This is a genomic window from Enterococcus sp. AZ109, assembly GCF_051714625.1.
Lineage (GTDB): Bacteria > Bacillota > Bacilli > Lactobacillales > Enterococcaceae > Enterococcus_A.
The window spans coordinates 1-57,671 of sequence record NZ_JBIOSF010000001.1 but is presented as its reverse complement, the minus strand read 5'-3'; the positions used below and the strand labels follow the sequence as shown (position 1 = coordinate 57,671).

Below are 57,671 nucleotides of genomic sequence, written 5' to 3'. Positions count from 1 at the left end.
GCCTCCTAAAGGCGTCTGATCGATTACGATGGCGGGATTCAGATTCTCAATCCGAGAAACTTTCGGCTTGCGGTATTTTGGCATCCGGTTCCGCACGAACGCCGGATAGTTCGCATTCATTTGCCGCTGTGCTTCTGCCGCAATCGTATCAAAAACTAAGCTGGACTTACCAGAGCCAGACACACCAGTGAACACCACCAGTTGGTTTTTAGTAATTTCTAAGCTGATGTCTTTTAAATTATTGTGTGAGACTTCTTTTAGGATTAATGGTTTCATGAACATCTCCCCTTTCCTCATTAGTCTAAAGTCTGACGTAAGGGGAGAGTCAAGGAAGAGTATAAAAAATAAGAACCCTTTGCTGCAGGTCCTTACTGTGGTTCAACCTGCTCAAAAAGCTACGGCTTTTTTTAGCTGAAGAAGGAGCCGCTGTTGCGGGTTTATTTTCTTCACTTTACGGAAGAGTATTAAGCAAATGACTAACAACACAACAATATTCAGTCCGTAAATTAAATAAGGGTTGGTCAAGAAAGTGTTCATTCCTAAATAAAAAAGAATCAGCGTCAGTAGGTTCTCTAAGCAATGGGCTAGAATAAAATAAATTGCCGGTAAAGAAATAGAGTAAGCCATATAGTAATCCGGCAGTCAATGCATGAATGAACTGGGAAAAGCTGCTAAAACGAATGAGCCCACAACTGAGGGCAACCATTAAGTATACCGAACTTTTAGGAACCTCAATACTTAACAAAGATTCTGTTAGAAGTTTTCTAAAAAAAATTTCTTCGGTAATCGGTGTCAATAATCCCAGCAATATAATAGTAGAAACTGGAACAGGATTCCTAATCAAACTCGCTTGAATCGCCGAAAAATCGACTAGCAGCCATTGAATGTCTGTGCCTTTGCTGAAGAGGTTTACTAAAATAAAGGAAAGCTTTCCAACTAATAAAGCTGAAGAGACTAAAAGAAAATTCATGAAAGTAACCTCGTGGCTTTTACTCAAAACAGGATGATGAACGTTTCTAATTTCATAGGCGTACAGCAGATAAGCCGCTAATGCTATCGAAAACCCGACAACCCGATGAACAAAGATGTCACTTCCGTTGCTGTCACCATACAATAGTTGAGAAATTTTCAACGTAAGATACTCGAAAATAAAATAGAGGGCTACGATCAGAAAGGATCCTCCGATGATTTTTATACTCTTCTTCATGTTAACCTTCTCCAGTACCTTTATTTCTTTGAGGAACGAACGATTTTTTACCTCCACAGTTTGGCTAACGTTTCTACAAGCAGACTTCTTTCACTTTCATCATAAAAAAATAGAAAACCTAACACAAACCTAAGTATTACCGTTTACTAAACAAATTGAATCACTTTAGTTAAGTTAAACTTATTGAATATGCAGGTGGAGAAGGTCCGCACTACCTACAATCTCGTACGTTTACCATCCTAACTAAACAATAAAAGTTCCTCTAGCTTCTGCATTTCAAATGCATTGTAATCAAGATGGATCAATGACTTGAAGGTAAACAAAGGAACTTTCTAGCTGTTCTCCTCAATGAACGGCAACCCAAGGCAGCACAAGTGATTCAGGTACGGTAATCAATCCCAGTCGCCTCATTTGGTCTTCTTCGTCCACACCGATTAACTTAAAGACGGCGCCATCACAAGTTTTAGTGACTCTGCTTCCCAACAATTCATCTGTTTTTGTCGCACCAGAACAAACACACATAAAGGTATCGGTATAAATACGACGATCCGCCGATTTAATGACCTCTAAGTTGATTTCCACTCAAATTATTATGCACATTTTTTTGCAAGCCGAACATTGTTCTCATAAAACCCAAGGTCGTTTAAAGTTAAGCCGAGTACAAATTCAATAATGACCAGAGTATTGCCAATGGCTATCCTACTGCATCGTAAAGAAAATAAGCTATTGATTACCTCTTAGCTACTGTGCAGATAAAGGAACCGATCGTATTTCCACGAATCTGCAACTTATAGCTTCAATAGATCAGAAGCAGCTGATAGTCACTCATCACTAATTATCTATGTTTAGACGGCTATCCATCGTCTATTTCTTTTTATTCCTTTTCAAACGATTCAGCGCTTTTTTATTTTTCCGTTTGTCCATGGAAAAGCCGGCTAGTGGATTGTTGCTGACATTTCGCTTCGGGAACCATTTGGCTTTATTCTCAGGTGCAGGTTCCTCTAGGCCACCTTCAACGGGTTCCTCCGGTGGTGTGTTGGTAGTTGTAGTTGTGTTTTCCAAGCTAGATTGTGGGGACGAGTGAGCAGTAGGTTGCGTGTCCGTCTCCTCAATTCCTACCACAATATCTTCCAAGCTAAAACTCTCTAACACCGCCCCTTCCGGCAAGCTCGCCTGCAACATTGCCATCAGCTCTTCTTCAGATAAACTGGCAACATCCAAGTCTTCGGGAATCATGATTTCTAATTGTTGGCGTTCGCCTAGTTGTTCGGATGCTTCGGTGGATGGGACTTCCGTAGCGGAATTAGCACACGCTTGACTACCTGCTAGTTGGGCTTCGATTGCGGCTGTCGCTTGGCGACCCACTGCTGGATAAGCATCTGACTGAACAGCTTGCGGGAATTCCTGAATTTGGACAGACTCCGGCTGTGACACTTCAGCGACTTGAATAGCTTCCGGCTGATGCTCAACGGTTTCCTGACTGTCTTCCTCCCGCAAATCAAACAGCGGTGTCTCAATCGTTTCGACAAATTTGGCGCTGATTAATTTCTTAAATAGCCCCACCTCGTTTTTTTCAAATAAATTAAGGCGGACTAATTTTTCTAAGCTGGCACGGATTTCTTCGGCTGGTTTGTTTCGATCTGGATCTTTTATGCGCAGGCTATGACGACGCCCCGCACTATTTTCAAATGTGGCACTTAAACTTAACATGTCTTCACTCGTTCCTTTCCTTTTTAAGATATCTATGTCATTTTGGTTGCGGTTTCATTTTAAGGTCTTCAAGGTACTGAAAAAGCTTGGGGACGTACCTGTTCAACCAGATCCCTTAATTGGGCAATTTTCTCAGCAATAACTCGCTTCACCGTAAATAAGCGGGACGTTAACTGCTTCCACTCTTTCGTGGCAAAATAATCTTGGAATAAATAATAATAGCGGCGTAATGCGCGCGTTGATTTAGTTTGCAGGAAGATGTAGCGGACTAGCTCCCTTAGTACGAAGCTGAAGTCATCGGCGCTTAATTCATCACGAATTTGAAGGGCGGCCAAATATTTAATCGTGTTGGTCGCATCGTGGGTTTCATCGTAGTAGGTACTGATGCGGCTCTCCAACGTTACCCGCTGCAGCTTAAAAAGCTTCTGAAAATCTAATCTATGCTCATTCAATTGACGTGCCTCCTTTTTTTGAAATCGTTTTACTCGATTTGTCGCCTATAGGCTAAAGGATATTTCACTAAATGTCAATAGTATTTTAAGAAGTTTTTCACGTTATTTAAAAGAACCGCATTAAATCAAGGTTTTTTCGTTATTATTTTTTATCTTTATGGATAAATCAAGAGGATACCTCGATAAAAGTCTTAATAATCGAAATATGGAATTAATATTACCTACACAGATATTTATATTCACATTTTTATAACAACAAAAAAATAAATCAATGAACCTTGTAAATAATCATTAATGTCAACCTAAACGGGATTTATAAATCAATAAAAATGAGACGCTATACGAATAACTTGTTATATCAACATCCAATATTTGTTTTTATAAAGGGTTTTTCCCTATTAAAAAAAGACCATTATACCCATTCAGGTACAATGATCTAGTTTTTTAAATAAAATAGTTTCTAGTTGCTGCTTCATCCTCATCCAATTGGGCAATTAATTCTTCTGCGGAATTGAACTTCACCTGTCCACGAATAAAATGCAGCCAACGTACCCGTACTTCTTCCCCATAGATATCTTGATCGAAATCCAAAATGTTCAGTTCTACGGTTTTTCTACGGTGTGGACCAAAAGTATCGTTATGACCAATTGATCCCATCGCTGGATACCAGTGTCCGCCAACTAAAATTTCGTTGACATAGACCCCCACTTTCGGCAGAACCATTTGCTCATCCGATTGGATATTAGCAGTTGGATAACCTAATTCCCGTCCACGGGCATCTCCATGGATAACCGTGCCGCTAGTCTCATACACATAGCCTAGTAAACGATTCGCTTCTTCCAAGTTCCCATCAGTTAATAACTGGCGAATACGTGAAGAACTTATCTTCTCATCATGATCCACTTGTTTCGGAACGGTGATTACTTCAAAACGCCCTTGGGCATATTCAGGTAAATGAGCAACATCCGCTTCGGCTCCTTTGCCATACGTATAATCAAATCCAGAAACAGCGACTTTAGCATGCAGACCTACGATATATTGATCAACGAAATCCGCTGGCAGCTGAGCAGCAAAGGCTGAAGTAAATGCCACTTCATACAAAATATCTACCTTTAAGCCTACCATCAACTCTTCTTTTTGTGTCAAATTTGATAAATACTTGACTGGATTGCGATCTACTTTTTGGAAAACCACAGCTGGATGCTGGTTAAACGTCATAACAGCTAGCTTTAAATTTTTTTCATCCGCAATCTTACGTCCCGTTTCAATTACTTCTTGGTGCCCCCGATGAACACCGTCAAAAAAACCAAGAACCAACACCACATCATCTGTAGGTATTTCCGCTGCCTGATACGGGTGCCGTAATTTGATTATTTTCATAACTATCCCCCTCATATATAACTAGAACGATTTATATATAACAACTAGATTTTACACATTTCGTATAACTTTACTAGGTTTCAACCATCCCGAACGATTGGGATGCTCTCCATACAAGCTGACTAATTTTTCCTGATAAAATAAGGCAATCAGTTCTTTAGGAATCGTTTTTAGCCCCAACTCCTCAGCTGGCAAAAGCTGCCCATTTTTCACTTTTTGCCACAAAGAATCGGATAAATCGACATGCAGAAAGTCTTTCACCGCTGTTTCAATCGGCTGCAAAATATCGTCCATTCGTTCTGCTTCCATCAACTGCTGGACTTGCGCCAACGTAGCTGCTTGTCCCACTGTAAAGCCACCACTAGCTAAACGAGTCAAATCAGACATATGTGCCGGAAAACCTAAAGCAGCTCCTAAATCAACTGCTAGTGTCCGCACATAGGTCCCTTTGCCACAAGACACTTGAAAACGCCAGGTCTGCGTCCCAGTACTTTCATCAAAGACTGGTTCACTTACCCGCTGAAAGGAATCGATTTGTGCTTGGCGTTTGGGTCTCACTACCTCTTCACCTGCCCGTGCATATTCATAAAGTCGTTTGCCATTAACTTTAACTGCTGAATACATGGGTGGAATTTGGGTAATCGTTCCTACGAAAGTTGTCATCGCTTCATCGATCCGTGCTGCTGTCAAAGGTTCTGTCACCGCCTTTTGTTCTACGGTTTCTCCACTAGCATCCTCGGTAGTCGTAGAATAACCCAGGGTGATTGCTCCTTCATAGACCTTTCCGCTGTCTTGCAAATATTCGATCACCTTCGTGCCTTTTCCCACACAAATAGGTAGAACACCATCCACATCAGGATCGAGCGTACCGCCATGACCAATTTTTTTCATTTTTAAAATTTTACGTAATTTGAATACGCAATCGTGACTAGTCATGCCACGTTCTTTCCATAAAGGTAAGATACCGTCCATTTTATCGCTCCATTTTCTAAAAATTTCAACGTTGCCATTATACCATAGCCAAAAGCAGAAGAGGCAAAGAAAATCCCCCTCCAGCAAAACCGGACGGGGACAGCTTACGATTCTTGATTTTTCTCAGGTTTTTTCTTCCGCAAAATAAAACGAAACGGCGGATCAGAAGGCTGACGCATCGCATAAGATTCCAACATATTGACCCGGTGACGATAATCATTGGCTTCAAAGGTAGAAATCTCTTCTCTTCCCTCATGCTCATCAATGATTTTACGCTCCAGGTAATAGCCACGTAATAATTCTTTGGTGTATAACGGATCTTGCTGGATCAAAATAGTCCCAAACAAGCCCCGCTTATTCACCTGTTCCATTAAATTTTTTCGTTCTTCTACAAAGAAGTCAATCAGGTCTTCATCGTAAACATCCCGCAAATTTTCTAAACTATTTAGAATAGTCTCACTATTTTTCAAGAAAACATCCCTGACAGAAGACACATCTCCCCGATCAATCACACTTCGTTTCCCACGAGACTGCCGCCGTTGCCAAAACAACTTAGGATGCAGAATCACCCGAATAATTCGCTGAACGACAATGATCCAAAAACTAAGAAAGGATAAAATTTGATGAGGAATCGACCGTTGAAAACGCGAAATAAACATGGAATACAAACGGTATGAATCGGTATTTATCTTTCTTTTACGATAACTTTCATCCAACCCATCTCGTTCGATTGACAGCATCAAGGCCTGCACCTCTTGAAACTCCTGTTGACTACTATCAGACATCGTTTCCGTAAACAGCTCTTGTATATGGTCCTGATAATTAGTAATTACTGCTTGTAAAGCGAATACTTCCTTCTCAGACATCTCACGCGTTTCCAAATCCTCTTCCAAACAGGCAATTACCTCACGATAAATTTCCATCTGTCGTGGATTGGTGACTGGTGTTACTTCACCATCTGAGAGAATCGGCAGTAGAATCATCCCTAGAATCAAACTTAAGAAAGTCACACAAGCAGTAATAAACAATAGCAAGGAGCGTTCTGGAAAATCAACACCACCAATGGCTACTGGCAAAATAAAAATCGTTGCAATACTGACGGTTCCCTTTACGCCACCCACAGTTAGCAGCAACCGCTCATGTAAATGTCGATGGGTTTGTTTTATCCCCTTTGTAATTGAATAAAAAAGCGTAATGAATAAAAAGCGGATCAAAAAGAGCAGTGCTGTTAATAACACTACAATGAAAAACAAATGGAGGTTGGAGTAGGTTTGGCTATTCCAAATCGGCGAAAACACCTGTGAAAGCTCGATACCTAAGAACAAGAACACTAAAGCATTCAACGTAAAACTGATGGTTTGCCAGCTCGTTTCCGTCACATTTGACAACTCTGCGTCAAACAAACTGATTTTACGAAACCCCCGTGATTCCAAAACGCCACAGACAACCGCTGCAATAATTCCCGATGAATGGAATAGCTCCGCAACTAAATAAGCCAAAAAAGGCAACGTCAGTTCAATGAGTAAATACCCAGTAATATCGCGAGCAGATATTCGTTCGATCAGTTGAATGGATTGCCGTTTTACATAGACAACAACAATGCCGGCAAGCACACCGCCAAGTGTCGAAAGCAATAACGTCAATGAGGCATCCGCTGCCGAAAAGTGTCCTGTCATTAATGCGGCGACTGCAAACTGAAAGGCCGTTACGCCAGATGCATCATTCAAAAGACCTTCACCTTCTAAAATATGCATCACTGAATCGGGCATTTTCAAACGCTTAGCAAGAGAATTCACAGCGACAGCATCCGTTGGTCCCAATGCCGCCCCAAAAGCCAAGCAAGCCGCTAAAGGAATCGTTGGCAACAACCAATAAAGCGCAAATCCCATACTCACTAAGGTTAGAATCACACCACCAAAGGCTAAAAATAAAATCGTTCCACTATGCTTTAAAATAGCTGGAATGTCCGCTGTTTCTCCCTCGCGGAAAAGCAGCGGTGCAATAATCATCACTAAAAATACTTCTGGTTCAAAATTAATGGAGCGACCAATTTCTGTCAGCCCCAACAAAATCCCTAGTACAATCTGGATCATAAACATCGGAATGGAAGGGAACACTTTAGCTAATACATTGGATAAAGTAATGGTAATGGCAAGAAAGATAATAATCTCAATGAGGATCATCGATTACCTGTAAACTGCTTCTCTCTTACCTTGGCTAAGATTTTCAAAAACTCGGTTTTCTTGTCAATAATTTTCTTTTCCAATTCTGTTAGTTCTTTAGACTTGCCATCTAAAGAAAGCTGTGCCCGCTTTGCTTCCATTCGTAACAGCTCATGCTTCATACGTTCCGTCTTGCGATACAAAAGTAAATTATTCTTCTTCATATATTGTTTAATAAATTTTCTTTCTTCTGGAGAACAATCTAGGTACTCAGCATGCAGACTGCGCATACGTTCATCAAATTCTGTTGTCATCTCTCCAATTTCCCCCTTAAGCTATCGCTCAAAACTTCCTACACTTTAACAGGAAATAGCAAATTTTGCAAAAAAAACCTGAGTGAAACATGCTCACTCAGGTCCTTCTTTACTCTTTATTTAGATCGCGAATCATTTGATCAATTTTCGATCCGTATTCTACGGATTCATCCAATTCAAAAAACAATTCAGGCGTCTTGTAAATCGAAAGGGCCTGACCTAATTCACGGCGAATTAAGCCTTTTGCCTTGTCTAATCCCGCTTGCGCTTTTTGTTTGTCAGAAGCTTTATCAGACAACAAGCTATAATAAATGGTTGCTTGCTGCAAGTCTCCTGTAACATGAACGTCTGTGATATTCACGTCTTGGACACGTGGATCACGAACTCGCTTGCGTAAAACATCGTTGACTTCTTTCAAGATTTCTTGAGCGACGCGACGATCTCGATAGTTAGGCATAAAAACTGCCTCCTTTTTTAAGCTTTCTTGATTTCTTGCATGATGAAGGCTTCAATTACATCATCCACCTTAAGGTCATTGAAGTTTTCAACCATTGCACCACACTCGTAACCCATCTTCACTTCTTTAACATCGTCTTTGAAGCGTTTCAAGCTGGCAAGCTTGCCTTCAAAGATAACAATACTGTCACGAATGACACGCACACCGCTGTCGCGAGAGATGCTGCCTTCGTTCACATAGCAACCGGCAATTGTCCCGATCTTAGAAACTTTGTAGGTTTCGCGAACCGTCATTTGACCAGTAATTTTTTCTTCGTATTCAGGATCAAGCATCCCTTTCATCGCTGTTTCGATTTCATCGATTGCTTGATAGATAATCCGGTGTAAACGAATATCAACTTCTTCACCGTCAGCCTGTTGCTTCGCCTGTGGTGTAGGTCGAACGTTAAAGCCGATAATGATCGCATTACTTGCTGCTGCAAGAGTTACGTCACTTTCGTTAATCGCACCAACTGCTGAATGGACGATGTTTACTCGTACCCCTTCAACATCAATTTTCTTCAATGATGCAGCCAATGCTTCAGCTGAACCTTGAACGTCGGCTTTGATGATTACATTAACATCTTTTAATTCGCCCTCTTTAAGTGATTCAAACAGGTTATCCAAAGTTACCCGAGCATTTGATGTGCGGTGCTCTTGGACTGCTCGTTTCGACCGTTCTTCTCCAGCTGCCCGAGCTGTTTTTTCATCTGCAAAGACGGCAAAACGATCGCCAGCTTGAGGAACATCATTTAATCCAGTAATTTCAACTGGTGTTGCTGGTCCTGCTGTTTTATCTCGGCGACCAATGTCATTGGTCATCACACGGACACGGCCGTACGTATTACCAACTACGATTGGGTCACCAACATTAAGGGTACCTTGTTGCACTAGTAATGTAGCAACTGGACCTTTTCCTTTGTCTAAGCGTGCTTCAATCACAGTACCAATTGCGTGTTGTGTTGGATCAGCTTTCAAATCTTCTACTTCTGCTACTAACAAAATCATTTCCAATAATTCTTCAATGTTTTGATTGAATTTCGCGGAAATTTCAACGAAAATCGTATCGCCGCCCCATGCTTCAGAAACTAATTGATGTTCACTTAATTCTTGCATTACACGATCAGGGTTAGCACCTGGTTTATCAATTTTGTTTACCGCTACAATAATTGGCACTTTGGCAGCTTTTGCATGGTTGATGGCTTCAACGGTTTGTGGCATAACACCATCATCAGCTGCTACTACTAGAATAGTAATATCTGTGATACTTGCTCCACGAGCACGCATACTTGTAAAGGCCGCATGTCCTGGTGTATCCAAGAAAGTAATTGGTTTGCCATTGATGTCGATTTGGTAAGCTCCGATATGCTGAGTAATTCCGCCGGCTTCTCCACTCGTTACGCGAGAATGACGCAATGTATCCAACAAGGTTGTTTTCCCGTGATCGACGTGTCCCATAATCGTTACAACTGGCGGACGCGGTACCAATTTTTCTTCGTCTACTTCTTCAGCTTCAAAGAAACGGTCAATATCCGCAATATCGATTTGAACTTTTTCTTGTGCTTCGATGCCGTAATCCGTTGCCAACAATTCAATCGTGTCTTTGTCTAACGGTTGGTTTTGGTTAACCATTACACCCATCAAGAATAATTTTTTAATGATTTCCGCTGGTTCACGGTAAATTTTCTTCGCAATGTCTGCCACGTTCATGCCGATCGTATATTCCAATACTTCAGGCAATTCGCGGAATTTACGTGCTGGTACTGGCGGTTTTTGGCTAGGTTGATACTTGCCTTTTTTACCTTTTTTATTGAATTTGTTCTTATTGCGGTTAGCACCAAAATTATTGTTGCGATTTTGGTTACCGTAGTTATTGTTGCTACGGTTGCGGTTTTGATTTGTTCCACCTTGGCCGCCGCCTTGGGTGTTAGAACGTTGCTGACCTTGAGCGCCTTGTGCTGCTGGGCGCTGACCTTGTCCTTGCGTTGCAGGGCGTTGACCTTGCTGCGCTGGGCGTTGACCGCCTTGGGCTGGACGATTTTGGCCTTGGTTTGCTGGTCGCTGACCTTGATTTGTCGGACGTTGCTGACCACCTTGTCCTTGTGGACGTTGACCCTGTTGTGCTGGGCGTTGGCCGCCTTGTGCCGGACGGTTTTGCCCTTGGTTTGTTGGTCGCTGACCTTGATTTGTCGGACGTTGCTGACCACCTTGTCCTTGTGGACGTTGACCCTGTTGTGCTGGGCGTTGGCCGCCTTGTGCCGGACGGTTTTGCCCTTGGCTTGCTGGACGTTGACCCTGGTTAGTAGCTGGTCGCTGACCTTGAGTATTTCCTTGACCTTGCGGGCGTTGTTGCTGACCCTGACCTTGTGCTGGACGGTTTTGCCCTTGGTTTGCCGGACGCTGGCCTTGTTGACCTTGTCCTTGACGATTGCCCTGATTTGGGCGATTTTGTGATTTCTCGTTTGAATTTCTCACGCTGTCTTGATTTCCTTTTCTATTTTGGAAATTTGGGTTATTTTTTGAGCTCTTAAATTTAGGTTTTTCGTGCTGGTTAGCTGATGGTTTTGCTTGAGTATTTGCTGATTTTGGTTGTTGCGTATTTCCAGAAAAAGCTTGCTTCAATTTTGACTCATCCTCATTAGATAAAGAACCCATGTGATTAGACACATCAATTCCCATTGTGTTGGCCTTTTCTACAACATCCTTACTTGATCGATCGATTTCTTTGGCAAATTCATACACTCGTTTTTTTCCCATGCAATCACCTTCCTAACCTTGTATTAACGACACCATCTTCTTAGCAAAGCCTTGGTCCATTACCCCGATTACTTTTCGCGGTTTGCCAATGGCATGTGCTAACTCACTTTCAGTGAATTCAATCAGACAGGTCGTTTGATAAAAATTGCTTTTATCTGTTACTTTTTTTCTTGTATTTTCACTAGCGTCAGAAGCAACCAACACCAACGAAACCTTTTGTTTGCGGATTTCATTGACGGTCAGTTCTTCCCCAGTGATCAGTTTGCCTGCACGCATTGCCAGGCCTAATAAATTTAAGGCCTTTTGTCTATTCATTACTAAAGAGCTCTTTTCTTGCTTTTTGGTGGGTCACATAGTCTAGCAGCTCTTGGTAAAAATCATCTGTTAACTCCACGTCTAAGACACGATCCAACACTTTTTTCTTCCAAGCCTGTTCTACTTCTTTAGGTTCAATTGCCACATAGGCTCCACGACCAGGCTTTTTGCCGGTCGGGTCAATGGACACTTCGCCTTCTTTTGACTTTGCAATCCGAATTAATTCTTTTTTTGGCAGCATTTCGCCAGATACGACTGATTTACGTAAAGGGACTTTTCTTTTTTTCATAAAATGCCTCCTGCACGTTTATTCTTCTTCTTGATCGAAAGCAACATTTTCGATATCGTCTGCTGTCATATCAGGAGTAATTTCCAATTCTGCTGGGTCTGCGACTTCTTCTACTGACAATTCTTCAGCAGCCTCATTAGCATCTAGCATGAATTCTGCTGGGACTTCTCCAAATAGATTGTCTTGCAGTCCTTCTGGTGATTCATCATAGTCACCATCATCATAACTGGCATAAAACTCTTCCATGTCAGATTCTGACTTAATATCAATTTTGTGGCTAGTCAATTTAGCCGCTAACCGAGCATTTTGACCACGTTTTCCGATCGCTAAAGATAATTGGTAATCAGGTACAACTACGGTACAAACTTTAGGATTATCTGTATTGAAAATAACATCTTCCACTTGGGCTGGATTTAATGAATTGGCGATGAAGACTGCTGGGTCTTCGTTCCATTCCACAATATCCATATTTTCACCTTTTAGTTCATTCACAATTGCTTGAACTCGTTGGCCTTTAGGTCCCACGCAAGTTCCAACTGGATCAATGTTGGGATCATTGGAACGAACAGCAACTTTTGCACGATCTCCCGCTTCTCTGGCAATGCTGACAATTTCAACGATTCCATCATAAACTTCAGGAACTTCTTGTTCAAACAGTCGACGCAACAAATCTGGATGACTGCGGCTTACAAAAACCTGAGGGCCTTTTGACGTATTTTCTACCCGTGATACGTACACTTTGATCCGATCATGTGGTTGATAAAATTCATTGGGCATTTGGTCTTGTTTAGAAAGAACAGCTTCAATTTTACCTAAGTTTACATAAATGTAACGGTTATCTTGACGTTCCACTACACCTTGCATAATGTCTTTTTCATACGCGCTATATTCATTATAAATAATGTTGCGTTCCGCTTCACGGACGCGTTGCAAGATCACTTGCTTAGCAGTTTGAGCAGCAATTCGTCCAAAATCTTTAGGTGTGACTTCAAAACGAATCATATCGCCGATTTCGTAAGCGGGATTAATTGTCATCGCTTCTTTTAAAGAAACTTCTAATTGAGAATCCATTACTTCTTCTGTGACTTCTTTGACTGCATAAACATGGATGTCGCCTTTTTTCTCATCAAATTGGACTTCCACGTTTTGGGCTTGTCCGTAATGACGTTTGTACGCAGAAACCAAAGCCGCTTCTAAGGCATCAATGACGATTTCTTTTGAAATGCCCTTTTCTGCTTCCAAAGTATTCAATGCATTCAGCATTTCTTTACTCATTATTCTTCCTCCTAAAACTCGATTGCAAGACGTGCTTTTGCAATATTGCTTCTGTCAAAAGTGATGTCTTTGGTGCGCGTCTTGATTTTAACTGTTAATGTTAACTGTTCTTTGGTTAAATCTTTCAAGTGACCTTCATATTGTTTCTGCCCATCCACATTTTGGTAAAGAGCGACATGAATAAATTGTCCTAAAGCATTTTGATAGTCTGCCTCTTTTTTCAATGGACGTTCTGCTCCTGGTGAGGATACTTCAAGAAAGTATGCTTGAGGAATCGGGTCAGGATCAATTTCATCCAGCTTTTCACTCAATTTTTCACTGACAAAAGCACATTCTTCAATATCAATGCCACCTTCTTTATCAATGAACACTCTCAAAAACCAATTTTTTCCTTCTTTTACAAATTCCACCTCTACCAATTCAAAATGTTGCTCATCTAAGATTGGCGTTACTAAATCAGTGATGGTTTCGACTACGCTGCTCAAGCTGTCAGCCTCCTTCTTGCTTTCAATCCATTAAAAAGAGTGAGCGAAAATTCCGCTCACTCACCTTCAGTGTCTGATTACATTGTAATAATACCACAGATGGAATGAAAATTCAACCAACCTATTTTCATACGAACGGGTTAGATTCAGCTTTGCACCACACTTATAAAATTCTTTACATGTCGAACAATGAAAGCTGGTTTTCATCTGGTAAATCTTTCAATACACCCTGAGCATCCATGTACTCAATCAATGTCTTAGAAACCTTCCCACGACTTGCTAAGTCTTCTTTAGATAAGAAGATCCCATTTTTGCGAGCCTCACATATTTGTTTAGCTACGTTCATACCTAGACCTGGCACAGCTCTAAACGGTGCAATCAACGTGTCCCCGTCAATCACAAAATCGGTGGCATCTGATTTGTATAGATCAATCATCCCAAAATTATATCCGCGTTCCAGCATCTCATTACATAATTCAAGAACGGTTAGCTGGTTTTTTTCTTTCGTCGAAGCGTCCATTCCCTTATCAGTGATTACTTTCATAGCCGCCTTAACTGCATCTTTGCCTTTAGCCATCGCCACCAAGTCGAAATCGTCAGCTCTGACAGAGAAATACGCACAATAGTAAAGAACAGGATAATAAACTTTGAAATAAGCCACCCGTAAAGCCATTAACACGTATGCCGCCGCATGGGCTTTCGGGAACATGTACTTAATCTTAGAACAAGAATCAATATACCATTCAGGTACATTGTTTTCTCGCATTGCGGTTAAGTAAGTTTCTCGCAGATCATCTGGAATCTTATTCCATAGACCTTTACGTACAGTCTCCATAATCTTAAAGGCCATACCACTGTCTAAGCCAGCATGCATCAGGTAAACCATGATATCATCCCGACAGCCGATAACATTCGCCAACGTTGCATCTCCCCGACGAATAAGCTCTTCCGCATTCCCTAACCACACATCGGTTCCGTGGGAGAGACCAGAAATTTGCAGCAGCTCAGCAAAGGTGGATGGATGAGTCTCTTCTAACATTCCACGTACGAAGCGGGTACCAAATTCGGGAATTCCTAGAGTTCCTGTCTTCGAATTGATTTGCTCTGGTTCCACACCAAGCACTTGCGGACCGGCGAAGATTTTCATCACTTCTGGATCATCTGTCGGAATTGTTTTCGGGTCAATGCCAGATAATTCCTGCAGCATCCGAATAACTGTCGGATCATCGTGTCCCAGAATATCAAGTTTTAATACATTGTCATGGATTGAGTGAAAATCAAAATGGGTTGTTTTCCATTCAGAATTTTGATCATCCGCTGGAAATTGAATGGGCGTAAAGTCGTAAACATCCATATAATCAGGGATAACAATAATCCCCCCAGGATGCTGACCAGTTGTCCGCTTAACCCCAGTAGCGCCTTTAGCTAAGCGATCTATTTCAGCTCCACGAAATTGCAGATTATGATCGCGTTCATAGCCCTTCACATAGCCGTAAGCTGTTTTATCTGCAACCGTACCGATCGTTCCTGCCCGGAAAACATACTCATCGCCAAACAATACTTTCGTATAGTCATGGGCTTTGGCTTGATAATCCCCTGAGAAGTTCAAGTCAATATCGGGTACTTTGTCCCCATGGAATCCTAAGAAGGTTTCAAATGGAATGTCGTGACCGTCTTTATGCAAACGGGCGCCACATTTTGGACAAGCTTTCTCCGGCATATCAAAGCCAGAACCATAAGAACCGTCTTCAAAAAACTCAGAATATTGACATTCGGGACAGTAATAATGTGGCGGCAGAGGATTAACCTCCGTGATCCCAGTCATAGTGGCCACAAAGCTGGACCCAACTGATCCCCGTGAACCAACCAGATAGCCATCTTCATTACTTTTGTGTACCAATTTTTGCGAAATCAGGTAAATAACTGAGAAGCCGTTGCCGATAATCGAATCCAGTTCTTTTTTCAAACGCTTCTCGATCACTTCAGGTAACGGATCACCATACAATTCTTTGGCACGATTGTAACTAAGCTGTTTGATTTCTTCCTCTGAACCCGGAATTTTCGGTGTATACAGTGCATCCTTCACTGGTATAACTTCTTCACAAGTATCCGCAATCAAATTCGTATTGTCGACTACAATCTCTTTCGCGACATCTTCTCCTAAGAAAGCAAAAGCCTGCAGCATTTCATCGGTCGTTCTAAAGTGCACATCTGGTAAGCTGTGACGGTTTAAAGGGTTGGCACCTCCCATTGAACTAACCAAAATCTTGCGGTAAATCGCATCTTCTTTGTTCAAGTAATGGACATCACCAGTTGCAACGACTGGTTTATCCAACTGCTTACCGATTTCAACCAAGTTGCGAATAATGTCTTCTAAATCGGACTCATTTTTCACTAACTCTTGTTCAAGTAAAGGCGCATAGACAGCTTTAGGCATAACTTCAATATAATCATAAAAGGCCGCCCGATTTTTTGCTTCCTCGACCCCTTTTTGCATCATGGCTTCAAAGATTTCACCCTGGGCACAAGCTGAACCAACTAAAATATTCTGACGCAGCTTTTTCAGCTGAGAACGGGGGATTCGCGGCACGCGTTCATAGTATTCCACGTTGGACATAGAAATCAGTTTGAATAAGTCTTTTAATCCATCCTGATTTTTAGCTAACAGTGTCGCATGAAACGGTCGCGCCCGCTTGTAAGAATCACCTTCACCTACATGATCGTTCAATTGATCATGATAGAACATCTGGTGTTTTTCCATCGCTTCTTTTACAAAAATCCAAGCCAAATGACCCGTCGCTTCTGCATCATAAACTGCCCGGTGATGCTGTTCTAAGTTCACACCGAATTTTTTCGTCAACACGCCTAAACCGAACCGTTTAAAATCAGGATATAAATACCGTGCTAATTCCAAGGTATCAATTACTGGATTAGCCGTTTCGGCAATCCCATGACGGACATAGCTAGTGTTCAAAAAGCCAATATCAAAAGCTGCATTGTGGGCGACTAAAATAGTCCCTTCGCTGAATGCTTCAAATAGTTCCAGTACTTCTTTTTCAGATTTTGAGCCTCGAACCATTTCGTCCGTAATCCCAGTCAAGTTAATGGTCGTTTCTGACAACGGATGCCCTGGATCAATAAACTGTTCAAAGGTATCGATCACATTCCCCTTGTGCATCTTCACTGCAGCCAGCTCGATGATCGTATCGTAAACAGCTGACAATCCGGTGGTTTCCACGTCAAATACCACATAGGTAGCGTCAGTTAACTCAATGTGCTGATCGTTATAGGCAACCAAGACACCATCATCAACAACATTCGCTTCCACACCGTAGAGAATTTTAACGCCCGCTTTTTTGCCGGCAGCATGAGCATCTGGAAAGGCCTGGGCCCCAGCGTGGTCGGTAATCGCAATGGCTTTATGCCCCCACTTGCCAGCTTGAGCAACCAAATCACCAATATGGTTAGTGGCATCCATGGTACTCATGTTGGAGTGTAAATGCAGCTCCACCCGCTTTTCCTTGCCGTAATCCTTGCGATCCGGATGCTTCACTTCTTGAATATCTTGGGCATTCATGACTAAATCGCGCATGAAGGTGTCTTCTTGGATACTTCCACGTACCCGAATCCAGCTCTTTTCTGCGATGGCATCAAAAATCTGCTCATCTTTTTCACCATTTGAAAATTTCTTCACGACAAAAGAAGAGGTGTAATCGGTCATCTTTAAGATCAAAATCTTACGTTTAGAACGTAATTCGCGCACTTCCTTGGAAAAAATAAATCCTTCAATTGTGATCCGACGCTCTTCTTCAAGAATATTTCCCATAGGCATTATAGCTTCATCTGCTGGAATGTTACGCCCCATTTGTATTGGGCCATCAAAGGCTGCTTCAGATTTCTCTTTTTTCTTGGCTTCATGTTGGGCCATTGTTTCAGCCGCTTTTTCTTGGAAGGCGGCATTTTGTTCTTGTTTTCGCTCTTCAAACAGCTGCAATACCCGTTCCTGCTGCTCCTCGTCCACTTCTGGATCGATACGCAGTTTAGGAAAGCCATACGAGACCAAGTTATCTTCGATTAATGGCAAATATTGCTGTTTTAGATACGGAATGACCGTTTGATTATCAATCAATAGAACGATCCGTTTATCCTGCACAACTGGCAATGGTTTGCTTAAGACTTGTTTAACTAAAGGTGTATCACAATCTTGCTCACTAAGGGCTAGGCGCCAATAATGCTGTAGCAATTCTTCATCAAACTGTGTATCCTCTGCTTCGATATGTAATTTGATTTGCGCAATGGATTGGAAAGCTAAAAGTAATTTTTGGTGAAAGCCATAATAGAGCTTGGCTGGCAAAATTTGCGGCGTTTGGATAAAGAATTCCCAAATCCGTGATTTCTCATGGACCACGACTTGCTTAATTTCAGCCGCTTGAATCAGTGGATGCTGCTGGTCCTCATCACTCAGCTCAATTTGACGCAATAGATTTTCGAATAATTCCCGATTTTGAGACAAAAGAACATCTCCTTCACTTTTTTTCAAGTACTAACTAGTATAACTGTTTTTTTTGGCGATTGCATTAAAATAATCCCATTATTCAATGACCACTCAGTAAGCAATCCCTCGCCAAAATACCTCTTTTTCTTTTTCCAACAAGAATTTTCCTAAAGTAGAAAATTTTCGCAAATAAAAAACCCGCCGAAGCGAGTTTACTGTTTGTTAAAAGAAAAATCTCGATATATCGTTCCAAGTCACCAGGATCATCAACACCATAATGAAGACAAAACCCGCCATAGTAATTAGCCCTTCTTTTTCCGGGTCCATCGGTTTCCCTCTCAACGCTTCAATGATGTTTAATAAAATTTTCCCGCCATCAAAAGCCGGAATTGGCAAAAGGTTCACGATTCCCAAGTTGACTGATAAAAAGGCCATTAAGTAGATCACTGTACGAATCCCTTGACTAGCTGCTTGTGAAGACATCTGGTACATCATCACCGGTCCGCCCAGTTTATTCAAACTGAAGCCAGTAACCAAAGAACCCAAAGCTTTAAAGATTTCTTTTACCAAATTCCAGGTTTGACTAAAGCCGCCCGCTACCATATCTACAATGCCGGTTTTCATATGTGGGCCGACACCAATCCTGCCGATTTTTTGACCAGCATTTTCTGTAGTCTCCGGCGTTAAACTGATTGTTCTTTCGTTGCCGTCTTCAGCGACCACCATCGTTACTTCTTTACCAGGGTTTGCTTGAATTTCTGCTGTCAGATCATTCCAATCAGAAATCTCTTTATCATTAATTGCTAGAATGCGCGAGTTATCCTCAATACCTGCTTCTGCAGCAGGACTTCCCGGCTGCACAGTACCAATCTGGTTGGTATTTGGCACAGATATGCCGCCTTGCATGAAAGCTAAAGCAATAAATAAAATAATCGTCAAAATAAAGTTGTTCATAGGACCGGCAAAATTGGTCAACATCCGAGCGCCAATCGTAGCAGACTGAAATTGGACATCCCGAGGAGCGATTCGTACCTCTGTACCATTTTCTTCGATGACTGTCGCATCATGATTCACAGTATAGATAACTTCTTGACTCTCGTCGCCATTTTCATAGCCTCTGATCGTCAGGTCATCTACCAAATCAGCTGCAATCAGCTCCAAAGGAATACTGTTAGGCAACTGAACTTTTTTACTAACATTAATCCGCTGAACATTTCCCTGACCGTCTAATTCTAATGACATCGGCATTCCAGGGCTTAATTCGGTTTCTTCATCTTCCAAACCAGCCATCCTTACATAACCGCCAATTGGTAGTAGACGTAATGTATAAGTAGTGCCATCTTTCCCCATATGAGCATAAATTTTAGGACCCATTCCGATGGCGAATTCTCTAACTAAAATACCGGCACGTTTGGCAAAAAAGAAATGACCAAATTCATGCACGATAACTAATACTCCAAACACAATTAAAAATGTAACTATTGTACGCATAAGCTTACCTGCCTTTAGCTTTTTCTTAGAGATAGTTTAGCATAACCTAATGAAAAAAAGCTCTTAAACCGAGCTTTTTAAAAAACACCTAATAAATGCATCATGGGAAAAACAAAAAGCATACTATCAAAGCGATCCAAGATTCCACCATGTCCTGGTAAAATATTCCCAGAGTCCTTCACATCGAAATGGCGTTTAATCGCAGATTCAACCAAATCGCCAAATTGTCCCACCACTGAAAAAACAATGGTAAACAACAGCATCGTCACCAAGTTATGTTGTGTCAAATTAGGCTGGATAAGCAAGAAAACCAGTGCCACTACAACGGCACTCGCAATTCCCCCTAGAGCCCCTTCAATTGTCTTATTCGGTGAGATTTCTGGCCACAATTTGCGTTTTCCGACCTTTCGCCCCACCATGTAAGCACCAATATCCGTCGCCCAGACAACAAAGAAAGCAAAAATAATCATCGCAATTCCTTCAGAGCGAGCAACCACTAGATTCTGAAAGCCGACACCAACATATAAACTAGCAACCACTGGAAAACCAGCCTCGTCAATTGTATAGGTGTTTTTGGATACCACAGAAAAACCTAAAATGATCATTACCGTCAAATAGAATAATAAAAAATTGCCTGATGCTTCACTTAAGAAAGGAAACCATCGTTCGGCAGGTAAGACCAAGAATACAGCCCCTAAAATAGATAGGACTCCTTCAAAACTTAAAATAGCTAGACCTTTCATTCGGAACAGCTCATATACACCTACGCCAGCTAAAGCTGCTGCCGCTAATTCGATCGCTATACCACCTACGTATAAGATTGGCAAAAAAATGGCTAATGCCACAACGGCCGTAATCACTCGTTGTCTCATTTAGTGTCCTCCTTGTTTAATCCACCAAAGCGCCGGTTGCGACTTTGAAAAGAAGCAATGGCCGTTTCTAGATGGGCGCCATCAAAATCAGGCCACAGAGCTTTAGTAAAGAATAACTCACTATAGGCTAACTGCCATAGCAGAAAATTACTAATTCGCTCTTCCCCACTTGTACGAATCACCAATTCAGGATCTCGCAACTCTTCAGGTAAAAAACCAGTCATCAAATGACTAGAAATCGTTTCTTCATTGATCTCTTCTGGATCGAGCTGTTCACTCTTTACCTCACTGGCAATTGCTTGAACGGCACTCACAATTTCAGCACGACTGCCGTAGTTTAACGCAAAGTTTAATACTAAGCCATCATTAGAAGCAGTTTGTTCAATCGCTCGTTTTACTGCATCTTGTGTGTGATCTGGCAGATACTGTTCATACCCCATCACATTTACTTTTACATTTTCAGCAATTAATTCTGGCACAAAGGTGTCAAAAAAATCAACGGGCAATTGCATCAAAAACTTGACTTCCTCTTCTGGGCGTTTCCAATTTTCGGTCGAAAAAGCATAGAGAGTTAAGACTTGAATCCCCAGTTTATTGGCATATTTCGTGATTTTTTTTACCGTTTCCATACCTTCTTTATGTCCGGCAACCCGCGGCAAGCGTCTGTTTTGCGCCCAACGTCCATTACCATCCATAATAATTGCCACATGTTTAGGAATTGCACCTTCGGAATCAAAAGTCAATTGACTTTCTTCAGGTGTATATTTCTCTTTTTGTGGAAAAAAACGTAATACCATTATTTTTCCTCCTCAGTTAATCAGGATTGCTTTTTTATCCAACGATTTTTGCCTTGTTCATTCGCTCCAGCTATAGCTGGGCTGGCAACTCAACTGCCATTATAGCAATAATCCTACAAATTGCCTATGGATAACTGTAGGTATTTAGTTTTTTTCAAACATTTCAGTGGATACATTTTTCATTTTTTTAATAAATTAGTATACATCTTTTTAAGCGATCAACTCTTTTTAGGGAATTGCTTTTTCCTAGACCGTGAAAAATCAATTTTATTTTCGTGCGCATACCATTACACTAGACAGCTTGAACTATTTATTCGTGTATGACGATCCTATTCTCTTCTATCTAAATATACTGCGAAAAGTGGAACTGGCAGCTATCTCCTTTAGGGGAATTGCTTTTTCCTAGACCGTGAAAAATCAATTTTATTTTCGTGCGCATACCATTCCACTACACAGCTTGAACTATTTATTCGTGTATGACGATCCTATTCTCTTCTATCTAAATATACTGCGAAAAGTGGAACTGGCAAAAAAACAGCTGCCGTAAAAAACGGCAGCTGTCTAGTCTTTGATTTAACCTTCTAGTAATTCTTTTTCTTTTTCGCCAACAATTTTATCGATTTCTTTAATGCTATTATCTGTTAATTGTTGAATTTCTTTTTCTGTGTTGCGTAGATCGTCTTCTGTGATGTCACCATTTTTTTGTTGCTTCTTGTAATCGTCCATTGCATCACGACGCACATTCCGAACAACAACTTTTGCACTTTCGGCTTCTTTTCTAACTTCTTTAGCTAATTCTTTGCGGCGTTCTTCAGTCAATTGAGGAATCACTAAGCGAATAACATTTCCATCATTCGCAGGATTTAAGCCGATATCACTAGCTAAAATCGCTTTTTCAACATCACCAATTGTACTCTTATCAAAAGGTGTAATCATGAGTACCCGTGCTTCAGGTACCGTGATAGAAGCCAATTGATTTACAGGTGTTGGTGCACCGTAATAGTTTACTGTGATCCGATCCAACAGACTTGCATTCGCCCGTCCAGCACGAATTTGTCCTAATTGGCGCTGTAAAGCATCTTCAGCTTTTTTCATTTTTTGCTTTGCTTCGTTCATTACTGCATCTGCCATGTTATTTCCCCCTTACCGTTGTTCCGATATTTTCACCTAGAACAACCCGTTTAATATTTCCTGGTTCGTTTAAATTGAAGACAACAAGTGGAATATCATTGTCCATACTTAGTGAGCTTGCGGTTGAATCCATTACTTGCAATCCTTTAGAAATGACATCTAAGTGCGTCAATTCGTCAAATTTAATGGCATTTTGATCCAACTTAGGATCCGCAGAGTAAACACCATCAACATTGTTTTTCGCCATCAAAATGACATCCGCATTGATTTCAGCTGCTCGTAAAGCTGCAGTGGTATCAGTTGAGAAGTACGGATTCCCTGTTCCACCAGCAAAAATGACAATTCGACCTTTTTCTAAGTGACGCTCCGCCTTGCGACGAATATAAGGTTCTGCAATTTGGCGCATTTCAATGGATGTTTGGACACGAGTTGGCACATCAATGTTTTCTAACGCATCTTGTAAGGCTAAAGCATTCATTACCGTTGCCAGCATACCCATGTAATCAGCTTGCGCCCGCTCCATGCCCATTTGTGCCCCGATTTGTCCACGCCAGATGTTACCACCACCAACGATGATCGCCATTTCAATACCTAATTCATGCACTTCTTTGATTTCTTCAACAATGTCTTGAATAACTGGCGGATTAATACCGAATTTCTCTTCTCCGGCCAAAGCTTCTCCGCTGAGTTTTAGTACTACTCGTTTATATTTTGGTTCTGTCATTTCGATTCCTCCACTGTCACTATATAGACATTTTAGCATACTCTGATTCATATGAAGCCATTTTTATCTGATTTCGCTTAAAAAAAGGGAGCGCATCTGACATGCGTTCCCAACTGTTAGAAAACAGAATTATTTTTTCACTTGATTCATAACTTCTTCTACAAAGTTATCTTCACGTTTTTCGATACCTTCGCCAACTTCGAAACGTACGAATCCTTCAACAGTAGCACCTTTTGAAGAAACGTATTTTTCAACAGTCATATCAGGATCTTTAACAAATGGTTGGTCAACTAAAGCAATTTCAGCTTTGAATTTGTTTAGACGGCCTTCAACCATTTTAGCAACGATTTTTTCAGGTTTGCCTTCATTTAAAGCTTGTTCAGTTAAAACAGCTTTTTCATGTTCTAATTCTTCTTGAGGAATTTGAGACTCATTTACATAACGAGGGTTAATAGCTGCAACGTGCATAGCAACATCTTTAGCTACTTCTTCTTCAGTTGTGCCTTCTAATAGAGTCAATACAGCGATACGTCCGCCCATATGCAAGTATCCGCCAAAAGCAGCGTTATCGCCTTTTTCTAATACTTTGAAACGACGGAAGCTGATTTTTTCACCGATAACTTGTGTTGCTTCAACCAATTCTTCAGCAATTGTGCCTTTTGAAGTTTTGATTTCCATCGCAGCATCCATGTCAGCAGGTTTGTGTTCAGCCACTAAAGCAGCGATCTCTTTTACTAGGTTTTGGAACATTTCGTTTTTAGAAACGAAGTCAGTTTCTGAGTTAACTTCAACGATCGCTGCAGTATTGCCGTTGATTGCAACTGAAGCTAAACCTTCAGCAGCGATACGGTCATTTTTCTTAGCAGCCTTAGCCATACCTTTTTCACGTAAAAGATCAACAGCTTTTTCAATTTCGCCTTCTACTTCTACTAATGCTCTTTTCGCATCCATCATACCTACGCCAGTCATATCACGTAGTTCTTTTACTAATTTAGCTGTTACCTGTGCCATCTATTATGGGCCTCCTCTAATTTTTTAAAAAAGCTGCTTCAAAGGCTGATATTCTCTTTGAAGCAGCTTAAGCTACGAAATTATTCAGCTGATCCAGCAGAAGTGTTTCCACCTTCTACAACATCAACGATTTCTTCGATAGAAGTTGCTTGTCCGCTTTCTTCTGTTGCGAAGTCTTCTTCAGCTACTTGGTCTTCACCTTGATTTCCTTCGATAAATGCATCCGCCATTTTTGCAGTGATTAATTTCACGGCACGAATCGCATCGTCATTTGAAGGGATTACTACGTCGATTTCATCAGGATCGCAGTTTGTATCAACCATAGCAACGATTGGAATGTTTAATTTATGTGCTTCTTGAACAGCAATACGTTCTTTACGAGGGTCCACAATGTACATTACATCTGGAATTCTAGGCATATCAGCGATACCGCCTAAGAATTTTTCTAAACGTTCACGTTCTTTATTCAAACCAACAACTTCTTTTTTAGGAAGTACGTCAAATGTTCCGTCAGCTTCCATAGCGTTGATGTTTTTCAAACGAGCAATACGTTTTTGGATAGTATCCCAGTTAGTCAACGTTCCGCCTAACCAACGGTGGTTAACGTAGAATTGACCCGCACGAATTGCTTCTTCTTTAATTGCTTCTTGTGCTTGTTTTTTAGTACCTACGAACAATGCAACGCCGCCGTCTTCAGCAACATTTTTCATGTAATCGTAAGCAACATCTACCAATTTCACTGTTTTTTGCAAATCAATGATGTAGATACCGTTTCTTTCTGTGAAGATGTATTTCTTCATTTTTGGGTTCCAGCGACGCGTTTGGTGACCGAAATGTACGCCGGCTTCTAGTAATTGTTTCATAGACAATACTGACATGTTTGTTTCCTCCAATTTGGTTTTTTTGTTCCCTCTCCTAACCGTCAAACTCAGCAACAGACTTCCAATGAAGCACCCTGCAACTAATAAGATCAAGATGTGGATTTGTCTGTGGTCGCCCACACACAATTAGTAATTATACAGGAGGACACAAAAGAAATCAATCATTTTCCCCACTTTATCTAAGAAAAGAATCTGATTAATATTTATAGAATTCCCCTGTTAAAACTATCTGCTTCTGTTATAATTATTGCATAAAAATCGATTAGGAGAATTTTTATGCGTAAAAAAGATCGCCACGAACTAATTAAACAAATTATCGCTACTCATTCAATCAGCAATCAAAGTGAGTTGATGACTTATTTAGAAGAACAAGGCGTTACTGCTACACAAGCAACAATTTCTCGCGACATCCGCGATTTAAAAATTGTCAAAACGATTGACGAAGAAGGTATCCCGCGCTTTGAACTGTTCCACGAACCTAATCAGGCTTCTGATGATGAAGATGGAAAACGTTTGGTTCGTATGATCGAGGAAGTCATTGTGAAGGTGGAACGGGTCCAGTTTATGACTGTCATCCAGACACTCCCTGACAATGCAAATCTTTTAGCTGCTGTTTTAGACGACCTATCATTTCAATCAATCGTGGCAACTATGGCTAGCTTTGATACCATCATCATCATTTCAAGAAATGAAGACGATGCTCAGCAGGTAGAGGCCTACTTGAAAGATCCTCATTTTAATACGATTGCTTAACTTAGAAGAGGTTGTGACTGAAGTGTTCAGCTCCGAGAAATAAGCCGCATAATCCGAAAATAGCTTCTCATATTTTCGCGATTATGCGGCTTATTTCGTAAAAGAGCTACTTCGGTCACACCGATTATTCGGTTTTCAGAGGTTGTGACGTTTTATGTCACATCCTCTTTTTCATCGAACTTTTCTCTTTTTTATTTCTCGGGTACCACCAAGGTTCCTTCAATAATTTTTTGCTTTGCTTCATTCACTGCTTTTAGCGCATTTTCTGACAATTGCCCTTGAGTCAAGTCTACGCCATCTTCCTTAATTCCAAAAACCAAGTGATCACCACCAGGAAATTCTTGATTGTATTTTGCTTCAGCAATTTCCGAAACAGCTGCTCCGACGTTCTTAATAGTAGAAGTTAGTGTAAAATTGTCCATTTCTCCTTCAGATGTTTCATATTCCCCTTCGTTTTCTTGGTCACGATCGACACCAATTACCCAAACCTTTTCATTACCTGCTTGCTCATTGCGTGCCCGTGCCTCTTGGAAAACTCCGGAACCTGTGCTCCCTGCTGCTTGATAAATGATATCTGCACCTTCTTCATACATCGAAGAAGCATTCGCCTTGCCTAAGTCCGGTGCATCGTAAGAATTTGCATAGCGGCTATCTACAGTCACTTTTTTCCCAAGTACCTTGGCTCCATCTTTCACACCTTCTTCAAACCCAACTTCAAAGCGCTGAATCACAGGACCTTCCATCCCGCCAATGAAACCAACGCGTCCTGTTTTCGTGGTATATGCGGCTGCTATTCCTGCTAAATAAGCACTCTCTTGATCTTTAAAGGTAGCCGAAACAACATTATCCTGATCTTCAATCTCTCCATCCACTAAGGCAAAATCTAGATCTGGATTAGCAACAGCAGCTTCTTTGATTGCATCCGCTTGTAAATAGCTAAGGCTAATTATCGTATTGTAGTCATTATCAATCGCTTGTGTAACGTTCGTACTATTGTCTTTTGGGTCATTTGTTTCTATATAAATGTAGTTTTCCTGTTCTTTTAACTTTTTTTCTTTACCCCACGTTTCTAAACCTTCCCAACCGGCTTGATTGAACGACCGGTCATCTACTCCACCAAAGCCTAAAATAAGGGCAATTTTGGGTGATTTGTCACTTTCCGCTGTTTGTGCATCATTTTGACCACAGCTAGCTAACATGGTAAGTATTCCTAGCAAAAATCCTAATCGCAAAAATTTCATCCATTCATCCTTCTTTCCGTATGTGTCAAGACACGTAGAATCACTACTGATTATACCATAACAAAATATGTCTTGACACATCGCGATGAAATTTCCGTGAAAAGTTTCTCTTAACATTGTTTACACAAACATAACAATCTTTATTTTATCTTTTCACATCATTGGTCATACCTTTACAAAGCTTCGTTATACTTCAATCAGCAGGAAAATAGCAAAACAATTCATACATAAAAAGAGGAGCTGATAGGAATGCTAAAGCTAGAGAATATCTCAAAAAGTTACCAGCAAACAACTGTTTTAGAGGATGTTAGCTTAGAAATTGAAACAGGGGAGATTGTTTCGATCTTAGGACAGTCTGGATCTGGAAAGACCACTTTATTAAATATTATCTTAGGATTGGAAGAAGCTAGTGAAGGAACACTTTTCTTCAAAGGAAAAGACATCACCCACACCTCAATGGAGAAGCGGCCATTCAATATTGTTTTTCAAGATTATGCGCTGTTTCCTAATTTGACCGCTTACCAAAATTTAACTTACGGACTGAAAAACAACAAAACTTGCTCGACTAATGAAGAAGTCCAAGAATTGATTCACTTATTAAATCTTGAAGATCACTTGGACAAACCCATCCATCAATTATCTGGTGGACAAAAACAGCGGGTAGCTCTAGGTCGGACGCTCGTAATGAAACCCGAACTGTTGTTACTAGATGAACCGTTGAGTGCTCTAGATGGTGTCATCAAAGAATCGATTAAAGCGAAAATCCAAGAGATTGCTCAGAAGCTTTCGCTAACGATTATTATCGTAACCCATGATCCGGAAGAAGCACTAACTATGTCAGACAAGATTGTTGTCTTAGATAATGGAAAAATTGCGCAATGCAGTTCACCAGTTGAAATTATGACGCAAGCTTCTTGTCATTTTGTTCAAGAATTTATCATTAATCAGTTAGCGATTAAACAACAAAATATTCAACAAATTTTCCAACAAGCTATGAATCGAGTGGAAATATGAGAGACGCACTAACATTAAAGCGAGTAACTAGCTGGATGATTTTGATCTTTTTCGCCTTATTTCTGGCGCTGCCAATCGGCAAGGTTCTACTTACTGCTTTGACCGTTGAAAATGGCGGTTTTGCCAGCAACATCTTGCAGGTTTTGGATCAAAAATGGCAAATTTCCTTTCTCAACAGTTTAAAATTTTCGTTGATTGCTGCTAGTTGTTCTACCTTGCTTGGTTTCTTTCTAGCCTATGGAAATAATTTCACTAATGTTGGTCCACGCTTTTTAAAAGCGAACACTAGTATTCTCCAACTTCCTATGTTGCTACCCACCATTACCTATGGTTTTGTGTTGATTTACGCTTTTGGTAAGCAAGGACTTTGGACCCGAATAATGCAACATGAGTGGTTCAATATTTATGGCACCATAGGGATTTTGATAGGCTTTATCATTTATACTTTGCCGCCAATTTTTATTTTAATTAATAATTCCATGCATTATTTGGACAACCGCCTGTTTATTGTTTCTCGCTTAATGGGAGACACTTGGTGGCAGTCTTTGTACCGAACAATTATCAGCCCTCTTTATCGGGTGTTAGCGGTAGCTTTTTTACAAGGCTTTTTCATGTCATTCACTGATTTCGGAATTCCTAGTGCCGTGGGTGGACAAACACCGTTTATTACAACGTTGCTTTACGATGGGTTTATGGGAACTATACCTGATTTCCAATATGGTTCAGTCGTTGCTCTAACGATGCTGTTACCTTCGATCATCAGCATTTTAGTCCTAAATTATTTGCAGAAAAAAGTGGTGCGCTACGAAAAACCGCAAACTCTACTATTAAAGAAGAACCCTGTTCGCGACTGGGCATTTCGGTGCTTATTTATTTTGACTTCTTTCTTTATCGTAGCTGTCTTTTTAGTGTTGTTGGTGATTCCATTTTTGACCAATTGGCCGTTTAATCTACAACCGACACTACAAAACTTTACTACCTTCTTACAAGATGACAGCCTGATGGTAACCTTGAAAAACTCATTACTGATGGCTTTACTCACTGCCTTTGTTGGAACCATTTTTGCCTATTTTGCCGCCATCATGACTTCGCGGGAACGCAAAGTATACAAGGTAAATCAATTAATCGATAGTGTTTCTACTATTACCAACTCAATTCCAGGAATGGTTTTGGGTGTGGCTTACTTGCTGATATTTACCAGCACCGGATTGCATAATACATTGATGATTCTAGTTATTGTTACTGTGGTCCACTATTTCGCCACGCCATATCAAATGGCGAAAGAAGCGCTTCAAAAAATGAATTTAAACTGGGAAAATACTGCTAAGCTGATGGGGGATCGTTGGATTGTGACTGTTTGGCGCATCTTAATCCCCAACTCAAAAGTAACAATTGTAGACATGTTTGCTTATTATTTCTTCAACTCGATGGTTACCATCAGTGCTGTGGTTTTCTTAACCAGCGCCAACACCATGGTTATTACCGCCAAATTAAAAGAGCTTCAGCATTTTGGCCGGTTTAACGATATATTTATGCTTTCTTTATTTTTACTGCTGATCAATTTGATTATGCAGTTGATTACCCACTTAATTAAAAGGAGATTATCAAATGAAAAAGAAAAAAATGTTCGCACTACTTGGTTGCACAGCCTTAACCCTATTATTAGGCGCTTGCAGCAGCGGTAGTGCCACTGACGAAAAAGTAATTATCTACACCAATGCTGATGAGGAACCGGTAGAAGTTATTGAAAATGTTTTAGACGAAAATGGCTTTGAAGGCAAATATACCCTGCAATCTTTTGGAACCTCTGAGCTTGGCGGGAAATTACTAGCCGAAGGAACGAATATTGAAGCTGATCTAGTGACCATGAGTACCTTCTACTTATCTAGTGCGCAAAACAAGGAACCGATGTTTAAAGAGCTGGAATTGACAGTTGATCCATTATCAGAAATACCTGCTTACGCTGCGCCATTCACCGTTCAAGAAGGAACTATTTTCTACAATACCGACATGATGAAAGAATTAGATTTACCAATACCTGAAAGCTTGAAAGATTTAGCAGACCCACAATACGAAGGCGTATTATCAATTTCTGATATTAAACAATCCTCTACTGGCTGGTTATTATTCCAAGCTTTAATCGATAACTACGGTGAAGATGAAGCAAAAACTATCTTAACAGGTATCTACAAGAATACTGGCGACCACTTAGAAAGTTCTGGTTCAGGTCCGATTAAGAAAGTTCGCTTAGGCGAAGTAGCTCTTGGTTTTGGCTTGCGACACCAAGCAGTTAAGGACAAGAATGAAGGTCTGCCTATTGAATTTATTGAACCTACGGAAGGTACTTACACCTTAACTGAATCATTAGCGGTCATTGACAAAGGTGACGATACAAATCCCGAAGCAGAAGAAATGTTAAATACGATTATGGAAAATGGTCGTCAAGATCTTTTAGCTATCTATCCTAGTCCAATTTATGATGGCGAAGAAGCAGACAGCGTTCAAGTTGCCCAGAACCAAAAGATTTACCCTGAAGAATTAACAGCAGAACTATTAGAACAACACCAAAAATTGGTAGATTGAGAGGCGTAACATGAGATACAAACTATTAACTCCGGGTCCGTTGACCACCACGACGACGGTAAAAAAAGCAATGATGGTTGATCAATGCACTTGGGATCAAGATTATAAAGAAATCACTCAAGAAATCCGTCAAAGACTGCTTGCCTTGGCGGAAGTATCCGAGGAAGACTACACCACTGTATTAATGCAAGGCAGCGGTTCCTTTGGAGTCGAGTCTGTTTTAAGCTCCATGATTACCCCAGAGGATCACCTGCTGGTTTGTGCCAACGGCGCTTATGGTAAGCGGATGGTGGCAATGTGTCAACGTTATCAGCTAAAGCATACAGTTTATGAGGTTCCTGAAAATGAAATTCCTAAAGCGGCTATCATACAACAGCTATTAAACGACCATCCCACGATTTCAGCGATTGCCATGGTTCACAGCGAAACAACCTCTGGTATCTTAAATGACTTGACGGAAATTTCTGCAGTAGCTAAGGCTAACAACCTGTTGTTTATCGTTGATGCGATGTCCAGTTTTGGTGGTATTCCCATGAACGTTGCGGAATTGAACATTGATTTCTTAGTTTCAAGCTCCAACAAATGTATTCAAGGTGTGCCCGGCTTCTCCTTTATTATTGCCAAGCGGAATGAGTTGGAAAAACGAAAAGGTCATGCCCGCACTTTGTCTTTAGACTTGTATGATCAGTACCAAGTAATGGAAAAAGACGGCAAGTGGCGTTTCACCTCACCGACTCATACCGTTTTAGCCTTCTTGCAAGCCTTAAAAGAACTAGAACTAGAAGGCGGAGTCGAGCAGCGATACTTGCGCTACTTAACCAATAACCATCTTTTACGTCAAAAAATGGAAGAATTAGGTTACGAAACCTTTATCGAAAAAAATCAAGGGCCTTTCATCACTTCATTTTTATACCCGCAAGATCGAGCCTTCAGCTTCAATAATTTTTACTATCATTTGAAACATAATGGTTTTGTCATTTATCCGGGGAAAATCACCGATCGCGACTGCTTCCGTATCGGGAATATCGGTGAGATTTATCCAGAAGATATTCAGCGCTTGGCAGAAATCATTGAGAAATATTCGGAGGTAGCATATGTCGGTTAATACAATTATTTTTGACTGGGCTGGAACAACCGTTGACTACGGTTGTATGGCTCCGGTCATGGCCTTTAAAAATGCCTTTTTAGAAAAAGGTATCGAACTAACTTTTGATGAAATTCGCGGACCCATGGGGCGCTTAAAGCGCGATCATATCGCAATTTTATTAGAACTTCCTTCTGTTCAAGAACAATGGCTGGCAGCATTTGGCCAATCCACACAAGAAAGTGATATTGACGCTATTTATGAACGCTTTGAAGCTTTATTGTTCGAAAACCTGGCAGAAAATTCTAAATTGAAGCCAGAAACAGCCGAAGTTGTTTCACAACTTCAGGCTAAAGGAATTAAAATCGGTTCAACCACCGGCTACACCAGTGAAATGATGGAAGTTGTTACTGCCGTGGCTAAAGATGCCGGTTATGCACCAGACTTTTATGTTACACCTGACGCAGTTGGCAACATGGGCCGTCCCTATCCCTATATGATTTATCAAAACATGAAACACTTCAAAAACATGGCGGTTTCTGAAGTTGTCAAGGTAGGCGATACCGTTTCTGACATCCTAGAGGGCAAAAATGCTGGGGTTTTCACGATCGCCGTTATTGAAGGTAGTTCCGAGGTAGGCTTGTCTTTAGAAGAATACAACGCTTTGCCTACAGCCGACAAAGACCATCTGATCCAAAAAGTTACCCATCGCTTTTACGAAGCTGGTGCAGATCTATGTATTTTAAATTTAACTGAGCTGTTGGACTATTTTGTTCACGGCAAGGAGTTAGCAAAATCTACCGACGAACTGGCACCAGCCAACGCATAAAAAAGACCCGAACTTCTAGTCGAAAAGAAGTTCGGGTCTTTCGTTTATTTCAATATCTTTTTCATCATATCCAGCAGGGTTTTCACATCTTCTGGTTTCGTGTCACCCGTTTCTTTGTCGATAATTGAGCTATATACATGAGGAATGATTTTTTTCACGCCGGCATCCACCGCAATTTGTACGATCTCTTCAAAGTTAGTTAAATCAATACCGCCGGTTGGTTCTAAGTAGAAGTCATTTTCTGCACATGCTTTGGCAACTGCTTGATATTCTTCTTTATGAGCCAATCCTTTCATTGGGAAGTATTTGATTGAGCTGCCGCCCATATCTTTCAGCAATTGAATCGCTGTTTCAATCGGTACTTCACCGCTTGGTGCTTGAGAACTCAAAGGACCGGTAGCAATGTTCACGTAGCCAACCTTACCAGTTGGTGAAACTAATCCATTAATGACCGTATCATTTTGACCTAGCAATGCCCGAGAAGTTCCTACTCCAGTGAATACTTGGTTCACATGCTGCGGTTGCAATTTAGCTGAGATACGAGAGACCATTTGACTTTGATTTGGATCACCAGCACCCAAGCCAACCGATAAAGCATTATCAGTTGCTACTTGATATTTTTGCATGTCTTCAATTGCTGCTTCATCGCTGTCATAATTTTTTGACAGCACACCTAATACTACATGTCCTTCGGCAGCTTCATAACAGTCTTTTGCGTTTTCAACTGAATTTGCCAGGACATTCAAACAAATACGATCTTCTAAATAATTGGGAGTTAATGACATTTTTATTCCTCTTCCATAATTTCTTTTAGTCGGTTTGCGATAATTTCCATCTCTTCTTGATCAACCGACCGCACATCAAATTCGATAATTCCGTTATTCGCTTGATACTCGCGAGTATAAATTGCTGGATCAGCCGATTTTAAGGCTTCGATCACCTGTTTAGCCGTTTTTTCGCCTGAGACTTTGATGCTAGCACGGTAGATATCGCGTCCGGCACCGTCTTGAACAACAGCAGCTTTCAAGTCAGTGATTTGGTTGATTGCCTCAACAAAAGGCACCATTCGTTTTTGCATCGATTCCCCTGATTCACTGCCATTGGTTAAGTAGTCTTCTACTGCTTGCGTAAAGCCAAGAATATTGTCTTTGCCGATTTTCATCGCACGACCAATCCCTTTACTTTGCAGTCGAACCCACTCGACATATTGCTTTTTACCAATCACCAAACCCGCACTTGGACCTTCAATCGCCTTAGCACCAGAATAAATAACTAAATCAGCTCCCGCTTCTGTGTAGCGGAACAGCTCTTCTTCTGCAGCTGCATCAACGATCAAAGGCACGTGATGACGTTTGGCAACTTCAACAGCCTCTTTTACTGTCAGCATACTTTTTTGAACGGTATGGTGACTTTTGATGTATAAAATCGCTGCGGTATTTTCGGTGATCACCATTTCCAGATGTTCTGGCGAGCACATGTTGGCATAACCAGCTTCTACTAATTGGCCGCCACCTAAAGCAACCATTGTTTCTACTGGCGTTCCATAATCAACATTGTGCCCCTTAGGCAAAACAATCTCTCTTTTTTCACCACGTTCAACATATGGATGGTACACATGGTACATATCTCCTTGACCAATCACACCTGCTACTGCTTGAGCAATGCCAGCTGAAGCAGAAGATACTACTTGAGCATCCTCTACCTTCAATAAGTTTGCCAAATATTTTCCAGTTTGAATCGCCAGCTCGCTCATTTCAAAAAAATGTTCGCCGCCAAAGCGCTGCGCAGCCATCACAGATTCTGATACTTTTGAAACACCTAAAATTGTCATGCGCCCAGAAGCATTGATTACCTTTTTTAGATCAAACTTCTCATAGCTGATTGTCATATACTGCGCCTCCAATAATTGTCTTTACTGGAATGATTTGTTGCTTCGCTTGACGGGTATTGCCATTGGAATCCACTAACTCTTTTTCTTCATCAATAATCTTGAAGATCGTGAAGTCCGCATCTTTACCGACTTCGATTCGTCCTTTTTGGGACAAATGATATTGATCGGCAGCTGCGGTCGTAATCTTTTCGATGATCGCAGGCCACTCATAACCGACTGTGTGCAATTTTTCCAAAGTAGTGGCCAAATCGTAGACCGGACCATTTGTGCGGTTACGAATATAAATATCGGTACTGATGGTATTTGCGAACATGTTCGCTTTAAATGCCGTCTCCGCAACATCGAAATTGAAGCTGTCCGTTCCATGACCAATATCAAACAAAATACCGTCGCGATACGCCTGCCAAACGAATTCTTTAATTTTTCCAGTCGTTTGGTCTATTATACCGTTAGGTTTGCCGTTAAAACAATGCGTTAGGATGTCGCCCGGTCCCATTACAGTCAATATTTCTTGTAGTTCTGGTGGAGCAGAACCAATATGCACCATTAGAGGCAGTTCTTGATTTTCTGCTTGAATCTCTTTCGCCAAATTTAACGGTGTGATCCCATTATTGCCGATTACGGTTTTGCTCATGCGAGCTTTGATCCCAATAATAAATTCTGGCAGCTCAGTCAAGGCTTGTTTTACTAATTCCGCTTGTACCTTCGTCAAATCAGCCAGCTCATCTTGCTCCACAATACCGAATTTGGAAATGTTCAACAACGCATACACATTCGTCTTAGCTTCTTTTGCCAACTTGTAAAAGCGGCCAATATTTTCAGCACCAGTTGTCCCAGCATCGATAACGGTAGTTACCCCTTTTTCGACACCGATTTGATCTGGAAAATCATAGTACAAATTCATTTCTTGGTAGCAATGTACGTGACTATCGATCCAGCCAGCTGAAAAATGATTGCCTTGCAAATCGATAACTTCACGATCACCGGCTTCAATTACTTCTGCTACCTCCGTAATCTTGCCCTCAGCAAAAGCTACTTCACAAGCAACGCCTGTAATCAAACGACCGTTTTTCAATACAACTTCAGACATTCTTTTTCCTCTTTTCTTACTGTTCCAAAGTTACTGGGAACAATGCGCCTAAAATCATCGCACCTAAAATCGCGCCACCAGCAATTGGTTTATTCCATTTATAGAAAATAATTGCACCAATCGTTGAACCGATCCCAATTGGAATAGAAGCTGAAGCTGCACTCAAGATGATCAGTGGTCCTAAGAAACGACCTGACTGATTCCCAGCTCCCATCATAATGTCAGCACCAAAAGTAGAATTGGATTGATTAATTGTAAATTTACGGATTAAAATAATGATCCCGCCGACCAAAATACCTAAAATTGCACCAGTAAGTAAGGCCAATGGGAAGCTTTTAAGTGGTGCATCAATCCCCATTGATAAGAAGATTGCCGGAATACCGATTCCTAATCCCGTTAAAATCGAACCACCTAAGTCTAGAATCCCAACCAAAGAGCCTTCTAAAATTCGAGCGAATAAGAAGCTGGCACCAAATGCCGCTGCGGCTCCATAAGAACCACCGTCTAATCCAGCCTTCAACATTGCGACAATGGATACCTCGTTAAACGCACCTACACCGTATTGAATATACATATGAGTCCCGGTAAAAACAGCCGAAGACATTAATCCTACTAAAATCGGAAAGGCCCAATCACCAAACCAAAAGCTTTTCTTTTTTTGTTCTTCTGTTAATCCTGAAAGTTCCATTATTTAATAGCCCCCTATTCTACTGTAAAGACATCATGTAAATTATTTAACCAGTTTGGCGCATCCAGTCTGAAGCTTTCTAGCAATTGCAAGTCAAAACCACGGAAGAAGCCACTGAAGACAAACAATAAAATCGCTGCAGTTAAGATAATCTTAGTAATCTTAGTCCAGCCCTGTTCATCGACACCTTTACCAACTAGAATCCCTAGTACCACACCAGGTACGGCATTTCCCATGATCATTTGTGCTAAGGCACCAAACAGCGTTCCCCAAAAACCAGAACGTTTGCCGGCATCAATCGCTGCTAACCAGAACAATACTGGCATAACAATGTTAATCAAAGTTGTAGCTGCTGGTACTAATACTGCGACTGCAGTTACTTGTAATGCTTCAGGAATCGCTGCAGCGGTGGTATTTAAGAAAGCTACTAAAAGCATACCAACAACTGCACCAGCAATCCCCATTTTCTTAGGATTATGCATCGTTTCTGTTACATTTTTGTTTTTTACTAATAATGCGGCTGTTGCCCAGTTTGGAATGACCCGGTGGGTAACATCCTGGGTAAAAGCACCCGCTCCTACTGCTGAAGCCCAAGCATTAAAGAAGAAGCCAAGCCCAAAGGAGAAGTGGGAAGCTGGATCTCCTTCACAAGCATTCATTTCTCCCAATGTTCGGAAGGCACCTAAACCTTGTGTACTGGGTGCATGGAACATCCGTGCAGCTCCCGCACCTGCGGCGAAGCCTAGCAAGCCGCCGATAATCAACGATTTCAATAAAATAATAACAAATTCCACTTCGTCTCACCCTCTTACATTTTTTTAGATAAAAATGGTATATTTACTGCATCTGGTGCTGCTTGATTGACTTGTTCGAAAGGAACACTTGCCATATCAATCATTAACAGCTCCACTTCAATTTCTAGCTTAACCTCATAATTGACCTGTTCTCTAGGTAAAAAGAAGAACAGGAACCGTTCCGTATATCTTTGTTCCTCAGCAGCAAGTACAGCGACCGACTTTGGCTCAATCCGCAGTATCACATCAGAGGTTCCTTTTAATACCTTTTTTTGCACTTGGCTCAATCCGTCAGAAAAGGCTGCTGCTTTTGTATCGCCTTTTCCGCTAACGATAATCTTTTGTATTTTTTTCTCTGTCGTGTTCACTGTACCTGCTCCTTTTTATTCTCCGTATTTTTTAATGTAGGCTTCCGTTAAGCGTCTACCTAATTCCTCTTGGTCCATAAAACCAAATCCTAAAACAGTGTGCCCATCTTGAATCGCTGTTACCCCTTCTTCGACTGAACGCATACCATGTCGCTCGGAATACCCGTATTTAGTTGCAGCTGTCAACGCTCCAGCACCGCCGCTTCCGCAAAACGAAATGCCCATATCCGCATTTTCCTGCTGCATTACATCACCTAAACGCATATCTGCACCCATACCTGGTACAACCACGGCTCTTCCGCCTGCAGCCTCTACGCCTTTTGCTACGTTTTGTCCTTTACCTAAGCGATCTGCAATAACTACTGTAATCATTTTGTTTCCTCCTCGTTTTGTTTGGCACTTTCAAAGTGAATTGATAAAACAAATGTTTCATCTTTTGGTAATTTACCTACTTTATCTACCACCAGTTGTGCGATTTCTAACGCTTCTTCTGAAATTTCTGAAAACATCTCTGGTTCAACTTCTGGAATGCTTCGCTCTTCTCTTTCTCGCAGCAACATTTCACTCAGGTGGTTAATTAAAATTGTCCATTGAATATCGGTTGGTGCAATCTGTCTTTTTTGTAATAGCTGGTCGGTATAGTCAACAACTTCCTGCAACTCCTCCGTATAAGGACTACTTTGTAAGATTTTTTGACTTTCTTCTGTTAATTGCATCACTATCCTCCTTTCTATCGGTTGTCGACATAATTAAATAATGCGGTCAGTTCTGCTTCGTTCACAGCTAAATCATTTTCTGAAAACAGCTGTTCCGCTTGTTTAAATAAACTTTGATTCAATAAAAGAACGTCAGGGTTCACGTTGCCCTCTAATTGATACTGACGTTTGAATTGAATACGATGAACCATTAAGAACACATGCAATAAGAAAGCTTCTTCTGTTTCCTTTTTCAAACGTTCGCCGAAGATTTTTTTCAACCCATCATATAAAACATATCCCTTTAAAATCACTTCCTGAGTTGTTTCCTCTGAACTAAGCTCAGGAATGCGTGGGTTATGTGCAGGAACAGAACGCTTTTCTCCAAAGGTTTGGTGCATAAAGCGCTTAATGGTTTGGATATCTTCTTTTGAAGGAATTGCACTTACTTTGATAGTCGGGCAATTCAAGTCCTCCATCGGAAATATACTAATAACCAAGTCTGGCTTATGAGATTTAATCACATTTGCTGCATTTAACACTGAGGCAAAGCAAACGATCTCGACATTAGGAATTTCTTCTTCCATTTTCTGCTGAATCAGGTTGGTAACCCCTAGTCCGGTTGAACAAACATAAACTACTCGAACGATTCCCTGCTCTGACTTTTCCTTTTCCAAATAAACCAAGAAATGTAGCGCAATGTATGCGATAAAGGAATCACTAACCAGTTGATTCGTTCCGCATGTCATTTCTTGTTCACAAGCTTTCTCGATTGCTGTAAACAACTGCGGATGCAAAGACTTAATGTCTTCGACAAAAGGATTGTATTCATTGGGATAAAGATGTTTTTTGCCCAGTCGCAATGACAAATGAGCAAATAAGTTCGTCACTAATTGGGCATCTTCACCGAAATTAACACCTAACTCTTCAGAAATTCTCTTCACCAGCCGCACAGTCAGTTTCAAAATGTCTTGGTGATCATTTTCCTGCATGCGATCGCTGCATATGTACTGATACTCGTCCTTAAACAGCGGCAAATCATAAACACCAAAGACAGCCTGCATCAACAGCATCGGAATGTCTTGTTTTTTTACTAGCTCCTGTACATCACTCATGATTGTAAAAGAGCCGATCGAACGATGCATTTGCAAACGACAAATCGCAATGGTTACCCGAAAGGTAATCGCTAACAATTCGGCATAATCAAATTCGTTCGTTGTGATTGGGTCTAGCAATTCAGCTGTCTGATGAACAACTACCTGGTACACATTATAAAAAGGTAGACCTTTTCCAATGTGAATCGGCTGTTTTGGCTGATCATGATTGGTTAGTCGGTTCATGATCTGATAAATATCATACTCTGTAAGGTTATGATGCAAGAGATAATCGATCAATGAACGACAATTTTCTTCTGTTCCTTCCAACCACATGCCTTGACCACTTTGCCGTTTCAATTGAAGCTGATAAGAAGCAATAAACAGCTCAACTTTTTCTAAATCGGTAATGATTGTGTTTTTCGAAACCCCCAGCAAATCAGCTAACTGATTTGCCGTAATCGCTTCTTCGCTGAACAACAGCTTTAGAACAATTTGTTCCACCCGCAATGCCTGATCTGGGAAGATTTCAAACCGCTCTTCTTCCAACAATTCATTTTTCAGTGTTAAGCGTTGCGTTTTAGTCAGCTCAAACCAAAGTCCCTTACTACGTTGGGCATGGAGTTCAATCTCACGATCATTTAACCATAGTCGAATATTGTCCAAGTCATATTTTATTGTGCGCACGCTCACTTGGAAATGTTCAGCCAGCTCTTTGGTCGTCAGACTTTTCTCACTATCTAACAGTTTGAGTAAGACTTTGATTTCTCTTTTTGATAATTGCATCTGCATTAGCTCCTTACATGTGTAACTATAAGTTCATTGGTGATAACTCGCAATACAAACCTTTTGCACTTTGTTAAGTGCAATCACTCACTTGTTTTTCTTATTGTTTGCATAATAAATAAATTTTTGCTTCAAAAAAATCCACAAAAACCTTGATAGATCAACCTCGTACAAATGAATTTTTTCACTAAGTAACCCCTATTTAATTTACTCCTTGCACTAAGTCAAAGGAAGTTCATTTTATTTAGATTTAGGAAAATAATAGAAAAAAAACAACCGAAAAGAAACTTTCCGATTGTCGCAATAGCCCATGATAAGTTAACTCATTTCGCATTCATTAAAATTCTATTAGTAATTGTAAAAAAGTCATCTAAAAATGCATTGCTATCTATAGCTAAACCGACTACTGCATTTTTTACTGAATTATTTAGTCGATTCATATCACCAATCGTCCTGCCGATCGAAGGTTCTTCTGTTTCAACAGTTAAGTTTATCGGTAACACCTGAGTTAAGAGAGCTGGCTGAATGGCTGCTGCTACTGCCAATGGGTCATGCAAAGCACCTCCAAATTCTTCTCCGCTGTACTCATTCGTGTAATAGTAAGTCGTCATTTCCGTAATTGCCTTTGCTGCCTTAGTAGGAATTGCCTGCCACTGTTTTATATCTTGATAGTCTATCATCGTCTGTAATGTTACATCTAATCCTATCATGGTAAACGAAATGTTGCTTTCTAAAACAAACTTTGCCGCCAATGGATCATTTAATACGTTCGCTTCAGCAAATAGACTCAAATTACCAGGAATGGTTAAAGCACCTGCCATCATTACGATTTTACCAACCTTTTTCATGGCGGTAGGATTCTTTTTGATTGCTTCTGCCAAGTTAGTTAAGGGGCCCGCCGTAACGATGATTAATTCCTCACCGAACACTTCAGCAGACTGCAAAATGAAATCAATAGCAGCTTGTTGCTGAACCTCTTTAGAACTCTCTGGTAGTTCAACATTTCCAATTCCATTCACTCCGTGTACTCGATGCAAATCCTCGGTGGTATGATAGTCACTTGTTCCCCACGGAAAAGATGACCCTTTGAATACAGGTACCTCTTCTCTTTTTAGTAATGACAACAGGTTCAATGTATTTTTTATAGCCTGATCAATCGTAACATTTCCAAATGTAGTAGTCACTCCGATCAAATCCACATCGGGTTGACCAAGTGCGTAGGTCAACGCCAAAGCATCATCAATTCCAGTGTCTAAATCTAAAATCAACTTCATATTGTTCAGCTTCCTTCCTAAAATAGGCTTCGCAAACTCGCTTACGCTTGGGCACATCAAAACTAAAATTGAGAGAAACTGTCCTCAATTTTCGCTTAGTTCCGACAAAGTTATTTTGTGAAGCCAGACATATTTTACCATGATTTAGCAGGATTTTTACTTGTGAATGACTTACACTTTCTAAAAAAGTGACTGTGACATAATACGTCACAGCCACTGAAAAGCGCATAATCGCAAAAATAGGAGAAGCCATTTTCGGCTTATTTCTCGGAGTCGAACACTTCTGTCACAATCTCCATTTTTATTACATTTTGTTTGGCGCATGAACGCCTAGCAAGCGTAAGTCTTCCTTCAAAATGGTTGTTACTGCATAAACTAATGCCAAACGTGCATCTTTTTGCTCATCATCTACTAAGATCTTTGTATGGGCATAGTACTTATTAAAGGCTTGCGCTACTCTCAAGGAATGCTTCGCAATAACAGAAGGTTCATATTGTTCAGCTGCTTGAGCTACTACATCAGGGAAAGCTTGTAACAACTTGATGATTTCCCAGCTGTCAGCATCATTTAACGCATAGGCTGTATCCGCATCTGGTGTAAAACCAGCTTTATCTAAAATAGTCATTGCCCGCGCATGAGTATATTGTACGTAAGGGCCTGTTTCCCCTTCAAAACGAACAACTTCTTCAATTTCAAAATCAAAGTTGTTCAAGCGATCATTTTTCAAATCATGGAAGACCACCGCACCTACACCTACTTGATGAGCTACTTCTTCTTTGTTTGGCAGATCAGGATTTTTTTCAACAATTTGAGCCAACGCTGATTCGGTAGCTTCTTTCAAGACTTCTTCTAAAAGAATGATTTTTCCTTTACGTGTAGAAAGTTTTTTCCCACCTTGAGTAATCAAACCAAATGGAATATGCTTCATATCATCTGACCAGTCAAAGCCCATTTCCTTCAAGACGGCTTTTAGCTGTTTGAAGTGGATGCTTTGTTCATTACCAACTACGTATAATGATTTGACAAAGTTGTAAGTCCGCTTGCGGTAAATAGCCGCTGCTAGGTCACGAGTAATGTACAAAGTAGCCCCATCCGATTTTTTGATCAATGCTGGGTTCAAATCATAAGCAGACAGATCCACAATCTCTGCGCCTTGATCCTCTTTTAGCAAGTGTTTTTCCTCCAACAGGTTGACAACTTCATCCATTTTATCGTTGTAAAAAGCTTCCCCATTGTAAGAATCAAAGCTTACTTCCAGCATATCGTAAATTTTGTTGAACTCTTTTAATGATTCATTACGGAACCATTTCCATAATTCAACCGCTTCAGCATCGTCTTGCTCTAACTTCTTAAACCAAGCCCGTGCTTCATCTTCCAATGAAGCATCCTTTTCAGCTTCTTCGTGAAATTGAACGTATAAGCGCAATAATTCGCTAATTGGTTCAGCTTTTACTTTGTCTTCAGAACCCCATTTTTTATAAGCAACGATTAGTTTCCCAAATTGAGTTCCCCAGTCACCTAAGTGATTGATTTTCACTGGTTGGTAACCAACTTTACTTAAAATCAAACTGATCGAATTTCCGATTACAGTTGAGCGTAAATGCCCCATTGAAATAGGTTTTGCAATATTAGGTGAAGACATGTCAATCGTTACATTCCCATTATTGCCGATTGTGCTAGAACCAAACTCACTACCTGCTTTAGTAATCTCCTTTAGTACATTACTAGAAACAACTTCCTTGTTCATAAAGAAGTTCAAGTAAGGTCCCACCACTTCAACTTTTTCAAAATGTTCTGGCTTGATCTTTTCAGCTAAATCTGCTGCAATCTGCTGCGGCGCTTTACGATAGATTTTTGCCAATGAAAATGCGGGAAAAGCGACATCTCCATGGTCCACCGATTTAGGGTTTTCTAATAAGCGCGCCACTTCTTCCAAGGTTAAATCCTCTTTTACTACTTCGTAAACTGCTTGTGCTACGATTTCTTTGTTGTTCATCCTTTTTCCTCCTCAAACATAAAAAAAGCCTCTGATGAATACAATTCATCAGAGACGAGATTTCCCGCGGTACCACTCTTTTTGTCTAAACGACCAACTTTACTATAACGGTAGCTGCCGTTTCATCTCCAAAGTGCGCCATCTATCTCCGTTTATCTGGCTCACACCTTCCCAGACTCGCTTAAAAACAACCAATAGACTTCTCTTTTTCCTCGACGAAAATAATTTATCTGGCTTTCATAGTACCAGATACCGTCGAGAAGTCAAGACTAAACTTTGGGGATAAAGAGATTTCCCAACGTTGCTGCCATCACAGCTTTGATCGTATGCATCCGATTTTCCGCTTGCTCAAATTGATGCGCATAAGGTGCACGGAAAACTTCATCAGTGACTTCCATTTCTGAAAGACCATACGTATCTTTGATTTCTTGAGCAACTTCTGTCTGCACGTCGTGGAAGGCAGGTAGGCAATGTAAGAAAATTGTGTCTGCTTTTCCGGTTTTATCCACCATCGCTTGATTTACTTGGTAAGGCAGTAATAAATCGATTCGTTTTTTAAATTCAGCTTCTTCACCCATAGACACCCAAACATCGGTGTATAGAACCTCTGCACCTTTCACGCCCTCATCAATATCAGCAGTAATCAAAAGAGTGGCTCCTGATTTTTCAGCGTACTCTTGCGCTAAGTTTACTAATTGAGTATCAGGGAATAATTCTTTTGGTGTCACAATATGCGTATTTACACCTAAAATTGCCCCCGTGATTAATAAAGAATTTGCTACGTTATTTCTCCCATCACCCACATAAGCCAAAGTAAGTCCTTCTAATTTACCAAACTGTTCTTTGATAGTCAGATAATCTGCTAGCATTTGAGTAGGATGCCATTGATCGGTTAAACCATTCCAAACCGGTACTCCAGAATATTCAGCCAATGCTTCAACTGCTTCTTGTGAAAAGCCTCGGTACTCGATACCATCAAACATGCTTCCCAGAACTTTAGCCGTATCTTCAATCGATTCTTTTTTCCCTAGTTGAATGTCACCTTTACCCAAGTATTCAGGATGCGCACCTAAATCAATAGCTGCCGTAGTAAATGCAGCACGCGTTCTAGTCGAAGCTTTCTCAAACAACAACGCAATATTTTTTCCTTCTAAATAGCGATGACTGATATTTTTCTTCTTCATATCTTTTAAATGTGCGGCAAAATCAATCAGGTACATCAACTCTTCCTTAGTAAAATCTTTCTCTGCTAATAAACTTTTCCCTTGAAACACTGAATTCATTGTGGGCCTCCCTTTGCATATTTAAACGTTTTTTATCAAATATACTTATTTTTATACATAATACCGGATAATGACAAAAATAGCAATCCCTCTTTTCATTCTCAAGGTTTTCCTCTATTATAGTAAGGTGCATTTAAAATCGAGCATTGCTCGGACTGGTTCGGAAACTTCCCAGAATAAAAAACTAAGAATCTCAACAAAGGAGGTAGGAAAAAATGCAACAAGTGATTATTGACTGTGATCCAGGGATTGATGACGCCTTGGCTTTGGAGTTTGCAATCAAATCAAAGGAATTAGATGTGCTGGCCATTACCGTGGTTGCGGGAAATGCGCCCGTTGATATTGGCGTGGAAAATGCTTTTAAAGTATTGGAACGTTGTGATCGTCTAGATATTCCAGTGTATCGTGGGGCTGAAGCTCCCCTTAAAAGGTCTTATGTATCAGCGCAAGATACCCATGGCATGGATGGTTTTGGTGAAAGTGAGATTATTCGACGATCGACTGTGCATGTGCAAGAGGAAACAGCCGAAGCTTTCTTGGCAAATTTTTTTGCTAAAAAGCGTGAGGTTGGTATTTTAGCGTTAGGTCCTTTAACTAACATTGCTTTAGCTTTAAAGTCTAATCAAAAGTTAGGTCAAAATATGCAACGCTTTGTTACGATGGGTGGAACCTATAAAAGTCATGGAAATTGCTCACCCGTAGCAGAGTACAATTATTGGTGCGACCCTGATGCAGCAAAGGTCGTTTATGAGACATTGGATACTCTCGTTGAAATGGTTGGCTTGGATGTTACTCGGGAGATCGTATTTAGTCCGAACATCTTGGAATACTGTCACCGTATTAGTCCTGATACTGGTGATTATTTGCGAAAACTAACCCGATTTTATTTTGATTTTCATTGGCAATATGAACATCTGCTAGGTTGTGTCATCAACGACCCATTAGCAGTGGCGTATTATATTTCTCCAGAAATTTGCAGTGGTTTTGAAAGTTACACTACGGTGGAAACTACAGGGATGAGCATAGGGCAGACCTTGGTAGACCGCTATAATTTTTGGCAAAAAGAACCCAATGCTAAAATCTTGGAAACCGTTAATACCAAAGAATTTTTTACTCAGTTTTTAACCGTCCTTTTAGATGCACCGGAAGCCACGATTGCTTCTGATCTAAACCTATTAAAGTTAGGATGAGACGAATGAAAAAACACACATCACAATTAACAATTATTGCTTTAGCTGTTGCACTGAATATTGTTCTAGGAAACTTAGCATTATTTTTGCGGTTACCGATCTATTTAGATACAGTCGGAACCATTTTAGCAGCAACTTTGTTAGGTCCAATTGCTGGTATCCTCACTGGCTTTTCAAGTGCCCTGTTTACTGGAGTAACGACTGATTTATTTTCTCTATACTTTGCTCCCGTTCAGTTATGCGTCGGTTTCATGGCAGGAATTTTACTCCATAATAAACGGACTGCTTGGTCATTACCGTTAAAAGTACTGCTAGTTACCTTACCTGGTACATTGATCGCTTCGTTGATTACTGTACTATTGTTTGGCGGGATTACTTCTTCCGGCTCTAGCATGCTGGTTCAAGTGATCCACGGACTTGGTTTGAATCAAACCTTAAGTGTCTTTTTAGTCCAAATTGGTACCGATTATTTGGACAAGTTTCTGGCGATTAGTTTAGTCATTAGTGCGATTAGAGCTCTGCCACGTTATCGACAAATTGTTTCTTAAATCGCACCATTCATAAAAAAACCATCTGCTTTTATCAATTGGATAGAAGCAGATGGTTTTTTCGTTTTACATATGCTGAAAAGCTAAGCTTGGTATCGCATTTAGATCCATAGCTGCCAAGTGCTGTTTCTTCAATTCTACATGGGCGGCAGCTCCGATCATAGCTGCATTGTCACCACAAAGATTCAACGGTGGAATTACCAATTCAATTTCCGGTAATTCCTCCTGCAGAGCTTGCTTCATGCCTTCCCGTAATCCTTGGTTAGCGGCTACTCCACCAGCAATAACCAACTGCTTCACAGGGTAAGCCTGGCATGCACGGATAGTTTTAGTTACTAAAACCTCCACCACACTTGCCTGGAAACTGGCTGCCAAATCAACTGTATTTAGGGGTTCATTCCGCTGTTCAGCATTATGTACTAAATTGATAAACGCACTTTTTAACCCACTGAAACTGAAATCGAAATTATCTTCCTTCAGCATCGCACGTGGAAACTCATAGACATCCTGTCCTTGATGAGCCAACTGGTCTAGTTCTTTTCCACTAGGATAAGCTAACCCTAAAACACGCCCAACTTTATCATAAGCTTCCCCAGCTGCATCGTCTCGTGTCTCACCGATAATTTCATATGAACCGTCTTCAGCCATATAGACTAACTCCGTGTGCCCGCCGCTGACTAGCAAGGCCATTAAAGGAAACTCCAGTGACTTTACTAAGCGAGCTGCATAGATATGTCCCGCCATATGGTTTACAGGGATTAGTGGCAAGCTATGAGCCCATGCAAAAGCTTTCGCTGCACTTAAGCCAATCAGTAATGCGCCAACTAATCCTGGCCCATATGTTACAGCAACCGCCTTTAGTTGATCAGGAGTAATATTAGCTTGGACCAATGCATCTTCCAGACATAAGGTAATTTGCTCCACATGATGGCGACTAGCCACCTCAGGAACAACGCCGCCAAAGCGCCGATGACTCTTGATTTGCGAAGCAACAATATTCGATAAGACTGTTTCGCCATTTTTGATGACCGCAACGCTCGTTTCATCGCAGCTGCTTTCAATTGCTAAAATATATTCACTCGTTTCCGTGGCTGTTCCCTACTTTCAAATTCATAATAAGTGCATCCTCTACTGGTGCATGATAATAGTTTTTTCTCTTACCAATCACTTGGAAATGCATTTGTTCGTAAAGATTGCGCGCTGCCACATTGGAAGCACGTACTTCTAAAAATATCTGATTTATGTCCTGTTTACGAGCATGCGCCAACAATCGTTCAAATAGCTTTTTACCTAGTCCTTGGCATTTATATTCCGGTAAAGTAGCAACATTAGTAATTTCAATCTCGTCTACTACTTGATGAAAGCCTAAAAATGCGACTGGACTCGTTTCTTCTTCCAATAAGTAGTGACTATGCTTTTGCTGTAGATCCTGATAAAACTCTTCGACTGACCAAGGGGAACCTGTAGGGTAAGCCGCATTATTAATCTGCCAAAGCTGTTGAGCCTTTTGATTTAATGGGACATCCTTCATCATTTAGCTACCTCTAAGTGCTTAACCATTTCTAATGCATCCTCATTGTTTTCAACATAATAATTTCGGCGTACCTTTCGCCCTTCAAATCCCAATCGGCGATATAAACGCTGTGCATCTCTATTACCAATCCGAACCTCTAATGACAAAGTGATACAGCCTTTTATTATAGCGAATCTTTCTACCTCGTCAATCAAAAAGGTGCCTAGCCCACTACCTTGAAAAGCCCTTTTTACAGCTACATTAGTAATATGGGCATCATTGCCAATAATCCGGCTGCCAATAAAAGCTGCTAATTCTTCCTGATAGGTCATACATACATATAGATGCGGAATGGGCGAGTGAATTTCACCTAAAAAAGCACTTTTCGTCCACGGAACTTCTCCTTGGTACACGTCCTTTTCCAATGCAATTAATTCTTTAATATCTTCATCGGTTATGCTACGCAAAACATATTCTTTATCTTGCACAGTAACATCACGTGCTTCAAAGGGTTGCTGCTTACCTCTGATAACTGTACGGATTAGTCCGCTAAATTTTTTCAACATAATTCTCATCCCCTGGTTGATGAGTCTGCAGCCATTTCTCCTCAGCTTCAACCCGCTTCAAATAGTCTGGTACAAAGCTATGAATATCCGAGACTGGTGTTTGATCCCTCCCCAGCTGTCCTAAAGTTATTCCATTAGGGAGATTCACACGATCGTCGGACTCTATCTTAGCATCAGGTAACTTTTCATGAATCATCTCAGCGAATTTACCCGCTTCGCCAACGAATACAGTCTCACCTTTAAGTTGTTCTAGCAAATTTGCTAAAGGAATGTGCTGATCGGGAATAATTGTTTTTAACTGTTGACCTTCCCACTGATAGACTCCCGCATAAACATTATTTCGACGAGCATCCATTATAGGGACAATTAACCCTTTATCTTTAGCGTTAGCAGCCAATGACTTTAAGCTTGAAACCCCCACAAGATCTATTTTCAGCGTATCAGCTAGCGTCTTTGCCGTAGTCACTGCGATGCGAATACCAGTATAAGATCCTGGACCTTGTGCTACAACAATCCGGTCCAAGTCTCGAGGCACCAAGCCACTGATTTTCATAATATGCTCAATTGAGGGCATCAAGGTTAAACTATGATTGAGTTTTTTATTTAGTTGAAAAGAAACAAGCGCTTGCCCGTCTTCTAAAATAGCCGCTGCTAAAGTTTGATTCGATGTATCGAATGCTAAAATTTTCATCCTGCCTTATTCCTCGCTTTCAGATAGCAACATTTTACCATAAAAACTTTTTGCAATATAGTAAAGCTGGACTTATTTAAAGAATCACTTACTTTTTCACAGTATGGGAAAAACATTTTACATTTGAGAGAACATACATTTAATTATTTTTGTAATCGATGCGAATAAAAAAGTGACCAAGACTCTTTTTCATTTTTTACTAAATAGGATTTATAAAATAGGGAATCACCACAAACCGTTCTGATTCATTGGCTTTTCTAAATCCGTTGACTAGGCCACAACCTTTTATCTACTATCACATTTCATGCCAACATAAAAATACCGACCTCCATATGTTAGATTTTTGGTCTAACTTTTGGAGGTCGGTACAAGTGGGATAATTTCTTGATTATTTAGTTGAATCACGGAGAATCAGCTTTGTACCAAGCATGATTTTTCGCGGAACGGGTGCACATTCTTTTGCTAACTCTAAAATCGTAGAAACGGCTAGCTCTCCCATCCACTCGGTCTCGACTTTCACGGTAGAAAGTGTCGGTGAGACATATTTCGCCACACTGACATCGTTAAAGCCAATCACTGAAACATCTTCAGGAATCTTCAAACCAAATTCTTGGATCGCTTGCATTGCGCCAATTGCCAGTGCATCACTAGAAGCAAATAATGCGGTTGGCAACTCAGGCTCCTGCTGTAAAAATGCAGACATTGCCTTCTTACCTGCCTCCACACTAAATTCAGCTTGCAAAATATACGTTTCTTTATATAATTTCAACTGCTGCATCTTCTGCTCAAACGCAACCATGCGAGGATCATTAATTGGTTGATGTGTTTGCTTAGTAAACTCGATTCCAGATAAAATCGCAATTTGTTCATGACCTTTTCCTACAAACTGATCAATCACTGCATCAACACTTTGATCGAAATCGACTACTAAGGAATCAAAACCACTCACAGTCGCATCATAATCGACAAACAGAAGATTTTCATCCACTTCACTGATTCTTTTGATTTGTTCTGCATCAAATTTACCTAAAGCGATCGTACCAGCCGTTTTTAGTGTAGTCAAATCTGTCAATGACTCTCGTTTGATTTGGACATTTAATTCTTCTGCTCTTTTTTCAATGCCTAGACGAATGGCTAGATAATAAAGATCAGCTAATTCCTCTTCTGCATCGTACCACTGGACTAAGCGAAGCACAGGCGTTTCTGCTTTACTATTCTTTTTATGTTTCGTGTAATTTAGTTCTTCTGCTGCTTGAAATATTTTATGTTTCGTTGCTAAACCAACCGATATTTGCGAATCATAATTTAACACTCTTGAAACAGTTGCCGGAGAAACGCCGGCTAGCTCTGCTATATCACGAATCGTTGCCATTTCATTTCCTCCTGACTTACAAAGCTGCAATGAAACGGTCAAAGGCTGCTTGTCCGGTTTCATCTCGTTTAAACACACCGGCATCCTCTAAAACACGAGCAAAAACTTTGCCTACCTCTTGCTGCAATACCCTTTGAACATTTTCAGTTGTAATTGTCTGAGCATTTTTGATTTCATCTGCCCACTTCTGATGATACTCCTTCATCTGATGCGAATTTCCAAGTAAATATTGTTGGACTTCATGCAATTCCTGTTTTAATCGCGGCGGCAAGACTGCTAGTCCCATTACTTCGATTAAGCCAATATTTTCTTTTTTTATGTGTTGGACATCGGGATGCGGATGGAAAATACCGTCCGGATATTCTTCCGAAACATTATTATCCCGCAAAACCAAATCTAATTCGAAAAGCTCGCCCTTGCGACGGGCAATTGGTGTAATTGTATGATGGGGTGTCCCATCCGCGGAGAAGGCTACGACATCGACTGATTCATCACTATATTGTTTCCAAGATTCAAAGATGTATTCAGCCGCAGCAATCAATTCTTTAGACTGCTTACTCTGTAAACGAATTACTGACATTGGCCATTTTACGATTCCAGCTGTGACCGTCGGAAAGAGCGGGAAATTAATCCTACGTTCAATTTCAGCAACTGCCATTGGGAACGTATGACGCCCTCCTTGATAATGATCGTGGGAAAGAATCGAACCTCCCACAATTGGTAAATCAGCATTAGAGCCCACAAAATAATGCGGTAATACTTCCGTAATTTTCAGTAAACGCTGGAAGGTATCCCGGCTGATTTTCATTGGGCGATGTTCTTCTGACAAAACAATACAATGTTCGTTGTAATAAGCATAAGGAGAATATTGCAGTCCCCAACTTTCTCCGTCCAAATTCATACGAATGATGCGATGATTAGTCCGAGCTGGATAATTCAAGCGCCCTTTATACCCTTCATTTTCCATACACAAAAGACATTTTGGATAATCAACTTGGACCGCTTCCCGTTCTGCTGCGATCTGTTTAGGATCTTTTTCCGGCTTAGACAAATTAATGGTAATTTCTAAAGTACCGTATTCAGTCTCTGCTGGAAAAACGATATTTTTAGCGATATCCTTAGTTTTAATATAGTTGTTAGTTTGGCTCAAGTGGAAGAAGTAGTCAGTTGCCTCTTTCGGACTCTTCGCATAATACTGAGCAAAATAAGCATTCACTACTGAAGGAGGCGGTGTTAATAAATCCATCAGCTTAGACTCTAAAATATCTTTTTCTGCAGCGAGTTCGCCAATCACTTGATTTGTAATCCCTCGCTCTATAAGAGGCTGAACTAATTCAGCTGCTGTCATCTCAACTGGACGAACTTCAGCTACTTCTAAGCCATCTTGACCAATAAGACCAATGACTTGATTTTCCAAATAAATCCGATCCATATCCATCCAACCACCGGAATGAATGGCTAAACTGACAAAATCTCTAACAACTTGACTAATCGACATTTGCTGTTCCTCCTAGTCTTCATATCCATTGGGATGACTGACATGCCAATTCCAGGCAGTTTGAATAATTTCTTTGATATCTGTATATTCTGGCTTCCAGCCTAACGTGTTTTTTGCTTTTTCACTAGATGCAACTAGTGTACTAGGATCTCCTGCTCTTCGAGGACCTATCTCAGCAGCGATTTCTTTTTGCGTTACTTCCCGTGCTGCATCTAACATTTCTTTAACGGAGTATCCGTTGTTAGATCCTAGGTTAAAGACATTACTATCATTTCCAGCTTTTAGATATTCCAATGCTAAAATGTGGGCCATCGCCAAGTCTTCTACTTGAACGTAGTCGCGAATGCATGTGCCATCTGGTGTGTTATAATCGTCGCCAAAAATGGTCAAATGATCCCGTTGTCCCAACGCAACCTGCAAAATAATTGGTACTAAATGTGTTTCCGGTGTATGGTCTTCACCAATTGATGAATCAGCTTTCGCCCCTGCAACATTGAAATAGCGTAACGCTACATAACGCATGCCATATGCATTATCACACCAGTGCATCATTTTTTCCATCATTAGCTTGCTTTCACCATACGGATTTTTGGGATTGGTAGGTGTTTCTTCGGTAATTGGAGATACCTCTGGTTCACCATAAGTTGCTGCAGTAGATGAAAATACAATATTTTTTACGTTAAATTCTTCCATTACCTCCAACAGCATTTCCATACCGAAAACATTGTTATTAAAGTATTTCAGTGGTTTTTCTACAGATTCTCCCACCAAAGAGCTTGCGGCAAAATGGACTACTCCCTCGATGGTTTCATGTTGAAAAACTTCCCGCATAAACGCTTGATCGCGACAATCACCTTCATAAAAGGTTGCTTTTGGATGAACGGCTTGACGGTGTCCAGTTAATAAATTATCGACTACTACTACTGAATATCCTTGATTTATTAAACGATCAACTGTGTGCGAACCAATATAGCCTGCCCCACCTAGAACTAAAATTGACATATCTCCACTCCTAACAAAATATTTACTAAACAAATTATAAAATATTTACTAAACAAACGCAAGCAAAAAAAGATAAAACCTAAGTAGGCTTTATCTTTCCTGAGTATATTTTTTATAATTTTTCAGCAATTACTTCAATTTCAACTAGCGCATCTGCTGGAAGCTTAGCTACTTGAACACAGCTTCTAGCTGGATAAGGTTCTTTAAAGTAGCTAGCATAAATATCGTTTACTACCGAAAAGTGATCCAGATCCTTTAAGAAAACCGTTACTTTAAGAGCATTTTCTAAAGTAAGGCCGATGGTTCCCAGTATATTTTGAATATTCTCTAAAGATTGTTTGGCTTGGGCTTCCACTCCTTCTTGAAGTTGATTGGTAGCAGGATCGATACCCAATTGACCTGATAAGAAAACCGTATTTCCTGTCACCATCCCTTGAGAATAAGGTCCTAATGCTTTTGGCGCTTTTTCAGAATTTAATCTTTCCATGTATGTCTCTCCTTTACCATTCTTTTTACTAGCTCCATTATACCCAATTCAGTATCAACAATCCAAGAATTGTTGAATATTTTGTCAGGAGCGATCTTTTAGCTTTCCATTTTTGACATTTTCCCCCATAATAAAAGTAACAAGAAAAGGGAGGCCAATCATATGCGTAAATTTACATCAGGATTTTTTACAGGAACATTAGCAACAGCAGCCGTTGTTGCTGGACTTTTAATGGGTGTAAAGAAAAAAGTAATTGAACCCTTAGAAGAACAAGAATCAAAAATCGACGAAAATCGTAAAAAAGCCCGTAGAAAACGGATTGCTCGTTAAAAAAGAAAGCGACCTGCTTTCTTTTTTTTGCTACTCATGCTTTTCGCAGTTAGTTAGGAGTGTCAGTCTCACTTTTCTCGTACCTAGAAAAATAATGACAACTCCTAAGCTAGCTGTTTATTTTTGATAGATAGACTGAACAATTTGGTTGGCCACTTGGAAAATCTGATCCCTGTTTTTCGGCCTTGGAGAAGCAGCATTTAGCCAGTCGAATCCGGCTAAAGGAGCGCCATAGCAATACAAGTTATTTAACGTATGATTTTGTTGATCAACTATTCGGTGCGTACTGCGCTCTACCTTCAATGCACCACTTTCATGATTCTCATTCTCTACCCGTACCACATCTGGCGCTAGATATCCGCGATTCTTTAGTGCCTTAATCAGAGGATTTAGCGTTTTACGGTAACTAGTAGTTGGCAAACGAGCTTCTATTAAATGCTTAGCTACATATTTTACTTGTTCGTTTTGCTTACTGAAGGCAATAAAACGATCATTTTCACACACAACCTCCATGTCAGGCGCCAAGAAGACAGCAATGCCTGCTTTATTTAAAGCGGCTAATTGCTTCATACGGAGTACCGGAGGGCCAACAGTCAAAAAACCATACATTGAATCGTAGTTTCCCCATAATTCCTCCCAATATTCTTTTGAAGTAAACGCTTTACGCTCAATCATTTTGTGCACAGGCATCTGCAGTTCCTTCATCGTATCTAATGCTGCCGCAACTGCTCCAGTCAAATTACCTTTTTCTGCTTCATTGATATCTTTTTCCATATAGTTTTGAATGAAAGCTGTAAAATTCTCAGGTTCGACTCCTTTACCTGGATCTACTAACGCATCCCAGTCCCATCGCATTTCTACCGGAACTTCAAAACGTTCTAGTACTTCTTTACGATCTTCTTTACGATAAGCACTTAAAAACGCATTAATATCAATTGAAGTGTTTGCCAGCTTTTTCTCATAGTAGACTAGCTCCACTTCTTTTTTTAGCAGATCAAAAAACTCAGTTGCTTCACCCGGTTGGAATTTTTCAATTCGTTCATTGGTAAGTATTTGCGGCTGTGCATCCTCACCTGCTAACTTTTGGTTGACTGGACGAGCATGATATGGCACCCCTCGGCCAGATCCCAAAATCATTTTGCCTTCTTTGCCAGAAGGTTGATAATAAAGTTCGCCAGCTTCGTCAACAAACTTCCCACCCCAATGCTTAGTCAATAAAGCGACATAGTCAAAGAAGCTTAAACCCAATCCCCGCAAAATGACGTCTTCTTGTGGCAAGATACTATCCAGCGAGACGGTAGCAGGATTTTTAGGTGGTTGATACGTTAACTGTTGTTCTTCTGCAAAAACTTTTAGCTGCTGCTCAGTTACTGTTAATTCGTTTTCAGAATGCCCCGTGGCCAAAACTACTTGGTCCACAAGATGTTTTTCCTGTGCGATTAATGTAATTTGCTCCTTAACAATTAAGTCTTTTACTTGGTCCTGATAGAAAGTCAGCGAAATATTTTCTGGCAAGTTTGCCTGAAGATTTAAGAAGAACCATTGTTGGTACAACCCGTAAAAGCGTCTTTGACAACAATCATTTCGTTTAAGTGTTGCTGCTTGCCTTAAGAACTCCGCTTGATTTTCTTCAACATGTTCTTTGATGAAATCAGGTGCCTGATTTTTGCTCCATTCGTATAAACTAGGTCTTGGGATACCTACTTCAGTGTCTAGTTGGTCAGAGAACAACGTGACATGCTCCATAACACTGTTCATCAAAACTGCATCATCTTGCTTTGTATTCCATACTAGTCCCCCAAGCCCAGCAGGATCAAAAGCCAATATTTCTAGCTTTTCAGGTTTTGTGTAATTTTGAATTAATTGATCTAACATAATTAATCCATAAGGACCTGTACCTACAACTGCTATTCTACCCATTTTCTCGCTCCAATCTTTCCTTTAATACTACTGCTTGATTATGTTCGGTATCTTTTGCACTATAAACCATAGTGAGTTGACTATTTTTCATAGCTAATTTTTCTAAATGTTGGAAAGCAGCCTGATGAGAATCATCTGTTAATTCCTGCAAATAACGTTTAGCAAACTCAGGATATCTCGCAGGATCATGACTGAACCATCTTCTCAATTCATTACTGGGAGCAACGTCTTTTAACCATTCGTCGACTGCCGCTTTGTCTTTTGACATACCTCTAGGCCAAATCCGATCAACCAATACTCGATAACCATCGTCCTCTTCAACTGTATCATATATACGCTTGATTTTAAGCATTGCCTTCACCTCAATTCCAGAGTAAAGAAAAAAAGCCGAAAGTGCAACTTATAACAATTTACTGAATGTAATAATTGCATAAAAAAGACCGTGTGAAGTTATTTTGCGAAACCTATTGTCGACAAACTTAAAAAAGCATGCTGCAAAAAATGCAACATGCTCCATTGACTAATCAATTTTTTTCTTTTTAACTTTGCCTTGCCATTCTTCAATACCGCCTTTTAAAATGTACAAGTCAGTATACCCATTTTTGCGTAATAGATTTGCTGCACGAGCACTCACCGATTTATTGTAATCATAGATGTAAATCGGTTGGTCTTTACGTAGTGAACTCATCGTTTCCTTCAACATAGGAAAAGGAAAACTACGCGCACCAAGAATATGCTTTGCGTTAAACTCATCGCGTTCTCTTACATCAATTACTTGTGCCTTGCGCATTCCTGCTTGGAACTCCTCTTGAGTTAACAACTTCGCTGAACGTTTTACCATGATTCGAACGTACAGTTCATACCCAAAGAATAAAAGAATAACCGCTAATAAAATAATGTTTAATGTCCACCAAAATGACATACGAAACTTCCCTTCCTAATTCAATATTATCGTGCTAAAGAAGCCGCACCAATCACTCCAGCTTCATTTCCCAACTCAGCCAATTTAATTTTTGTACTATTTCTAACTTGCGGGAACGTGAATTGCTCAAAGTATTTCTCAACACGACTCCGCAGAAATTCACCAGCTGCAGAAACACCGCCACCGATAATAATAGCTGAAGGATTCAATGTATTTCCGATGTTTCCACAAGCTAACCCTAAGTAAAAAGTAACTTTATCCACCACACGTAAAGCAAGATCATCGTCAGCTGCTGCTAATTCGAATACGTCTTTACTAGTAATATCTTCGCCATTATCTAAACGTGCTTTTAGTTGGGAGCCGCCAGCATATTCTTCTGCCAATTGACGAGCCACACGTACAACACCAGTTGCGCTTGCTACAGTTTCTAAGCATCCTCGTTTGCCGCAAGTGCATTCAAAGCCTTCTGGATCAACGGTAATATGTCCGATTTCGCCAGCACATCCAGCCACTCCATGAAGTAATTGGCCGTTCATAACAATTCCACCGCCAACACCCGTTCCTAAAGTTACAAAGACAACATCAGGATCATTTTCGCCGGCGCCTTTCCAGCGTTCACCTAGTGCCGCAACATTGGCATCGTTATCAATGAAAAATGGAATACTGGTTCCTTTTTCAATCATTTCCTTAACTGGCTGTAACGTTTTCCAGTTCAAATTGTAGGCACCAATGACGGTTCCTTCAACAATATTGACACTTCCCGGTGTACCCATTCCAATGCCGATAAACTGTTCTGGCTTCATATTATATAATGCCAAATGATGATTAATTGATTCAATGATATCTGGTACGATATGTTGTCCTTCATCCAAGATATTTGTATCAATACTCCATTTTTGTTGGATATCGCCATCTTGAGTTAAAATTGCAAATTTGACAGTTGTACCACCCAAA

At 40.5% G+C, this 57,671-nt stretch carries 57 protein-coding genes and 1 riboswitch (1 of these 58 running past the window's edge); of the genes, 9 read left to right on the top strand and 48 right to left on the bottom strand.

Going from position 1 to position 57,671, the window contains the following annotated elements; all coding sequences use genetic code 11:
• The 23 genes from IGI42_RS00285 to rpsB form a co-directional block, all read right to left on the bottom strand.
• On the bottom strand, positions 1 to 276 hold the 5' portion of the coding sequence (locus IGI42_RS00285; RefSeq protein WP_438713532.1) for an ATP-binding cassette domain-containing protein. Its footprint begins 1,980 nt before the window's first position; only the first 276 of its 2,256 coding nucleotides appear in the window; its start codon is at positions 274 to 276; the stop codon falls past the left edge of the window.
• 175 nt (positions 277 to 451) lie between these two features.
• Positions 452 to 1,207: a lysostaphin resistance A-like protein gene (locus tag IGI42_RS00280; protein WP_438713531.1), complete on the bottom strand. Its 756-nt coding sequence runs from the start codon at positions 1,205 to 1,207 to the stop codon at positions 452 to 454.
• Between the two features lie 345 nt (positions 1,208 to 1,552).
• The gene (locus IGI42_RS00275; RefSeq protein ID WP_438713530.1) at positions 1,553 to 1,789 is read right to left on the bottom strand and encodes a hypothetical protein; all 237 of its coding nucleotides are present in this window, start codon (positions 1,787 to 1,789) and stop codon (positions 1,553 to 1,555) included.
• A gap of 282 nt (positions 1,790 to 2,071) precedes the next feature.
• The gene (locus tag IGI42_RS00270) at positions 2,072 to 2,917 is read right to left on the bottom strand and encodes a DUF2922 domain-containing protein (protein ID WP_438713529.1); all 846 of its coding nucleotides are present in this window, start codon (positions 2,915 to 2,917) and stop codon (positions 2,072 to 2,074) included.
• A 68-nt stretch (positions 2,918 to 2,985) separates the two neighbouring features.
• The gene (locus tag IGI42_RS00265; protein ID WP_438713528.1) at positions 2,986 to 3,369 is read right to left on the bottom strand and encodes a hypothetical protein; all 384 of its coding nucleotides are present in this window, start codon (positions 3,367 to 3,369) and stop codon (positions 2,986 to 2,988) included.
• Positions 3,370 to 3,813: 444 nt separating this feature from the next.
• Entirely contained in the window at positions 3,814 to 4,749 is a 936-nt protein-coding gene (ribF, locus tag IGI42_RS00260; RefSeq protein ID WP_438713527.1) for a riboflavin biosynthesis protein RibF, read from the bottom strand.
• A 51-nt stretch (positions 4,750 to 4,800) separates the two neighbouring features.
• Positions 4,801 to 5,721 carry a tRNA pseudouridine(55) synthase TruB gene (gene truB / locus IGI42_RS00255; RefSeq protein WP_438713526.1) on the bottom strand — a complete coding sequence of 307 codons (921 nt, stop codon included), beginning with the start codon at positions 5,719 to 5,721 and terminating at the stop codon, positions 4,801 to 4,803.
• Positions 5,722 to 5,825: 104 nt separating this feature from the next.
• A complete protein-coding gene (locus IGI42_RS00250) occupies positions 5,826 to 7,904 on the bottom strand; it encodes a cation:proton antiporter (RefSeq protein ID WP_438713525.1) in 2,079 nt (692 codons plus the stop codon).
• Positions 7,901 to 8,197, bottom strand: a complete 297-nt coding sequence (locus IGI42_RS00245) for a hypothetical protein (RefSeq protein ID WP_438713524.1) — start codon at positions 8,195 to 8,197, stop codon at positions 7,901 to 7,903. Before IGI42_RS00245 ends, IGI42_RS00250 begins: the two co-directional genes overlap by 4 nt.
• 109 nt (positions 8,198 to 8,306) lie before the next feature.
• Positions 8,307 to 8,654, bottom strand: coding sequence for a 30S ribosome-binding factor RbfA (gene rbfA / locus IGI42_RS00240; protein WP_438713523.1), 348 nt, complete (start codon positions 8,652 to 8,654; stop codon positions 8,307 to 8,309).
• Positions 8,655 to 8,671: 17 nt separating this feature from the next.
• Positions 8,672 to 11,449: a translation initiation factor IF-2 gene (gene infB / locus IGI42_RS00235; protein ID WP_438713522.1), complete on the bottom strand. Its 2,778-nt coding sequence runs from the start codon at positions 11,447 to 11,449 to the stop codon at positions 8,672 to 8,674.
• Positions 11,450 to 11,461: 12 nt separating this feature from the next.
• Complete coding sequence (locus tag IGI42_RS00230) at positions 11,462 to 11,764, bottom strand: YlxQ-related RNA-binding protein (RefSeq protein ID WP_438713521.1); 303 nt, start codon at positions 11,762 to 11,764, stop codon at positions 11,462 to 11,464.
• Positions 11,757 to 12,053, bottom strand: a complete 297-nt coding sequence (gene rnpM / locus IGI42_RS00225; protein ID WP_438713520.1) for an RNase P modulator RnpM — start codon at positions 12,051 to 12,053, stop codon at positions 11,757 to 11,759. Before rnpM ends, IGI42_RS00230 begins: the two co-directional genes overlap by 8 nt.
• A gap of 18 nt (positions 12,054 to 12,071) precedes the next feature.
• Positions 12,072 to 13,328 (bottom strand): transcription termination factor NusA, encoded by a 1,257-nt coding sequence (nusA, locus tag IGI42_RS00220; RefSeq protein ID WP_438713519.1) that lies wholly within the window; start codon positions 13,326 to 13,328, stop codon positions 12,072 to 12,074.
• A gap of 11 nt (positions 13,329 to 13,339) precedes the next feature.
• The gene (rimP, locus tag IGI42_RS00215; RefSeq protein WP_438713518.1) at positions 13,340 to 13,813 is read right to left on the bottom strand and encodes a ribosome maturation factor RimP; all 474 of its coding nucleotides are present in this window, start codon (positions 13,811 to 13,813) and stop codon (positions 13,340 to 13,342) included.
• Between the two features lie 175 nt (positions 13,814 to 13,988).
• A complete protein-coding gene (locus tag IGI42_RS00210) occupies positions 13,989 to 18,326 on the bottom strand; it encodes a PolC-type DNA polymerase III (protein ID WP_438713517.1) in 4,338 nt (1,445 codons plus the stop codon).
• 204 nt (positions 18,327 to 18,530) lie between these two features.
• Complete coding sequence (gene rseP, locus IGI42_RS00205) at positions 18,531 to 19,799, bottom strand: RIP metalloprotease RseP (protein WP_438713516.1); 1,269 nt, start codon at positions 19,797 to 19,799, stop codon at positions 18,531 to 18,533.
• 77 nt (positions 19,800 to 19,876) lie between these two features.
• A complete protein-coding gene (locus tag IGI42_RS00200; RefSeq protein ID WP_438713515.1) occupies positions 19,877 to 20,671 on the bottom strand; it encodes a phosphatidate cytidylyltransferase in 795 nt (264 codons plus the stop codon).
• Complete coding sequence (locus IGI42_RS00195) at positions 20,668 to 21,468, bottom strand: isoprenyl transferase (RefSeq protein ID WP_438713514.1); 801 nt, start codon at positions 21,466 to 21,468, stop codon at positions 20,668 to 20,670. The genes IGI42_RS00200 and IGI42_RS00195 overlap by 4 nt, the downstream gene beginning before the upstream one ends.
• Positions 21,469 to 22,041: 573 nt before the next feature.
• The gene (gene frr / locus IGI42_RS00190; protein WP_438713513.1) at positions 22,042 to 22,599 is read right to left on the bottom strand and encodes a ribosome recycling factor; all 558 of its coding nucleotides are present in this window, start codon (positions 22,597 to 22,599) and stop codon (positions 22,042 to 22,044) included.
• A gap of 1 nt (position 22,600) precedes the next feature.
• Entirely contained in the window at positions 22,601 to 23,323 is a 723-nt protein-coding gene (gene pyrH / locus IGI42_RS00185) for a UMP kinase (RefSeq protein ID WP_438713512.1), read from the bottom strand.
• 129 nt (positions 23,324 to 23,452) lie between these two features.
• A complete protein-coding gene (gene tsf, locus IGI42_RS00180) occupies positions 23,453 to 24,334 on the bottom strand; it encodes a translation elongation factor Ts (protein ID WP_438713511.1) in 882 nt (293 codons plus the stop codon).
• Between the two features lie 80 nt (positions 24,335 to 24,414).
• The gene (gene rpsB / locus IGI42_RS00175; RefSeq protein ID WP_438713510.1) at positions 24,415 to 25,212 is read right to left on the bottom strand and encodes a 30S ribosomal protein S2; all 798 of its coding nucleotides are present in this window, start codon (positions 25,210 to 25,212) and stop codon (positions 24,415 to 24,417) included.
• 279 nt (positions 25,213 to 25,491) lie between these two features.
• Here rpsB and IGI42_RS00170 point away from each other — a divergent pair, with 279 nt between their 5' ends.
• Positions 25,492 to 25,968, top strand: coding sequence for an arginine repressor (locus IGI42_RS00170; RefSeq protein ID WP_438713509.1), 477 nt, complete (start codon positions 25,492 to 25,494; stop codon positions 25,966 to 25,968).
• A 191-nt stretch (positions 25,969 to 26,159) separates the two neighbouring features.
• Here the strand turns inward: IGI42_RS00170 and IGI42_RS00165 are convergent, their stop codons facing one another.
• A complete protein-coding gene (locus IGI42_RS00165; protein ID WP_438713508.1) occupies positions 26,160 to 27,209 on the bottom strand; it encodes a BMP family lipoprotein in 1,050 nt (349 codons plus the stop codon).
• 249 nt (positions 27,210 to 27,458) lie between these two features.
• Between IGI42_RS00165 and IGI42_RS00160 the strand changes: the two genes are divergently transcribed.
• From IGI42_RS00160 to phnX, 5 genes are read left to right on the top strand one after another with little or no spacing between them, the layout of a single operon-like run.
• Positions 27,459 to 28,223, top strand: coding sequence for an ABC transporter ATP-binding protein (locus IGI42_RS00160; protein WP_438713507.1), 765 nt, complete (start codon positions 27,459 to 27,461; stop codon positions 28,221 to 28,223).
• Positions 28,220 to 29,908 (top strand): ABC transporter permease subunit, encoded by a 1,689-nt coding sequence (locus IGI42_RS00155; protein ID WP_438713506.1) that lies wholly within the window; start codon positions 28,220 to 28,222, stop codon positions 29,906 to 29,908. The genes IGI42_RS00160 and IGI42_RS00155 overlap by 4 nt, the downstream gene beginning before the upstream one ends.
• Positions 29,832 to 30,806, top strand: a complete 975-nt coding sequence (locus tag IGI42_RS00150) for an ABC transporter substrate-binding protein (RefSeq protein ID WP_438713505.1) — start codon at positions 29,832 to 29,834, stop codon at positions 30,804 to 30,806. The genes IGI42_RS00155 and IGI42_RS00150 overlap by 77 nt, the downstream gene beginning before the upstream one ends.
• A gap of 10 nt (positions 30,807 to 30,816) precedes the next feature.
• Positions 30,817 to 31,911 (top strand): 2-aminoethylphosphonate--pyruvate transaminase, encoded by a 1,095-nt coding sequence (phnW, locus tag IGI42_RS00145; RefSeq protein WP_438713504.1) that lies wholly within the window; start codon positions 30,817 to 30,819, stop codon positions 31,909 to 31,911.
• Positions 31,901 to 32,719 carry a phosphonoacetaldehyde hydrolase gene (gene phnX / locus IGI42_RS00140; protein ID WP_438713503.1) on the top strand — a complete coding sequence of 273 codons (819 nt, stop codon included), beginning with the start codon at positions 31,901 to 31,903 and terminating at the stop codon, positions 32,717 to 32,719. Before phnW ends, phnX begins: the two co-directional genes overlap by 11 nt.
• A 44-nt stretch (positions 32,720 to 32,763) precedes the next feature.
• On the opposite strand, the gene dagF is transcribed toward phnX, so the two are convergent.
• The 12 genes from dagF to argF all read right to left on the bottom strand — a co-directional run bounded on the left by dagF (position 32,764) and on the right by argF (position 44,678).
• Positions 32,764 to 33,504 (bottom strand): 2-dehydro-3-deoxy-phosphogluconate aldolase, encoded by a 741-nt coding sequence (gene dagF, locus IGI42_RS00135; protein ID WP_438713502.1) that lies wholly within the window; start codon positions 33,502 to 33,504, stop codon positions 32,764 to 32,766.
• Between the two features lie 2 nt (positions 33,505 to 33,506).
• Positions 33,507 to 34,607, bottom strand: a complete 1,101-nt coding sequence (locus tag IGI42_RS00130; protein WP_438713501.1) for a DgaE family pyridoxal phosphate-dependent ammonia lyase — start codon at positions 34,605 to 34,607, stop codon at positions 33,507 to 33,509.
• Positions 34,591 to 35,700 (bottom strand): amidohydrolase/deacetylase family metallohydrolase, encoded by a 1,110-nt coding sequence (locus IGI42_RS00125; RefSeq protein ID WP_438713500.1) that lies wholly within the window; start codon positions 35,698 to 35,700, stop codon positions 34,591 to 34,593. The genes IGI42_RS00130 and IGI42_RS00125 overlap by 17 nt, the downstream gene beginning before the upstream one ends.
• 16 nt (positions 35,701 to 35,716) lie before the next feature.
• Positions 35,717 to 36,388, bottom strand: coding sequence for a DUF4310 family protein (locus tag IGI42_RS00120; RefSeq protein ID WP_438713499.1), 672 nt, complete (start codon positions 36,386 to 36,388; stop codon positions 35,717 to 35,719).
• A 14-nt stretch (positions 36,389 to 36,402) separates the two neighbouring features.
• Complete coding sequence (locus IGI42_RS00115; protein WP_438713498.1) at positions 36,403 to 37,182, bottom strand: DUF4311 domain-containing protein; 780 nt, start codon at positions 37,180 to 37,182, stop codon at positions 36,403 to 36,405.
• Positions 37,183 to 37,196: 14 nt separating this feature from the next.
• The gene (locus tag IGI42_RS00110; protein WP_438713497.1) at positions 37,197 to 37,550 is read right to left on the bottom strand and encodes a DUF4312 family protein; all 354 of its coding nucleotides are present in this window, start codon (positions 37,548 to 37,550) and stop codon (positions 37,197 to 37,199) included.
• Between the two features lie 15 nt (positions 37,551 to 37,565).
• Complete coding sequence (locus IGI42_RS00105) at positions 37,566 to 37,922, bottom strand: glycine-rich SFCGS family protein (RefSeq protein WP_438713496.1); 357 nt, start codon at positions 37,920 to 37,922, stop codon at positions 37,566 to 37,568.
• Entirely contained in the window at positions 37,919 to 38,266 is a 348-nt protein-coding gene (locus IGI42_RS00100) for a PRD domain-containing protein (protein ID WP_438713495.1), read from the bottom strand. Before IGI42_RS00100 ends, IGI42_RS00105 begins: the two co-directional genes overlap by 4 nt.
• Positions 38,267 to 38,280: 14 nt before the next feature.
• A complete protein-coding gene (locus IGI42_RS00095) occupies positions 38,281 to 40,125 on the bottom strand; it encodes a BglG family transcription antiterminator (protein ID WP_438713494.1) in 1,845 nt (614 codons plus the stop codon).
• 323 nt (positions 40,126 to 40,448) lie between these two features.
• Positions 40,449 to 41,399: a nucleoside hydrolase gene (locus IGI42_RS00090; RefSeq protein WP_438713493.1), complete on the bottom strand. Its 951-nt coding sequence runs from the start codon at positions 41,397 to 41,399 to the stop codon at positions 40,449 to 40,451.
• A gap of 304 nt (positions 41,400 to 41,703) precedes the next feature.
• Positions 41,704 to 43,395 carry an arginine--tRNA ligase gene (gene argS, locus IGI42_RS00085; RefSeq protein ID WP_438713492.1) on the bottom strand — a complete coding sequence of 564 codons (1,692 nt, stop codon included), beginning with the start codon at positions 43,393 to 43,395 and terminating at the stop codon, positions 41,704 to 41,706.
• Positions 43,396 to 43,664: 269 nt separating this feature from the next.
• Positions 43,665 to 44,678, bottom strand: coding sequence for an ornithine carbamoyltransferase (argF, locus tag IGI42_RS00080; RefSeq protein ID WP_438713491.1), 1,014 nt, complete (start codon positions 44,676 to 44,678; stop codon positions 43,665 to 43,667).
• 149 nt (positions 44,679 to 44,827) lie between these two features.
• Positions 44,828 to 44,872, top strand: a riboswitch (PreQ1 riboswitch).
• Between the two features lie 21 nt (positions 44,873 to 44,893).
• Between argF and IGI42_RS00075 the strand changes: the two genes are divergently transcribed.
• Together IGI42_RS00075 and IGI42_RS00070 are read left to right on the top strand one after the other, a co-directional pair.
• Complete coding sequence (locus IGI42_RS00075; RefSeq protein ID WP_438713490.1) at positions 44,894 to 45,868, top strand: nucleoside hydrolase; 975 nt, start codon at positions 44,894 to 44,896, stop codon at positions 45,866 to 45,868.
• A 5-nt stretch (positions 45,869 to 45,873) separates the two neighbouring features.
• A complete protein-coding gene (locus IGI42_RS00070; RefSeq protein WP_438713489.1) occupies positions 45,874 to 46,416 on the top strand; it encodes an ECF transporter S component in 543 nt (180 codons plus the stop codon).
• A 66-nt stretch (positions 46,417 to 46,482) separates the two neighbouring features.
• Here IGI42_RS00070 and tsaD read toward each other — a convergent pair whose 3' ends face one another.
• From tsaD to IGI42_RS00030, 8 genes are all read right to left on the bottom strand, one after another.
• Complete coding sequence (gene tsaD / locus IGI42_RS00065) at positions 46,483 to 47,487, bottom strand: tRNA (adenosine(37)-N6)-threonylcarbamoyltransferase complex transferase subunit TsaD (RefSeq protein WP_438716978.1); 1,005 nt, start codon at positions 47,485 to 47,487, stop codon at positions 46,483 to 46,485.
• A 4-nt stretch (positions 47,488 to 47,491) separates the two neighbouring features.
• Positions 47,492 to 47,950 carry a ribosomal protein S18-alanine N-acetyltransferase gene (gene rimI / locus IGI42_RS00060; RefSeq protein WP_438713488.1) on the bottom strand — a complete coding sequence of 153 codons (459 nt, stop codon included), beginning with the start codon at positions 47,948 to 47,950 and terminating at the stop codon, positions 47,492 to 47,494.
• On the bottom strand, positions 47,947 to 48,495 hold the full coding sequence (rimI, locus tag IGI42_RS00055) for a ribosomal protein S18-alanine N-acetyltransferase (RefSeq protein ID WP_438713487.1): 549 nt from the start codon (positions 48,493 to 48,495) through the stop codon (positions 47,947 to 47,949). The genes rimI (IGI42_RS00060) and rimI (IGI42_RS00055) overlap by 4 nt, the downstream gene beginning before the upstream one ends.
• Entirely contained in the window at positions 48,479 to 49,186 is a 708-nt protein-coding gene (gene tsaB, locus IGI42_RS00050; protein ID WP_438713486.1) for a tRNA (adenosine(37)-N6)-threonylcarbamoyltransferase complex dimerization subunit type 1 TsaB, read from the bottom strand. Before tsaB ends, rimI (IGI42_RS00055) begins: the two co-directional genes overlap by 17 nt.
• A gap of 388 nt (positions 49,187 to 49,574) precedes the next feature.
• Entirely contained in the window at positions 49,575 to 50,558 is a 984-nt protein-coding gene (locus tag IGI42_RS00045) for a substrate-binding domain-containing protein (protein WP_438713485.1), read from the bottom strand.
• A 16-nt stretch (positions 50,559 to 50,574) separates the two neighbouring features.
• Positions 50,575 to 52,056: a UDP-glucose--hexose-1-phosphate uridylyltransferase gene (galT, locus tag IGI42_RS00040; protein WP_438713484.1), complete on the bottom strand. Its 1,482-nt coding sequence runs from the start codon at positions 52,054 to 52,056 to the stop codon at positions 50,575 to 50,577.
• Between the two features lie 12 nt (positions 52,057 to 52,068).
• Positions 52,069 to 53,058: a UDP-glucose 4-epimerase GalE gene (gene galE / locus IGI42_RS00035; RefSeq protein ID WP_438713483.1), complete on the bottom strand. Its 990-nt coding sequence runs from the start codon at positions 53,056 to 53,058 to the stop codon at positions 52,069 to 52,071.
• Positions 53,059 to 53,170: 112 nt separating this feature from the next.
• Positions 53,171 to 53,545: a RidA family protein gene (locus IGI42_RS00030; protein WP_438713482.1), complete on the bottom strand. Its 375-nt coding sequence runs from the start codon at positions 53,543 to 53,545 to the stop codon at positions 53,171 to 53,173.
• Between the two features lie 162 nt (positions 53,546 to 53,707).
• Between IGI42_RS00030 and IGI42_RS00025 the strand changes: the two genes are divergently transcribed.
• On the top strand, positions 53,708 to 53,875 hold the full coding sequence (locus IGI42_RS00025) for a DUF3042 family protein (protein ID WP_438713481.1): 168 nt from the start codon (positions 53,708 to 53,710) through the stop codon (positions 53,873 to 53,875).
• A gap of 117 nt (positions 53,876 to 53,992) precedes the next feature.
• On the opposite strand, the gene IGI42_RS00020 is transcribed toward IGI42_RS00025, so the two are convergent.
• From IGI42_RS00020 to IGI42_RS00005, 4 genes are all read right to left on the bottom strand, one after another.
• On the bottom strand, positions 53,993 to 55,795 hold the full coding sequence (locus IGI42_RS00020; protein ID WP_438713480.1) for an FAD/NAD(P)-binding protein: 1,803 nt from the start codon (positions 55,793 to 55,795) through the stop codon (positions 53,993 to 53,995).
• Positions 55,788 to 56,147: a DUF488 domain-containing protein gene (locus IGI42_RS00015; RefSeq protein ID WP_438713479.1), complete on the bottom strand. Its 360-nt coding sequence runs from the start codon at positions 56,145 to 56,147 to the stop codon at positions 55,788 to 55,790. The genes IGI42_RS00020 and IGI42_RS00015 overlap by 8 nt, the downstream gene beginning before the upstream one ends.
• A gap of 168 nt (positions 56,148 to 56,315) precedes the next feature.
• Complete coding sequence (locus IGI42_RS00010) at positions 56,316 to 56,717, bottom strand: rhodanese-like domain-containing protein (RefSeq protein ID WP_438713478.1); 402 nt, start codon at positions 56,715 to 56,717, stop codon at positions 56,316 to 56,318.
• Positions 56,718 to 56,743: 26 nt separating this feature from the next.
• Positions 56,744 to 57,670 carry an ROK family glucokinase gene (locus IGI42_RS00005; protein WP_438713477.1) on the bottom strand — a complete coding sequence of 309 codons (927 nt, stop codon included), beginning with the start codon at positions 57,668 to 57,670 and terminating at the stop codon, positions 56,744 to 56,746.
• Position 57,671: the final 1 nt, after the last annotated feature.

What these genes read in the sequence shown, in the direction of transcription:
- IGI42_RS00280 (WP_438713531.1), bottom strand. Translation starts at nt 1,207, where the DNA reads ATGAAGAAGAGTATAAAAATCATCGGAGGATCCTTTCTGATCGTAGCC.
- IGI42_RS00270 (WP_438713529.1), bottom strand. Translation starts at nt 2,917, where the DNA reads ATGTTAAGTTTAAGTGCCACATTTGAAAATAGTGCGGGGCGTCGTCAT.
- ribF (WP_438713527.1), bottom strand. Translation starts at nt 4,749, where the DNA reads ATGAAAATAATCAAATTACGGCACCCGTATCAGGCAGCGGAAATACCT.
- truB (WP_438713526.1), bottom strand. Translation starts at nt 5,721, where the DNA reads ATGGACGGTATCTTACCTTTATGGAAAGAACGTGGCATGACTAGTCAC.
- IGI42_RS00250 (WP_438713525.1), bottom strand. Translation starts at nt 7,904, where the DNA reads ATGATCCTCATTGAGATTATTATCTTTCTTGCCATTACCATTACTTTA.
- IGI42_RS00245 (WP_438713524.1), bottom strand. Translation starts at nt 8,197, where the DNA reads ATGACAACAGAATTTGATGAACGTATGCGCAGTCTGCATGCTGAGTAC.
- rbfA (WP_438713523.1), bottom strand. Translation starts at nt 8,654, where the DNA reads ATGCCTAACTATCGAGATCGTCGCGTCGCTCAAGAAATCTTGAAAGAA.
- infB (WP_438713522.1), bottom strand. Translation starts at nt 11,449, where the DNA reads ATGGGAAAAAAACGAGTGTATGAATTTGCCAAAGAAATCGATCGATCA.
- IGI42_RS00230 (WP_438713521.1), bottom strand. Translation starts at nt 11,764, where the DNA reads ATGAATAGACAAAAGGCCTTAAATTTATTAGGCCTGGCAATGCGTGCA.
- rnpM (WP_438713520.1), bottom strand. Translation starts at nt 12,053, where the DNA reads ATGAAAAAAAGAAAAGTCCCTTTACGTAAATCAGTCGTATCTGGCGAA.
- nusA (WP_438713519.1), bottom strand. Translation starts at nt 13,328, where the DNA reads ATGAGTAAAGAAATGCTGAATGCATTGAATACTTTGGAAGCAGAAAAG.
- rseP (WP_438713516.1), bottom strand. Translation starts at nt 19,799, where the DNA reads ATGCGTACAATAGTTACATTTTTAATTGTGTTTGGAGTATTAGTTATC.
- IGI42_RS00200 (WP_438713515.1), bottom strand. Translation starts at nt 20,671, where the DNA reads ATGAGACAACGAGTGATTACGGCCGTTGTGGCATTAGCCATTTTTTTG.
- IGI42_RS00195 (WP_438713514.1), bottom strand. Translation starts at nt 21,468, where the DNA reads ATGGTATTACGTTTTTTTCCACAAAAAGAGAAATATACACCTGAAGAA.
- frr (WP_438713513.1), bottom strand. Translation starts at nt 22,599, where the DNA reads ATGGCAGATGCAGTAATGAACGAAGCAAAGCAAAAAATGAAAAAAGCT.
- pyrH (WP_438713512.1), bottom strand. Translation starts at nt 23,323, where the DNA reads ATGACAGAACCAAAATATAAACGAGTAGTACTAAAACTCAGCGGAGAA.
- tsf (WP_438713511.1), bottom strand. Translation starts at nt 24,334, where the DNA reads ATGGCACAGGTAACAGCTAAATTAGTAAAAGAACTACGTGATATGACT.
- rpsB (WP_438713510.1), bottom strand. Translation starts at nt 25,212, where the DNA reads ATGTCAGTATTGTCTATGAAACAATTACTAGAAGCCGGCGTACATTTC.
- IGI42_RS00170 (WP_438713509.1), top strand. Translation starts at nt 25,492, where the DNA reads ATGCGTAAAAAAGATCGCCACGAACTAATTAAACAAATTATCGCTACT.
- IGI42_RS00165 (WP_438713508.1), bottom strand. Translation starts at nt 27,209, where the DNA reads ATGAAATTTTTGCGATTAGGATTTTTGCTAGGAATACTTACCATGTTA.
- IGI42_RS00160 (WP_438713507.1), top strand. Translation starts at nt 27,459, where the DNA reads ATGCTAAAGCTAGAGAATATCTCAAAAAGTTACCAGCAAACAACTGTT.
- IGI42_RS00155 (WP_438713506.1), top strand. Translation starts at nt 28,220, where the DNA reads ATGAGAGACGCACTAACATTAAAGCGAGTAACTAGCTGGATGATTTTG.
- IGI42_RS00150 (WP_438713505.1), top strand. Translation starts at nt 29,832, where the DNA reads ATGAAAAAGAAAAAAATGTTCGCACTACTTGGTTGCACAGCCTTAACC.
- phnW (WP_438713504.1), top strand. Translation starts at nt 30,817, where the DNA reads ATGAGATACAAACTATTAACTCCGGGTCCGTTGACCACCACGACGACG.
- phnX (WP_438713503.1), top strand. Translation starts at nt 31,901, where the DNA reads ATGTCGGTTAATACAATTATTTTTGACTGGGCTGGAACAACCGTTGAC.
- dagF (WP_438713502.1), bottom strand. Translation starts at nt 33,504, where the DNA reads ATGTCATTAACTCCCAATTATTTAGAAGATCGTATTTGTTTGAATGTC.
- IGI42_RS00130 (WP_438713501.1), bottom strand. Translation starts at nt 34,607, where the DNA reads ATGACAATCAGCTATGAGAAGTTTGATCTAAAAAAGGTAATCAATGCT.
- IGI42_RS00125 (WP_438713500.1), bottom strand. Translation starts at nt 35,700, where the DNA reads ATGTCTGAAGTTGTATTGAAAAACGGTCGTTTGATTACAGGCGTTGCT.
- IGI42_RS00120 (WP_438713499.1), bottom strand. Translation starts at nt 36,388, where the DNA reads ATGGAACTTTCAGGATTAACAGAAGAACAAAAAAAGAAAAGCTTTTGG.
- IGI42_RS00105 (WP_438713496.1), bottom strand. Translation starts at nt 37,922, where the DNA reads ATGATTACAGTAGTTATTGCAGATCGCTTAGGTAAAGGACAAAACGTA.
- IGI42_RS00100 (WP_438713495.1), bottom strand. Translation starts at nt 38,266, where the DNA reads ATGCAATTAACAGAAGAAAGTCAAAAAATCTTACAAAGTAGTCCTTAT.
- IGI42_RS00095 (WP_438713494.1), bottom strand. Translation starts at nt 40,125, where the DNA reads ATGCAATTATCAAAAAGAGAAATCAAAGTCTTACTCAAACTGTTAGAT.
- IGI42_RS00090 (WP_438713493.1), bottom strand. Translation starts at nt 41,399, where the DNA reads ATGAAGTTGATTTTAGATTTAGACACTGGAATTGATGATGCTTTGGCG.
- argS (WP_438713492.1), bottom strand. Translation starts at nt 43,395, where the DNA reads ATGAACAACAAAGAAATCGTAGCACAAGCAGTTTACGAAGTAGTAAAA.
- argF (WP_438713491.1), bottom strand. Translation starts at nt 44,678, where the DNA reads ATGAATTCAGTGTTTCAAGGGAAAAGTTTATTAGCAGAGAAAGATTTT.
- IGI42_RS00075 (WP_438713490.1), top strand. Translation starts at nt 44,894, where the DNA reads ATGCAACAAGTGATTATTGACTGTGATCCAGGGATTGATGACGCCTTG.
- IGI42_RS00070 (WP_438713489.1), top strand. Translation starts at nt 45,874, where the DNA reads ATGAAAAAACACACATCACAATTAACAATTATTGCTTTAGCTGTTGCA.
- rimI (WP_438713488.1), bottom strand. Translation starts at nt 47,950, where the DNA reads ATGATGAAGGATGTCCCATTAAATCAAAAGGCTCAACAGCTTTGGCAG.
- rimI (WP_438713487.1), bottom strand. Translation starts at nt 48,495, where the DNA reads ATGTTGAAAAAATTTAGCGGACTAATCCGTACAGTTATCAGAGGTAAG.
- tsaB (WP_438713486.1), bottom strand. Translation starts at nt 49,186, where the DNA reads ATGAAAATTTTAGCATTCGATACATCGAATCAAACTTTAGCAGCGGCT.
- IGI42_RS00045 (WP_438713485.1), bottom strand. Translation starts at nt 50,558, where the DNA reads ATGGCAACGATTCGTGATATAGCAGAGCTAGCCGGCGTTTCTCCGGCA.
- galT (WP_438713484.1), bottom strand. Translation starts at nt 52,056, where the DNA reads ATGTCGATTAGTCAAGTTGTTAGAGATTTTGTCAGTTTAGCCATTCAT.
- galE (WP_438713483.1), bottom strand. Translation starts at nt 53,058, where the DNA reads ATGTCAATTTTAGTTCTAGGTGGGGCAGGCTATATTGGTTCGCACACA.
- IGI42_RS00030 (WP_438713482.1), bottom strand. Translation starts at nt 53,545, where the DNA reads ATGGAAAGATTAAATTCTGAAAAAGCGCCAAAAGCATTAGGACCTTAT.
- IGI42_RS00025 (WP_438713481.1), top strand. Translation starts at nt 53,708, where the DNA reads ATGCGTAAATTTACATCAGGATTTTTTACAGGAACATTAGCAACAGCA.
- IGI42_RS00020 (WP_438713480.1), bottom strand. Translation starts at nt 55,795, where the DNA reads ATGGGTAGAATAGCAGTTGTAGGTACAGGTCCTTATGGATTAATTATG.
- IGI42_RS00015 (WP_438713479.1), bottom strand. Translation starts at nt 56,147, where the DNA reads ATGCTTAAAATCAAGCGTATATATGATACAGTTGAAGAGGACGATGGT.
- IGI42_RS00010 (WP_438713478.1), bottom strand. Translation starts at nt 56,717, where the DNA reads ATGTCATTTTGGTGGACATTAAACATTATTTTATTAGCGGTTATTCTT.